At 38.8% G+C, this 54,633-nt stretch carries 68 protein-coding genes (2 of these 68 only partly in view); 42 read left to right on the top strand and 26 right to left on the bottom strand.

Translation table 11 applies throughout. The annotated features are described in order from the left end of the window. The 9 genes from AC3WJG_RS00670 to AC3WJG_RS00630 all read left to right on the top strand — a co-directional run. On the top strand, positions 1–518 hold the 3' portion of the coding sequence (locus tag AC3WJG_RS00670; RefSeq protein ID WP_337134162.1) for a GNAT family N-acetyltransferase. It extends 49 nt beyond the left edge of the window; 518 of the gene's 567 nt are visible here — the last part of the coding sequence; its start codon lies off the left edge, out of view; the stop codon is at positions 516–518. Between the two features lie 330 nt (positions 519–848). After that, the gene (locus AC3WJG_RS00665) at positions 849–1,403 is read left to right on the top strand and encodes a GAF domain-containing protein (RefSeq protein WP_337134160.1); all 555 of its coding nucleotides are present in this window, start codon (positions 849–851) and stop codon (positions 1,401–1,403) included. After that, a complete protein-coding gene (locus tag AC3WJG_RS00660; protein ID WP_337134158.1) occupies positions 1,312–1,704 on the top strand; it encodes an STAS domain-containing protein in 393 nt (130 codons plus the stop codon). The genes AC3WJG_RS00665 and AC3WJG_RS00660 overlap by 92 nt, the downstream gene beginning before the upstream one ends. A gap of 196 nt (positions 1,705–1,900) precedes the next feature. Continuing rightward, positions 1,901–2,323, top strand: a complete 423-nt coding sequence (locus tag AC3WJG_RS00655) for a hypothetical protein (RefSeq protein ID WP_337134157.1) — start codon at positions 1,901–1,903, stop codon at positions 2,321–2,323. Positions 2,324–2,766: 443 nt separating this feature from the next. Further along, a complete protein-coding gene (gene zwf / locus AC3WJG_RS00650; RefSeq protein ID WP_337134156.1) occupies positions 2,767–4,269 on the top strand; it encodes a glucose-6-phosphate dehydrogenase in 1,503 nt (500 codons plus the stop codon). A 28-nt stretch (positions 4,270–4,297) separates the two neighbouring features. Continuing rightward, positions 4,298–6,292: a transketolase gene (gene tkt, locus AC3WJG_RS00645; RefSeq protein WP_492587876.1), complete on the top strand. Its 1,995-nt coding sequence runs from the start codon at positions 4,298–4,300 to the stop codon at positions 6,290–6,292. 38 nt (positions 6,293–6,330) lie between these two features. Further along, complete coding sequence (gene gnd / locus AC3WJG_RS00640; RefSeq protein ID WP_492587874.1) at positions 6,331–7,224, top strand: phosphogluconate dehydrogenase (NAD(+)-dependent, decarboxylating); 894 nt, start codon at positions 6,331–6,333, stop codon at positions 7,222–7,224. A 49-nt stretch (positions 7,225–7,273) separates the two neighbouring features. Continuing rightward, entirely contained in the window at positions 7,274–7,942 is a 669-nt protein-coding gene (gene fsa / locus AC3WJG_RS00635) for a fructose-6-phosphate aldolase (protein WP_492587872.1), read from the top strand. 78 nt (positions 7,943–8,020) lie between these two features. Next, complete coding sequence (locus tag AC3WJG_RS00630; protein ID WP_102813812.1) at positions 8,021–8,506, top strand: hypothetical protein; 486 nt, start codon at positions 8,021–8,023, stop codon at positions 8,504–8,506. A 148-nt stretch (positions 8,507–8,654) separates the two neighbouring features. Here AC3WJG_RS00630 and AC3WJG_RS00625 read toward each other — a convergent pair whose 3' ends face one another. Continuing rightward, positions 8,655–9,200, bottom strand: coding sequence for a GNAT family N-acetyltransferase (locus AC3WJG_RS00625; protein WP_060745312.1), 546 nt, complete (start codon positions 9,198–9,200; stop codon positions 8,655–8,657). Positions 9,201–9,496: 296 nt separating this feature from the next. Here AC3WJG_RS00625 and AC3WJG_RS00620 point away from each other — a divergent pair, with 296 nt between their 5' ends. The 3 genes from AC3WJG_RS00620 to AC3WJG_RS00610 all read left to right on the top strand — a co-directional run bounded on the left by AC3WJG_RS00620 (position 9,497) and on the right by AC3WJG_RS00610 (position 12,204). Further along, positions 9,497–10,777 (top strand): glycosyltransferase, encoded by a 1,281-nt coding sequence (locus AC3WJG_RS00620; protein ID WP_231504527.1) that lies wholly within the window; start codon positions 9,497–9,499, stop codon positions 10,775–10,777. 22 nt (positions 10,778–10,799) lie between these two features. Continuing rightward, entirely contained in the window at positions 10,800–11,456 is a 657-nt protein-coding gene (locus AC3WJG_RS00615) for a TetR/AcrR family transcriptional regulator (RefSeq protein ID WP_028409297.1), read from the top strand. A gap of 154 nt (positions 11,457–11,610) precedes the next feature. Further along, a complete protein-coding gene (locus tag AC3WJG_RS00610) occupies positions 11,611–12,204 on the top strand; it encodes a hypothetical protein (protein ID WP_028409296.1) in 594 nt (197 codons plus the stop codon). A gap of 40 nt (positions 12,205–12,244) precedes the next feature. Here AC3WJG_RS00610 and AC3WJG_RS00605 read toward each other — a convergent pair whose 3' ends face one another. The 6 genes from AC3WJG_RS00605 to AC3WJG_RS00580 form a co-directional block, all read right to left on the bottom strand. After that, complete coding sequence (locus tag AC3WJG_RS00605; protein WP_225049451.1) at positions 12,245–12,598, bottom strand: DUF1516 family protein; 354 nt, start codon at positions 12,596–12,598, stop codon at positions 12,245–12,247. A 140-nt stretch (positions 12,599–12,738) separates the two neighbouring features. After that, entirely contained in the window at positions 12,739–13,161 is a 423-nt protein-coding gene (locus tag AC3WJG_RS00600) for a NucA/NucB deoxyribonuclease domain-containing protein (protein ID WP_492587870.1), read from the bottom strand. 140 nt (positions 13,162–13,301) lie between these two features. Beyond that, entirely contained in the window at positions 13,302–13,766 is a 465-nt protein-coding gene (locus AC3WJG_RS00595) for a FixH family protein (RefSeq protein ID WP_102813815.1), read from the bottom strand. 29 nt (positions 13,767–13,795) lie between these two features. Beyond that, positions 13,796–15,178, bottom strand: a complete 1,383-nt coding sequence (locus AC3WJG_RS00590) for a PepSY-associated TM helix domain-containing protein (RefSeq protein WP_492587868.1) — start codon at positions 15,176–15,178, stop codon at positions 13,796–13,798. Positions 15,179–15,309: 131 nt separating this feature from the next. After that, positions 15,310–15,951, bottom strand: coding sequence for a response regulator (locus AC3WJG_RS00585; RefSeq protein ID WP_098248051.1), 642 nt, complete (start codon positions 15,949–15,951; stop codon positions 15,310–15,312). After that, entirely contained in the window at positions 15,952–16,773 is an 822-nt protein-coding gene (locus tag AC3WJG_RS00580; RefSeq protein ID WP_060745316.1) for a sensor histidine kinase, read from the bottom strand. 222 nt (positions 16,774–16,995) lie between these two features. On the opposite strand from AC3WJG_RS00580, the gene AC3WJG_RS00575 reads away from it, so the two are divergent. Beyond that, positions 16,996–17,829, top strand: a complete 834-nt coding sequence (locus AC3WJG_RS00575) for an AraC family ligand binding domain-containing protein (protein WP_102813817.1) — start codon at positions 16,996–16,998, stop codon at positions 17,827–17,829. Positions 17,830–17,856: 27 nt separating this feature from the next. Next, positions 17,857–18,486, top strand: coding sequence for a LysE family translocator (locus AC3WJG_RS00570; RefSeq protein ID WP_028409291.1), 630 nt, complete (start codon positions 17,857–17,859; stop codon positions 18,484–18,486). A 53-nt stretch (positions 18,487–18,539) separates the two neighbouring features. On the opposite strand, the gene AC3WJG_RS00565 is transcribed toward AC3WJG_RS00570, so the two are convergent. Further along, positions 18,540–18,902: a transporter gene (locus AC3WJG_RS00565; protein ID WP_337134151.1), complete on the bottom strand. Its 363-nt coding sequence runs from the start codon at positions 18,900–18,902 to the stop codon at positions 18,540–18,542. Positions 18,903–19,104: 202 nt separating this feature from the next. Here AC3WJG_RS00565 and AC3WJG_RS00560 point away from each other — a divergent pair, with 202 nt between their 5' ends. From AC3WJG_RS00560 to cotJC, 3 genes are read left to right on the top strand one after another with little or no spacing between them, the layout of a single operon-like run. After that, positions 19,105–19,353, top strand: a complete 249-nt coding sequence (locus AC3WJG_RS00560; protein WP_013057939.1) for a spore coat associated protein CotJA — start codon at positions 19,105–19,107, stop codon at positions 19,351–19,353. Next, complete coding sequence (locus AC3WJG_RS00555; protein ID WP_028409289.1) at positions 19,350–19,610, top strand: spore coat protein CotJB; 261 nt, start codon at positions 19,350–19,352, stop codon at positions 19,608–19,610. The genes AC3WJG_RS00560 and AC3WJG_RS00555 overlap by 4 nt, the downstream gene beginning before the upstream one ends. A 21-nt stretch (positions 19,611–19,631) precedes the next feature. Beyond that, positions 19,632–20,201: a spore coat protein CotJC gene (gene cotJC, locus AC3WJG_RS00550; RefSeq protein ID WP_013083974.1), complete on the top strand. Its 570-nt coding sequence runs from the start codon at positions 19,632–19,634 to the stop codon at positions 20,199–20,201. Between the two features lie 70 nt (positions 20,202–20,271). On the opposite strand, the gene AC3WJG_RS00545 is transcribed toward cotJC, so the two are convergent. After that, the gene (locus AC3WJG_RS00545; RefSeq protein WP_102813819.1) at positions 20,272–20,640 is read right to left on the bottom strand and encodes a nuclear transport factor 2 family protein; all 369 of its coding nucleotides are present in this window, start codon (positions 20,638–20,640) and stop codon (positions 20,272–20,274) included. Between the two features lie 303 nt (positions 20,641–20,943). Here AC3WJG_RS00545 and AC3WJG_RS00540 point away from each other — a divergent pair, with 303 nt between their 5' ends. Both AC3WJG_RS00540 and AC3WJG_RS00535 read left to right on the top strand, forming a co-directional pair. Beyond that, positions 20,944–21,522 carry a TetR/AcrR family transcriptional regulator gene (locus AC3WJG_RS00540; protein WP_337134150.1) on the top strand — a complete coding sequence of 193 codons (579 nt, stop codon included), beginning with the start codon at positions 20,944–20,946 and terminating at the stop codon, positions 21,520–21,522. 26 nt (positions 21,523–21,548) lie between these two features. Then, positions 21,549–24,698 (top strand): bifunctional cytochrome P450/NADPH--P450 reductase, encoded by a 3,150-nt coding sequence (locus tag AC3WJG_RS00535; protein WP_337134149.1) that lies wholly within the window; start codon positions 21,549–21,551, stop codon positions 24,696–24,698. 204 nt (positions 24,699–24,902) lie between these two features. Here AC3WJG_RS00535 and AC3WJG_RS00530 read toward each other — a convergent pair whose 3' ends face one another. Beyond that, positions 24,903–25,862 carry a helix-turn-helix transcriptional regulator gene (locus tag AC3WJG_RS00530; RefSeq protein WP_098580113.1) on the bottom strand — a complete coding sequence of 320 codons (960 nt, stop codon included), beginning with the start codon at positions 25,860–25,862 and terminating at the stop codon, positions 24,903–24,905. Positions 25,863–25,952: 90 nt separating this feature from the next. Here AC3WJG_RS00530 and AC3WJG_RS00525 point away from each other — a divergent pair, with 90 nt between their 5' ends. Beyond that, the gene (locus AC3WJG_RS00525; RefSeq protein WP_337134147.1) at positions 25,953–26,471 is read left to right on the top strand and encodes a dihydrofolate reductase family protein; all 519 of its coding nucleotides are present in this window, start codon (positions 25,953–25,955) and stop codon (positions 26,469–26,471) included. A 141-nt stretch (positions 26,472–26,612) separates the two neighbouring features. Beyond that, positions 26,613–27,053, top strand: a complete 441-nt coding sequence (locus tag AC3WJG_RS00520) for a cell wall hydrolase (RefSeq protein WP_013083968.1) — start codon at positions 26,613–26,615, stop codon at positions 27,051–27,053. A gap of 141 nt (positions 27,054–27,194) precedes the next feature. Here the strand turns inward: AC3WJG_RS00520 and AC3WJG_RS00515 are convergent, their stop codons facing one another. The 10 genes from AC3WJG_RS00515 to gvpJ form a co-directional block, all read right to left on the bottom strand. After that, on the bottom strand, positions 27,195–27,719 hold the full coding sequence (locus AC3WJG_RS00515) for a hypothetical protein (RefSeq protein ID WP_098248058.1): 525 nt from the start codon (positions 27,717–27,719) through the stop codon (positions 27,195–27,197). A gap of 145 nt (positions 27,720–27,864) precedes the next feature. After that, positions 27,865–27,993 carry a hypothetical protein gene (locus AC3WJG_RS00510; RefSeq protein ID WP_013083966.1) on the bottom strand — a complete coding sequence of 43 codons (129 nt, stop codon included), beginning with the start codon at positions 27,991–27,993 and terminating at the stop codon, positions 27,865–27,867. A gap of 32 nt (positions 27,994–28,025) precedes the next feature. Further along, a complete protein-coding gene (locus tag AC3WJG_RS00505) occupies positions 28,026–28,343 on the bottom strand; it encodes a gas vesicle protein (RefSeq protein ID WP_016764858.1) in 318 nt (105 codons plus the stop codon). A 14-nt stretch (positions 28,344–28,357) separates the two neighbouring features. Continuing rightward, positions 28,358–28,642, bottom strand: a complete 285-nt coding sequence (locus AC3WJG_RS00500) for a gas vesicle protein K (protein WP_028409281.1) — start codon at positions 28,640–28,642, stop codon at positions 28,358–28,360. Next, positions 28,632–28,883, bottom strand: coding sequence for a gas vesicle protein (locus AC3WJG_RS00495; protein WP_028409280.1), 252 nt, complete (start codon positions 28,881–28,883; stop codon positions 28,632–28,634). The genes AC3WJG_RS00500 and AC3WJG_RS00495 overlap by 11 nt, the downstream gene beginning before the upstream one ends. Beyond that, the gene (locus AC3WJG_RS00490; protein ID WP_337134146.1) at positions 28,880–29,704 is read right to left on the bottom strand and encodes a GvpL/GvpF family gas vesicle protein; all 825 of its coding nucleotides are present in this window, start codon (positions 29,702–29,704) and stop codon (positions 28,880–28,882) included. Before AC3WJG_RS00490 ends, AC3WJG_RS00495 begins: the two co-directional genes overlap by 4 nt. Before the next feature lie 9 nt (positions 29,705–29,713). Then, complete coding sequence (locus AC3WJG_RS00485; RefSeq protein ID WP_014459264.1) at positions 29,714–29,971, bottom strand: gas vesicle protein GvpG; 258 nt, start codon at positions 29,969–29,971, stop codon at positions 29,714–29,716. Then, entirely contained in the window at positions 29,968–30,738 is a 771-nt protein-coding gene (locus AC3WJG_RS00480; protein WP_337134145.1) for a GvpL/GvpF family gas vesicle protein, read from the bottom strand. Before AC3WJG_RS00480 ends, AC3WJG_RS00485 begins: the two co-directional genes overlap by 4 nt. Positions 30,739–30,761: 23 nt before the next feature. Next, positions 30,762–31,025 (bottom strand): gas vesicle protein GvpO, encoded by a 264-nt coding sequence (locus tag AC3WJG_RS00475; RefSeq protein ID WP_013057922.1) that lies wholly within the window; start codon positions 31,023–31,025, stop codon positions 30,762–30,764. A gap of 23 nt (positions 31,026–31,048) precedes the next feature. Continuing rightward, complete coding sequence (gene gvpJ / locus AC3WJG_RS00470) at positions 31,049–31,327, bottom strand: gas vesicle protein GvpJ (RefSeq protein WP_028409276.1); 279 nt, start codon at positions 31,325–31,327, stop codon at positions 31,049–31,051. Positions 31,328–31,759: 432 nt separating this feature from the next. Between gvpJ and AC3WJG_RS00465 the strand changes: the two genes are divergently transcribed. Next, positions 31,760–32,584: an SPL family radical SAM protein gene (locus AC3WJG_RS00465; protein WP_337134144.1), complete on the top strand. Its 825-nt coding sequence runs from the start codon at positions 31,760–31,762 to the stop codon at positions 32,582–32,584. A 35-nt stretch (positions 32,585–32,619) separates the two neighbouring features. Here AC3WJG_RS00465 and AC3WJG_RS00460 read toward each other — a convergent pair whose 3' ends face one another. Both AC3WJG_RS00460 and AC3WJG_RS00455 read right to left on the bottom strand, forming a co-directional pair. After that, positions 32,620–33,003, bottom strand: a complete 384-nt coding sequence (locus AC3WJG_RS00460) for a nuclear transport factor 2 family protein (protein WP_060745326.1) — start codon at positions 33,001–33,003, stop codon at positions 32,620–32,622. An 18-nt stretch (positions 33,004–33,021) separates the two neighbouring features. Beyond that, positions 33,022–33,501: an RrF2 family transcriptional regulator gene (locus AC3WJG_RS00455; protein ID WP_028409273.1), complete on the bottom strand. Its 480-nt coding sequence runs from the start codon at positions 33,499–33,501 to the stop codon at positions 33,022–33,024. A 160-nt stretch (positions 33,502–33,661) separates the two neighbouring features. On the opposite strand from AC3WJG_RS00455, the gene AC3WJG_RS00450 reads away from it, so the two are divergent. Together AC3WJG_RS00450 and AC3WJG_RS00445 are read left to right on the top strand one after the other, a co-directional pair. Then, complete coding sequence (locus AC3WJG_RS00450) at positions 33,662–34,645, top strand: LacI family DNA-binding transcriptional regulator (protein WP_028409272.1); 984 nt, start codon at positions 33,662–33,664, stop codon at positions 34,643–34,645. A 273-nt stretch (positions 34,646–34,918) separates the two neighbouring features. Beyond that, entirely contained in the window at positions 34,919–35,602 is a 684-nt protein-coding gene (locus tag AC3WJG_RS00445; RefSeq protein ID WP_028409271.1) for a TerC family protein, read from the top strand. Between the two features lie 36 nt (positions 35,603–35,638). Here AC3WJG_RS00445 and AC3WJG_RS00440 read toward each other — a convergent pair whose 3' ends face one another. Continuing rightward, positions 35,639–36,190 (bottom strand): helix-turn-helix domain-containing protein, encoded by a 552-nt coding sequence (locus tag AC3WJG_RS00440; protein WP_102813828.1) that lies wholly within the window; start codon positions 36,188–36,190, stop codon positions 35,639–35,641. Positions 36,191–36,285: 95 nt separating this feature from the next. Between AC3WJG_RS00440 and AC3WJG_RS00435 the strand changes: the two genes are divergently transcribed. The 6 genes from AC3WJG_RS00435 to AC3WJG_RS00410 all read left to right on the top strand — a co-directional run bounded on the left by AC3WJG_RS00435 (position 36,286) and on the right by AC3WJG_RS00410 (position 42,884). Continuing rightward, positions 36,286–37,011: an AzlC family ABC transporter permease gene (locus AC3WJG_RS00435; protein ID WP_028409270.1), complete on the top strand. Its 726-nt coding sequence runs from the start codon at positions 36,286–36,288 to the stop codon at positions 37,009–37,011. Continuing rightward, positions 37,008–37,337 carry an AzlD domain-containing protein gene (locus AC3WJG_RS00430; RefSeq protein ID WP_337134142.1) on the top strand — a complete coding sequence of 110 codons (330 nt, stop codon included), beginning with the start codon at positions 37,008–37,010 and terminating at the stop codon, positions 37,335–37,337. The genes AC3WJG_RS00435 and AC3WJG_RS00430 overlap by 4 nt, the downstream gene beginning before the upstream one ends. Positions 37,338–37,789: 452 nt before the next feature. Beyond that, positions 37,790–39,688: an endonuclease MutS2 gene (locus AC3WJG_RS00425; RefSeq protein ID WP_337134141.1), complete on the top strand. Its 1,899-nt coding sequence runs from the start codon at positions 37,790–37,792 to the stop codon at positions 39,686–39,688. Positions 39,689–40,050: 362 nt separating this feature from the next. After that, positions 40,051–40,833, top strand: a complete 783-nt coding sequence (gene phnX / locus AC3WJG_RS00420) for a phosphonoacetaldehyde hydrolase (protein WP_102814034.1) — start codon at positions 40,051–40,053, stop codon at positions 40,831–40,833. An 11-nt stretch (positions 40,834–40,844) separates the two neighbouring features. Next, the gene (phnW, locus tag AC3WJG_RS00415) at positions 40,845–41,957 is read left to right on the top strand and encodes a 2-aminoethylphosphonate--pyruvate transaminase (RefSeq protein WP_142382968.1); all 1,113 of its coding nucleotides are present in this window, start codon (positions 40,845–40,847) and stop codon (positions 41,955–41,957) included. 156 nt (positions 41,958–42,113) lie between these two features. Beyond that, the gene (locus tag AC3WJG_RS00410; protein ID WP_492587862.1) at positions 42,114–42,884 is read left to right on the top strand and encodes a DeoR/GlpR family DNA-binding transcription regulator; all 771 of its coding nucleotides are present in this window, start codon (positions 42,114–42,116) and stop codon (positions 42,882–42,884) included. A 148-nt stretch (positions 42,885–43,032) separates the two neighbouring features. Here AC3WJG_RS00410 and AC3WJG_RS00405 read toward each other — a convergent pair whose 3' ends face one another. Continuing rightward, positions 43,033–43,446 carry a DUF1259 domain-containing protein gene (locus AC3WJG_RS00405; RefSeq protein WP_098332074.1) on the bottom strand — a complete coding sequence of 138 codons (414 nt, stop codon included), beginning with the start codon at positions 43,444–43,446 and terminating at the stop codon, positions 43,033–43,035. 114 nt (positions 43,447–43,560) lie between these two features. Next, complete coding sequence (locus AC3WJG_RS00400) at positions 43,561–44,217, bottom strand: DUF975 family protein (protein ID WP_043981401.1); 657 nt, start codon at positions 44,215–44,217, stop codon at positions 43,561–43,563. 283 nt (positions 44,218–44,500) lie between these two features. Here AC3WJG_RS00400 and AC3WJG_RS00395 point away from each other — a divergent pair, with 283 nt between their 5' ends. The 5 genes from AC3WJG_RS00395 (at position 44,501) to AC3WJG_RS00375 (ending at position 47,493) form a co-directional block, all read left to right on the top strand. Further along, positions 44,501–45,046, top strand: coding sequence for a CBO0543 family protein (locus tag AC3WJG_RS00395; protein ID WP_337134139.1), 546 nt, complete (start codon positions 44,501–44,503; stop codon positions 45,044–45,046). A gap of 101 nt (positions 45,047–45,147) precedes the next feature. Beyond that, positions 45,148–45,504: a nuclear transport factor 2 family protein gene (locus AC3WJG_RS00390; protein WP_337134138.1), complete on the top strand. Its 357-nt coding sequence runs from the start codon at positions 45,148–45,150 to the stop codon at positions 45,502–45,504. 83 nt (positions 45,505–45,587) lie between these two features. Further along, on the top strand, positions 45,588–46,148 hold the full coding sequence (gene lepB / locus AC3WJG_RS00385; protein ID WP_025751067.1) for a signal peptidase I: 561 nt from the start codon (positions 45,588–45,590) through the stop codon (positions 46,146–46,148). Between the two features lie 291 nt (positions 46,149–46,439). Next, the gene (locus tag AC3WJG_RS00380; RefSeq protein WP_492587860.1) at positions 46,440–47,003 is read left to right on the top strand and encodes an NAD(P)H-dependent oxidoreductase; all 564 of its coding nucleotides are present in this window, start codon (positions 46,440–46,442) and stop codon (positions 47,001–47,003) included. A gap of 325 nt (positions 47,004–47,328) precedes the next feature. After that, positions 47,329–47,493: a hypothetical protein gene (locus AC3WJG_RS00375; protein ID WP_013057894.1), complete on the top strand. Its 165-nt coding sequence runs from the start codon at positions 47,329–47,331 to the stop codon at positions 47,491–47,493. An 81-nt stretch (positions 47,494–47,574) separates the two neighbouring features. Here the strand turns inward: AC3WJG_RS00375 and AC3WJG_RS00370 are convergent, their stop codons facing one another. After that, on the bottom strand, positions 47,575–47,829 hold the full coding sequence (locus AC3WJG_RS00370; RefSeq protein WP_013057893.1) for a hypothetical protein: 255 nt from the start codon (positions 47,827–47,829) through the stop codon (positions 47,575–47,577). 362 nt (positions 47,830–48,191) lie between these two features. Between AC3WJG_RS00370 and AC3WJG_RS00365 the strand changes: the two genes are divergently transcribed. The 7 genes from AC3WJG_RS00365 to AC3WJG_RS00335 form a co-directional block, all read left to right on the top strand. Next, on the top strand, positions 48,192–48,998 hold the full coding sequence (locus AC3WJG_RS00365) for a cell wall hydrolase (RefSeq protein WP_102814041.1): 807 nt from the start codon (positions 48,192–48,194) through the stop codon (positions 48,996–48,998). Between the two features lie 403 nt (positions 48,999–49,401). Then, complete coding sequence (locus tag AC3WJG_RS00360; protein WP_057244399.1) at positions 49,402–50,352, top strand: ABC transporter permease; 951 nt, start codon at positions 49,402–49,404, stop codon at positions 50,350–50,352. Further along, a complete protein-coding gene (locus AC3WJG_RS00355; protein ID WP_060746379.1) occupies positions 50,345–51,292 on the top strand; it encodes an iron chelate uptake ABC transporter family permease subunit in 948 nt (315 codons plus the stop codon). The genes AC3WJG_RS00360 and AC3WJG_RS00355 overlap by 8 nt, the downstream gene beginning before the upstream one ends. After that, on the top strand, positions 51,286–52,044 hold the full coding sequence (locus tag AC3WJG_RS00350) for an iron ABC transporter ATP-binding protein (protein WP_337134135.1): 759 nt from the start codon (positions 51,286–51,288) through the stop codon (positions 52,042–52,044). Before AC3WJG_RS00355 ends, AC3WJG_RS00350 begins: the two co-directional genes overlap by 7 nt. Before the next feature lie 23 nt (positions 52,045–52,067). Continuing rightward, positions 52,068–53,024 (top strand): siderophore ABC transporter substrate-binding protein, encoded by a 957-nt coding sequence (locus AC3WJG_RS00345; protein WP_028409262.1) that lies wholly within the window; start codon positions 52,068–52,070, stop codon positions 53,022–53,024. A 430-nt stretch (positions 53,025–53,454) separates the two neighbouring features. Then, the gene (locus tag AC3WJG_RS00340; protein ID WP_034650592.1) at positions 53,455–54,297 is read left to right on the top strand and encodes a manganese catalase; all 843 of its coding nucleotides are present in this window, start codon (positions 53,455–53,457) and stop codon (positions 54,295–54,297) included. A gap of 190 nt (positions 54,298–54,487) precedes the next feature. Next, positions 54,488–54,633: the start of a manganese catalase family protein gene (locus tag AC3WJG_RS00335; RefSeq protein WP_013057886.1), read on the top strand. 709 nt of this gene lie beyond the right edge of the window; the window shows 146 of its 855 coding nt (coding positions 1–146); its start codon is at positions 54,488–54,490; its stop codon lies beyond the right edge, outside the window.

Here is a 54,633-nt window from a genome sequence, read left to right as displayed (position 1 = left end):
AAGACGTTAATGAACTTTATTATTGGAAGTACGAAGAAAAAAACCAAGAAGCAAAAAAGTGGAATGCTCCGTACATACCAGAACGAAGACTCACGAAAGAAAAGTATATAAACTCATGGAAAAAAGAATATGAGCTTTTTCCGTCAGTTCCTCGAATACTTGCGATTATTATTAATGAAAAAACGGTGGGGACCGTGAGCTGCTATTGGGTGGACAAGCATACAAACTGGCTGGAAACCGGAATTGTCATTTACGACCCAGACTATTGGAGCGGAGGATACGGAACGGAAGCTTACCGCATGTGGATTGATTTTTTATTTGAATCTACACCTTTACATAGACTCGGTATGTCCACATGGTCAGGCAATATCAGAATGATCAAAACAGCTGCAAAAATAGGGATGAAAGAAGAAGCAAGAGTCAGAGAAGCACGTATCGTAAACGGTAACTATTTTGACAGCATTAAAATGGGCATTCTGCGAAGGGAATGGAACAAAAAGATGCAGCAGGAGCTTTAATACCCTGTGTGCTATGTTTTCCTGTAAAAGTTTGTTTTTTATCCATAAGAATTAAGCAGTTTAGTTTGATATATCCTAATACGGGGAATGGAGGGGAGATGGGGACGTGTAAGATTTTTATATAATTTAAAACTTCTTCTTTCATGAACGGAAGAAGTTTTTCTTATGTGAAATCATGTCATATGTCAAATCTAGCATGTATAAGGTAGAAAAGAGGCAATATAGCCGTACTCTGTCATACTACAAAAAAGTTAGAAACAAACTGTGTGTATCTTTATGAAAGAATGCACTTATGGCAGAGAGAATGATGGTTGCGATGGAGGTAACTAGATGAACGTTGATGGAGAAAATAAAGTTCCTCATTTTTATTCACTGCGGTCTGTTTCGCAAAAATTATTTGAGGTTATTACCAACCAGCTGAATGTCCGCACAACGTACGTAACTAGAGAAGGAGAAACAGCGATGACGGTCCTCAGCTCATATAACGAGAAGGAAGAAATTATTCCTGAAGGATACAGCGTTGAATACGGAGGTACATACTGCCGCTTAATCATTATGAATGACGGAGACGTTATGCATACGGCAAATCTGATGAAGGATGCCGTTACCAGACAGCTAGAAGTAACGGATCAATTGCAGGTAAAAGGTTTTTTAGGTGTTACATTAAAAGATTTAAAAGGAAATGTATTTGGAACACTCTGTGTAATGGACAAGGAAGAAAAAGAATTTTCAGGAGAAGATATTGCTTTTTTACAATCAATGGCAGGTATCTTATCTCATATGATCGATCTGGATGAAACACGATATCAGATGGGGTTTTTTAAGTGTCCCAATCATTCCGATTACAGAAGGTGTTTCGATTCTTTCTCTTCAAGGTATTATTGATAAAGAGCGTGCGGATCAGATTATGACAGATGTGCTTCACGATGCAGCTCATAATGAAATAGATTACTTTATCATTGATTTATCGAAGCTGCTTCTGAGAGAAAAAGAGTTTCCGAATTTCTTCTTAAAAATGATTACAGCACTTCAGCTTATGGGTGCTCAAGTAGTTATAACAGGTGTAACGCCCACATTTGCGAAAGAGCAAATTAAAAATCATGATTTGAAAAACTTACAGTTAAAAGTCGTGAAAAATATTCAACAAGCTCTTCAATGTGTGGGGTATAACTTAATCAAAACATGAAGCAAGCCTTAGCTCTATGAGCCAAGGCTTATTTTTGTGTATGTATATAACAAGCTGGTATGATCAGAAGCTGTGAAAGCATCAAATGCAGCATAAAGTGAATATAGATAAAAAATATAACTTTATTGAAGCCTTGCGTGATGATTATTACGCATCTTTTGACGGTGTAAGAAATAGCCGCGGGAGAGGCCTGCGTATGGCTGATGATCTTTTTTGTGGTATGCAAAAACATCATGGGGGGAAATACATGCGAGTAAACTTCAAAAGGTCCGCACAAACGGATGTGAATATAAAAAAGAAACAGCCGAGAACACTTCAGTCCACGTTAAACACAATAGGGATACTTATGTTTATTGGAATTTTGATTAGGTGGTGGACCGTGCCGTTTGCCGTTAGTAAGGATCTTCAAATTTACTATAATCCAGATTTTCAAATGAAGCCCAGTGAGTGCAAGGAATTTCTTGCGTTCGTTTTATGCGCAGCAAGCGTGTATTTTAGTTTAGTAAATGTCTACTTTTTAGGAAAAACAGGTAAAACACTAGTCTATACCGTTCTTGTTTTACTGGCTGTCTTTAACCTCTATATGATGCTTGCACTTCTTGCTGTAGCCACGCATTAAAGGCGTGCGTGCAGCTTAAAAGAAAGAGGACAAACTCTCCTTTCTCCTTTAGAGTGTTTTACGATTTTTCTATGTAAAAAAACTGATAGGTCTTCAACTATCTTCATTAGTTGAGCTTTCATAGCACTTCCACCTTTTGATATTTTTTACCTGGCACATATGTAAATAGTATGTATGTTTTTACTTTCATACAATTCTATCAAGTCCATTAAAACAGTTTTATTTTCTAAATTCAACTGAAAAGTATTTTCATTATTTTTCCATAAACTAACCGAGATAAGCTGCTATAAGGTTTAAAGAAAAAAAGAAAATTGAAATGATTTTTTACGAGTTTAATATCTTGACGAAAAAATATTTCAGGAATAAGATATGTTACATAAAGTAACGAGTGAAAGAAAAGTTACTTTTAAAAGATTATATTTTTCCTAACAGGAGGAAGAGATATGGAAGCGATGACTTTTGTTTTATTCGGTTCAACAGGTGATTTAGCGAAACGCAAAATTTATCCTGCACTCTATAATTTATTTGTAGATGGGAAAATCCCTAAATCAATTTCTGTTGTAGGACTAGGCAGAAGGAAGATGTCCGATGCAGATTTTCAGAAAAAAGTAGAAGAATCTATTCATACTTTTTCACGTCGCGTCGAAAAAGATTCATCTCTTATGCAGCATTTTCTTTCAGCTTTTCGCTACAGTCAATTGGATGCAACGAATGTTGAAGACTATAAAAGTCTGTTAAATCTAGTAGAAGCACGAGAAGCAGAACTAAACATTCCAAGCAACCGAATGTTTTATCTCTCCGTTGCCCCAGAATTTTTCGGTACGATCGCCGAGCATATTAAAAACAGTGGCTTAGGTGCTACAAAAGGTTGGAAACGGTTAATTATTGAAAAACCGTTTGGCCATGATCTACAGTCAGCTCGACAATTAAACGAAAACTTGAGCAAAGCGTTTAAAGAAAAAGAGATTTACCGCATTGACCACTATCTTGGCAAGTCGATGGTGCAAAATTTAGAAGCGCTGGAATTCGCTAATCCTATTCTTCAATCATTATGGAATAACGAACATATTGCGAATATACAAATTACAGCAAGTGAAACGGTCGGGGTAGAGGAAAGAGCAAGCTATTATGACCATTCGGGAGCCATTCGAGATATGGTTCAAAATCATATGCTGCAAATGCTGATGATGACGGCTATGCACTTACCGGCCCGCATTAGCGCTGATGATATTCGAAACGAAAAAATAAATGTGTTAAAAGCACTTCGTCCGCTTGTAAAAGAAGATATGGATCTAGACGTTATTCGCGGTCAATATGAGGCCGGAAAAATAAACGGCTCTTCAGTGGAGAGCTACGTAAATGAGCCCGGCGTATCACCATCTTCGCAGACGGACACGTTTTTAGCAGCCAGACTATATATCGATAATTCGCTTTGGAAAGGCGTTCCTTTCTACATTCGTACAGGGAAAAGAATGGCTGAAAAAGCGACGCGAATTGTTATTGAATTCAAAGACTCGTTAAAAGAGTTGTACTTAGACAAAGGAGAAACAACATCTCCAAATCTGTTGATCATTGAAATTAACCCGCATGAAAATATTACGCTGCAGTTGAACAGCAAAAATCCATTTAATCATGGTCATATTGAGCCTGTACAAATTAATTTTTCAGGTCAGCAAGAAGGAGCACCGGAAGCATATGAGCGTCTTATTGCAGATGCATGCGCCGGAGATTCTACATTTTTTGCTCATTGGAAAGAAGTAGAGCTAGCTTGGGAATGGGTTCAGCCGCTTCTTGAAGCATTTGAGGGAAATACAGTGCCGCTTTATAAATATGCTGCTGGTTCACACGGCCCTGATGCATCACATGCACTTTTAGAAAAAGACGGTTTTAAATGGTGGCTGGATGAAGAAACAGCAAGTCAATCACGCGAAGTGCAGCCAGTTTAATACAAACAAAGCGAAAGAAGGATGACACATGAGTACCAACATAGACACACTTGCAGTTAATACGATTCGCACCCTGTCAATTGATGCGGTGAACGCAGCCAATTCAGGCCACCCCGGGCTTCCGATGGGAGCGGCTCCGATGACCTATGCGCTATGGGCGAATCACTTACAGCACAATCCGGTAAATTCAAGCTGGTTTAACCGAGATCGTTTTATCTTATCAGCCGGTCATGGCTCAAGCTTGCTGTATAGCATGCTTCATCTAAGCGGATACAATGTATCAATAGAAGATTTAAAAAGCTTTCGCAAGCTAAACAGTAAAACACCGGGACATCCTGAATTTGGCCATACGGACGGCGTGGAAGCCACAACAGGTCCTTTAGGTCAAGGAATTGCAAATGCAGTCGGAATGGCAATGGCAGAAGCTCATTTAGCAGCAAAATTTAACCAGTCAAAATTCCCAGTCATTGATCACTATACGTATACGTTAGTAGGCGATGGTGACTTGATGGAAGGCATTTCTTATGAAGCAATGTCCATGGCTGGCCATATGAAGCTTGGTAAACTTATCGCTTTATATGACTCCAACGATATTTCGTTAGACGGGGAATTAAATCTTTCGTTTAGTGAAAATATCCAAAAAAGAGCGGAATCTGCAAACTGGCAGTATTTGCTTGTAGAAGATGGAAATAACGTAGATGAAGTCACAAAAGCCATCGAAAAAGCGAAGCAGAACACCGAGCAGCCAACGCTTATTGAAGTGAGAACAATTATTGGCTACGGAAGTCCAAAAGTAGCGGGAACAAATAAAGCACACGGTAATCCGCTTGGAGAAGAAGAAGCAAAAGCAACAAAACAAGCCTACGGCTGGGAAACGGAAGAAAACTTCTATGTCCCAGAAGAAGTAAAAGCCCATTTTGAAAAGCTAGAAGAAAAAGGGATGAAAGCAGAAGCAGAGTGGAACGAGCTGTTTGCTTCTTACCAAAAAGAATACCCTATGCTCGCTGATGAATTAGAACGTGCCATCACAGGCGAAGCGTTAATTGAGGTGAATGATATTTTAACATTCTCATCAGAAAAAGCGATTTCGACTCGTGTTGCAAGCGGAGAAGCTATTAATTATTTCACTAAATCTGTGCCATCTATTTTTGGAGGAAGCGCTGATTTATCGCATTCCACGATGACGGACATTAAAGAAGAAGGCCCTTACGCACTCGGATATTTCGGTAACCGAAATATTTATTTCGGCGTACGTGAACATGCAATGGGAGCGGCCGGAAATGGAATGGCCCTTCACGGCGGTGTGAAGCCGTTTGTCAGCACATTCTTTGTTTTTAATGATTACTTGCGTCCAGCGATTCGTTTGGCTGCACTGCAAAAGCTGCCGGTCACGTATGTGTTTACTCATGATTCCATAGCAGTAGGAGAAGATGGACCGACTCATGAGCCCGTTGAACATTTAGCTTCTCTTCGTGCAATTCCAGGGCTTACCGTAATCCGTCCGTCTGATGCAAACGAAACAGCTAGCGCTTGGGCTTATGCGCTTCAGCAAGTGGAAGGTCCTGTAGCCTTAGTGCTTAGCCGTCAAAACTTGCCTGTGTTTGAAGAAACAAAACAAAATATCAACGACCTAGCTAAAGGAGCTTACGTATTAACCGAAACAAACGATAAGCCGGAGCTGATTTTTATCGCTACAGGTTCTGAAGTAGCACTAGCGGTCAGTGCTAAAACTCAGCTAGAGCGTGAAGGTATATCTGTACGTGTTGTAGCAATGCCTAGCTGGGAGCTGTTTAACAAGCAGTCAAAAGAGTATCAAGAGCGCATCTTGCCTGAATCTGTTTCAAAACGAATCTCTCTAGAAATGGGAATTTCACTTGGTTGGGAACGCTTTGTAGGACCAAAAGGAAAAGTGTTAGCTATTGACACATTCGGTGCTTCAGGAACGGGAGCTGATGTGATGAAGCTGTTTGGGTTTACAGAAGAAAACGTAGTGGCACAAGCAAAAGAATTGCTAAAGGCTTAAATAAGAAGATGAAAAGATAAATAGAAGGAGCTGTTCACATGAAAGTAGGATTAGTTGGTTTAGGGAAAATGGGGATTAACTTAGGACAAAACTTATTGGATCACCGTCATGACGTTGTAACATTTGACGTAAATTCAAACGCAGTGGAACAAATGAAAGAGTATGGTGCTTCAGGAGTATCAAGCTTGCAGGAGCTTGTGCAGTCACTAGAAACACCAAGAGTTGTATGGCTGATGGTTCCTCATACGGTTGTTGATTCTGTTATTAGTGAAGTGAAGCCTCTTTTAGCTGAAGGAGATATCGTAATTGAAGCTGGAAACTCTCATTACAAAGAGTCTATTCGACGCTATAACGAGTTAAAAGAAAACAAAATCCGCTTTATGGACGTTGGAACATCTGGCGGAATGGAAGGCGCTCGTAACGGAGCTTGTTATATGATTGGCGGAGATCGTGAAGCGTGGGAAATTGTTGAACCTATCTTCCGCGATACAGCAGTAGAAAACGGATATCTATACGCTGGTGAAGCAGGCAGCGGCCACTTTTTAAAAATGGTTCATAACGGCATTGAATACGGCATGATGGCTGCAATCGGAGAAGGATTTGAAGTTCTTGAAAAAAGCCAATTTAACTATGATTACGAAAAAGTAGCGAGAGTATGGAACAATGGATCTGTTATTCGTTCATGGCTAATGGAATTAACAGAAAATGCATTCTCTAAAGATGCTAAGCTAGATGACATCAAAGGAGTTATGAACTCTTCTGGTGAAGGGAAATGGACGGTAGAAACCGCTCTAGACCTTCAAACAGCTACGCCGGTTATTGCAATGTCTTTACTGATGCGCTATCGCTCGCTTGAAGATGATACCTTTACAGGAAAGGTAGTTTCCGCACTTCGAAATGAGTTTGGCGGTCATGCGGTGGAAAAGAAATAACAAGTGAAATAGTGGGTATAGTAAAAAAAACTAATGGAGGAATGAAAAAATGAAATTTTTTATTGATACTGCAAACCTTGACGATATTAAAAAAGCAGACAAAGTGGGCGTTTTATCTGGCGTCACAACAAACCCTTCTCTTGTTGCAAAAGAAGGCGTAAAGTTTGAAGATCGTATTGAAGAAATTTTAAAAACTGTTCCAGAAGTAGAATCCGTTTCAGCAGAAGTGACGCCGGATGCCCAAACAGCAGAAGACATGATTGCGCAAGCAGAAGAACTAATTAAAATTAATGGCGGGGATCAAAATATTACGATTAAGCTTCCAATGACAATCGCTGGATTAGAAGCGACTCGCTACCTTGCTAAAAAAGGTGTGAAAACAAACGTAACGCTTATTTTCACTGTGAACCAAGCGCTTTTAGCAGCTCGTGCAGGTGCAACATATGTATCTCCATTCCTTGGTCGCCTTGATGATATTTCAGAAGACGGCGTACAGCTTGTGGCTAAAATTGCCGAGTTGTTCCGCATTCAAAATATTGACTCTCAAATCATTGCGGCTTCTGTAAGACATCCGGATCACGTTACACGCGTAGCCCTTGCCGGAGCTCATATTGCAACGATTCCATATTCAGTAATCGAGCAGCTTGTTAAACATCCTTTAACCGAACAAGGAATCGAAAAATTTGCGGCTGATTGGAAAAATGCTGTTCAAAATTAAGTAAAAGATAAAGAACGTGCGCATTCTAGAAAAAGAATGCACCCGTTCTCTCATAATATCCTTAAAGAGGTAAACACCATGAATACAGTAGATGCTAAGATGATTAAAACCCAATACGGTTCAGAGATTTATGTAGATGATGTAGAGCATATTAACTTTAAAAGCCTTCATGCGCCGAAAGTTAACCAGCCGCTCTATCGCATTGAATTTGAAATTGGCTACTTTTTATTAAAAGAACACAGATATTACGAATACGAAAAAAACTATTTTTGGCTTGCAGTAAGCGAAGATTTTAGTAAGCTAATTATTCAAGAACCTGATATGGAAAGCTTATTTGGAGCTAAAAGCGAAGAAGAAAGAAAGGTGACAAAAGAGCTTTTAAGTCAGTGGCTCATTCATACAGAGGCTTATAAAAAGCAATTAAATCAGCATATTAATGACTGCAAGAAAAGTAATAAGACAAATGAGGGCATAACGGCTGTTTTAGAAAAGCTGCTGAATATTTCAGCAGCAGACATTGAACAAGCCCCGATTGAGAAATTAGCTGCCTCACGATCAGTTTAACTTAAAAAAGTAGGTAGGCATTCATAGCTGCACTTGAAAAAGATGCTTCGTTTAAAACGCGAAGCATCTTTTTTTCAGTTTCAACTATTTAACTCTTTAAAATTCCTATGTTAAAACGACTCTATTACTTATTTCGCTAAAGCCCCCGTTACTTGAATAACTTATACCAGTATAAAGTGGTTCCAATAGTAGGATTATATGACTGCTTTAGTGTGTCAACTCCACCTAGTATGAATCCTTGTTTTACATAAAATCTGCATGCACCAAGATTATCATCTTGTGCTTCCAAGGACATTCCTATAAGTTTTCTTTGTTTTGCCCACTCTTCTGCTTTATTTAAGAGAAACTTTCCAACTCCGCTGCCTCTATAGTCTTTTTTAGTAGCAATGTTTTCAATATAACAGAAGCGATTCCAATCCTTAATGATTCTAATCTGTCCTATGCAAGTATTATTCATATAAGCTAAAAACAAAGCTTTATCCTCTCGGTTTATATATTGGCTCCAATCAAGTTTGTCATCTGGAAAACGTGTTTCTCTAGCTTCATCAAAAAGAACTTCTTTATAAGACCACCTTCCTGATTGTAAACTTGGGACAACTCTGCCATATAGCTTAAAATAATCATTTGTCATATTGATATCCTCTATTAAGTCATTATTTAATGGAGAAATAATGAGTTTACTTTCACTGCCCAATAGTACACACTTCCTTTTATGATGTTTTGAAAATATTTTATTTAAGGATAAATAAACCCTATCTTATTCAATATGACTGCCCGTTAGCTGAATAAGCCTTTCTTTATACAATACTATAAAAAGGAAATTTTCCCTTGCTATAATTAAAAGCAGCAATCCTTACAAAAAGCACCTTAGGAAAATAAAGGATAGTAATAAAAACGACATAATTGTCGTTTTTACATTGGCGAATCAATTTCAGGAGGTTACATTATATTAAAACGACAACATTGTCGTTTTAATATAAGGAGGCTGAAATGATGCTTATTACGATGTTAACAACAGGAACGCGGGGAGACACCCAGCCTTTTATGGCTTTAGGATTAGAGCTAAAAAAGAAAGGATACCGTGTACGAATTGCGGCTTCAGAAGCTTATCAAAACTTCATAAAATCGTATGGATTCGAATATGCCATGCTTCGAGGAGATGTTTCTAAAATTATAGAGAGCGGAGCAGCAGACGACGCGATTAATGCAGACAATCCTCTCAAATTTTTTTCGAGCTTAAAAAATGAAAAGATGATGGGTATGATGATGAATATACAAGAAGATTTGCACAAAGCATGCAAAGGAGCCGATGCAATTGTATATCATCCAGGTGCGGCAATTGGTTACTTTGCTGCTAAAGAGATGAATATACCAAGCATTCTAGCCAGCCCTTTTCCAATGACACCAACAAAAGACTATCCAGCTTTAATTTTTTATGATCGACCACGATTTGGAAAAATATATAATAAGCTGACGCATCGTATTTTTGAATGGGGATTTTGGAAAGTAGTAAATGGTCCTTTAAAAAAATATTGGGTTCAGCAGCATGGAACAGGACCTAACGATTTTTCATGTCCATATCCAAAGCAGCGTACAGCAGCTAACCCAACCATTATTTCGTCAAGTCCCACTGTATTTTCCGTATCTAAAGATTGGCCTGAACACGTTCATTCCTACGGAAATTGGTTTATGGACAGTGACCATAGCTATCAGCCGGAAGAGAAGCTGGAAAGGTTTTTAAAGGCTGGAGAACCGCCAGTTTATATTGGATTTGGAAGTGTTGGTGATAAAAAAAACGCAGGCGAAACGACTGCTTTAGTGATTAAAGCCTTAAAACTTGCCGGGAAACGAGGTATCATCAATACAGGAGGAAGAGGAATGAATCACACGGAAGAGATAGCAGAAGACCTTTTATTTGTAAAAGATATTCCTCATGAGTGGCTGTTTCCTAAAATGTCTGCCGTTGTTCATCATGGAGGAGCAGGAACAACAGCCGAAGGCCTCCGAGCTGGTGTACCAAGTATTATTGTTCCTTATGGAAATGACCAATTTGCTTGGGGAAGAAAAATTCACGAGCTAGGAGCTGGAGCAAAAGCCATTCCGAGAAAAGAATTGACGGCTGAAAAATTATCCGCAGCCATTTCCTGTACGCAAGTTAATGAAATTCGATCCAAAGCACAAGAAATCGGAAAACAAATCCGAGCTGAAAAAGGAGCTGAAAAAGCAGCTCAGGTTATTATTGATGCACTCGAGACATTCGAAAATAAATAAAAAAGTAAGCGAGCGTGAAAAAATGCCAAAAGTAAGGGAAGGATACGCTGAAAAAAAGAAGCAAGAGATTTTAGAAGCAGCCAAAAGAGTATGCAGAAGCAAACCGGTGCATGATGTAGCCATGCGAGATATCGTTTTGGAAGCTGGAATGAGTCAGGGAGGCGTGTACAAATATTTTTCAAACCTTGATGAAGTATTTGTTGGACTTCTTAATCAAGAAAGCGTCAGCTATAAAGTAAAAGATAAAATTGAAGCCCTACTTCAGACAAAAAAAGATTCCTTTGAAATGTTGCATGATTTTATTATGTATATTGGAGAGCATATCCAAGAATCGATGACAGCAGGAGGAGAAATTTACTTTGAACTAGTAGCGTTGTATTCAAAAGACCCTCAGCGTTTTATGAAAATTGAAGATCAGCTAGTTGAAGTCTCTAACCTTAAATATATTCAAAAAAAGCTTCACGACTTTATTACGCAGCAAATAGAAGTAAAGAATTTCTCTCCGGCTGTACCAACAGATGATCTGCTGGCTTTTATGGCTACAGCGATCAACGGAATTACACAAAATCCAGCGCCGGTTTACAACGTCGATGAAAAGAAACAAGTTGCTGAGGCGGCAAACGTAGAACGGCATGTCAATACGCTTTCAATAGCCGTTCGAAAGCTATTAGGAGAATAAGTACAGCTGTAATATTAAAATGTATCTTATAATATTGTTAGCAGCGTTAAGTATATTTTTTAAAAAGGTTTTTTCACTTCTCCGTCTCCTTTGAATAGTTTTGCAAAAATTAAGCATAATACGACTGCAAACTATATTTAAGGAGATGGAAAAAATGAAAAAAGGGCTTATCATTGCTTCTTCAGTTCTTTTTCTTTCAGGCTTAGCTGCATGTGGAGGAAATAAAGACAATAACGCAATGGACAATACTCAAAATGACTTACGCAACACTTCTACAAACGACGGAGTTGATAACAATATCCCAATGGATAACACTGATCAACCGACCAAGTCAGTTGAAGCAGCACAAAATGTAGAAGATATGAAGGAAGTTGACGATGCATATGTGCTTCGCGATAATAATAACGCGTATGTAACGGTAGACCTAGCTGGAAATGACGCAGCGGACAACAATGATAACGGCAAGGTGAACACCGTAACGTATAACGGGGATACTTATCATGAAGTTTCAACTGATTTTGAGCAAAAAATTGCAGACCGCGTAAGAGAAGCAGATAGTAAAATCGACAAAGTATACGTGGCGTTTGTAAACACGGGCTTAGACAATATGAACAACAACAATAACGTACCTGGCGTAGATAAAAATGACAAGATGTATCGAGATGATGAAAAAGACAACAACCGTGATCCAGAAGATATTGTAGAAGATCCAAAAGATATGATGGACCGTAACAACAAAGATCAATAACATCAAAAAGGCCTCTGAATCACCAGAGGCCTTTGTTTCATTAACTAAGTTCAAGTAAAGAAATAAAAATCGGAAGAACACAGCAAGAAACGGCTGAAATAAAATCAAGCTCGTTCTGTTTTTTTGCAGAAAGCGTGAACTCCATCAAAATAATTGTCAGGATACTCATGAAAAGCGTTGCATAAAAAAGAAAATCGCGCTGACTTTCCACTAAAAACAACACCGCATTTAAAATCAAAATAACGGCATAAAGAAACTTAAGCAGCAAGTGAAGCTGCATGCTGAATTTATTCTCTTGTTTGTAGCGCAAGATATAAACAAAAAAGAAAATAAATAAAGTTAATTGCCATGAGGCAGGGAGTAGCTGCTGCCATAGATTGTCCAAGAAACTCATTCCTCCTATAAAACGATGATGCATATATGTAACACACACGTTTTTATTTTAAAAGTGAAGAGTATCTTTAGGCAAGAGCAATTTTTCATTTTTTATAGACTTTTAATATAAAAAAAGAAAGGTCATCACGACCATTCTTTTTACTTCACTTCAATTAAAACCTTCGTACCGTCAGGAAACTCGTCTACTTGATGGGAGATCCAAGACCCGGCGCCTCGGTTGTCTGAAGGCTTTACATATTCAATATCAGCACCGCTTCCGCCTTCTTCACAAAAGGCCATCGGAAACTCATCTCGGTCATAGCCGCTTTTAGTCGGAATGCCTTTTAAAGACTCACGGCGGTTTTCCTCAGCCCCGTCTCGGTCAATTGTACAAACAGCCGATTTTCCTTTATCGATTGCATGTTGAATGTGCGCTGCAGTTTCAGGGTAACGATCAGCAGGGAAGGTAATTACTTCATCGTAGGAGGTATTCGTTGAAGAGTTCTGCTCTAACGGATTTCCTTTAATCATAACAATAACGGCTAATACTAAAATTAAAATACCAGAAACAATTTTTTTCAATCTGTAAAACTCCTTTATAAAACGTTTATCACTTTTATTTTAAAGTAATAAGAAAAAAATGTAAAAACATATAATGGAACTAGTCAAAATTCATAAGAAAAATATAAGCTCACGTTCAGTCGCTGAACGTAGGCTTATGTCTAATGATGAGAGTGATGATGATGCGTTTCGTTTTCAGCTGGCTGCAGTGAACGTAATTCTTCTTTCGATAATTCGCCTACTGCGACTTGCTGAGTAGGAAGGATGTGTTCACCGCGCGCGTTAATATCCGTTTTAATATAGTAAATACCATCTTCCTTAAAGGTTGCTTTTGCTTTATACATACTGCCGTCATAATGCGCTTTTACTATCTCAACTTTACCGGGAGCATCTTTTTTCCACACTTTAAACTGAACGCTTTTGGCATCATCCACCGTTTTATTTTCTTGCATTACGTGCACTTCTAGTACCTGTGTGCTCTGTGGCTCTATATTTTCAGGAATCATCACATGCGCAGACAGAGACTTTGGCTGCTTGTAGAGCTGATCTGCGCTACTGTTTACAGAGCACGCGGAAAGTAAAAGTGTACTGAGTATGACTAGTCCGGACATTTTCCATTTGTTCATTGTTACTGCACCTCACATCGTTTCATGCATCATGCGTTTAAAAACCGCTTCAATGCTGGAATTCGTTTGATGACAAAGAAATCTAAAAGCCACACGATAACTAAGGACAGTCCGACTAAAGGAAAGACGAGACCAAACACCACGATTATACACGTCACAATGCGCATTGCATTTCCTTCAGGAACTTTAGGAGCGCCTATGTTTTTAGCTGGTTTTCGTTTCCACCACAGTAAGGCTCCGCTGATAGCAATACCAGCAATTCCGATACAAACAATGAGGCCCATAAGCTGATTTATAAACCCAAACTGTGTACCTTTATGAAGCGTAATACCAAGTGCAATCAATTTTCCCATAAATCCATAGTTGTCGTACCGATAATCGGCTAACACAGCGCCGGTGTATTGATCAAGGTGAATGGTTGCTTCATCCTGAGCTCTTGGTGAAAATACAGAGAGCGTATACACGCCTTGAGGTTCTTGCGGAATAGAAATGGTATAGCCGTCGTGCATATGCTGTTCTTTTGCAATATCTACAATGTCATCAAGCGATACTTTTGTATATTGCGAAGCTGTGGAGTTTGGAACTTCTAGCGTTTCAGCTCCCCAAGGCACGTCCGCTACATCTTTTGTTTGCACGGTTGAAGTAGGTGCACTGCCTACCCAAATAGACGGAGGGTACCCAACGCCTGCGTTTGTGGCGATTTGCTGAAACGCATTGCCCCACAGTCCTGACCACGGAAGGCCCGTTAGTACGAGAAAAAGCATACCAGCTGAAATCCAAAAGGCCGGTACCGCATGAAGGTCTCGTGCAAGCACGTTTTTACCTTTTGAAAAACGAGGAATCAGCACGCCTTTTATTTTGTCTTTTTTGCGCGGCCACCATAAAAAAGCACCGGTTACAATTAAGACAATCGCCCAGCAGGCCGCAAGTTCTACGATACGATCACCCGCTGTTCCTGCCATTAGCTCTCCGTGAAATTCTTCAATTTGATTCCTGAAGCGACTCGAATCATCCAGTTTTCCTACAATGTGACCATTGTGAGGATTAACAAAAATCGTATATGTATGGTCTTTTAATGAGATTCCTACTTCTGAAGAACGAGTGGAGCGCTCACTGGGCTTATACGTCAACACGTCAGCGCCTGGATACTTTTCCTTTACAGCCTGCACTTGTGCTGAAGGGGATGTAGACTGTGATTGAACTTGAACATGATACAAGTCGTGGTACAGTCTTTCTTCAATTTGAGGCTTGAACAAATACACGCCTCCAGTAACAGCTAATATAAGAAAAAACGGAGTAAACACTAAGCCCGCATAAAAGTGCCAGCGCCATATGGCTTTGTATAGGCCTTGAGAACGCGCCGTGCTTTTTTTAATTGTACTTGCTGTTTCTTCGCGCTTTTCCTGCATCATTTTTTCCTCCTTTTTACTAACTAGCGTGCTTTTATTATAGAAGGAAAGGGAGAATTAGCCATCACTCCTGAGAGTGATTGTTGGGACTTATAAGAGAAAGGTGCTGATAAAAAAACAGCTCGTGAAAGCTGTTAGTTCATTAAGCCATTTTGAAACGCATAGCTTGTCAGCTGCACGCGATTTTCTAAATGAAGCTTGCTTAAAATATTTTTCAAATGACTTTTTACCGTGTGTTCAGAAATAAATAACTGCGCGGAGATATCTCGGTTTGACAGTCCTTTAGCCACTAATTGAAGCACTTCAAGCTCTCGTGCAGAAAGGGGAGTGTCGGGTTTTTTTATCGATGTTTCTTGCGGAAACTCTTTTAAAATTTGAAACGCAATTTCCTTTGACATAGGAACTTCATCTAAAGCGAACGCACGCAAATAGTCGTACCACACTTCAGACTGCAGGTTTTTTAACAAATAGCCCTGTGCGCCTTTTTTCAGCGCATCAAATAAATCCGTAATATCGTCTGAAACCGTGATAACCACAATTTTAACGTACGGAAACCGAAGTTTAATTTGTTTTGTCGCTTCCAACCCGTCCATCACAGGCATTCCAATGTCCATTAGTACGATATCGGGCATTAACTTTTCAGTCAGTTCAATGGCTTCTTGGCCGTTGGTTCCTTCGCCAACAATAATAAAATCTTCATATTCTTCTAAAATATCGCGAATGCCTTCTCTCGCATGGGCATGATCATCTACAATCAAAATCCGAAACGGCTGCATTTACATAACCCCCTTTTTAATGCTAACAATGGTTTGGTTCTGTTTTCGCTCAATGGAAAAGTCCCAGTTCATGTCCTTCGCACGATCTTTCATAATTTGCAAACCAAGACCGGACTTGAGAGAGTCGGACGTAAAACCTGTACCGAAATCTATAATTTCACAAATCCATCCCCCGGCCGTTTCAGTGGCTGTAATCCAGATTTTATTCGTTTTTGCATGTTTGATTACATTCATAGCCGCTTCCTTTACACAAGCAAACAGCTCGTTTTTTTCTTTCCTCGACAGCGTTGTTTCTGACAGTCTCCAATCTAGGTTTACATCTAGTAAATGAGTATGTGTTAAATCATCGACGTATTGATGAATGCTTTCAGTCCAGCTTTCGGAAGAGTCAGACGGAGAGTGCTTTAAATTCGTAATCGCTTGACGCGTATCGTCATGGACATGCTGAAGAGTTTGTTTCATCCGGATAAAGTCAGGATCCTGTTCTAATTTATTTTTTCTTCCGAACTTGTTCATTTTAACAGATAGGAGAAACAGCGACTGCGCAATGCCGTCATGCAGTTCACGAGCTAATTTTTCACGTTCAATAAGTGCTGCTTTCTTTTCTTTTTCTTGTCTTAGTTCCTCTTGCATTTTTTCTAAAATAGAAAATAAATAGCGGACAAATACAAGCGTTACAAAAAAGACAAGGAGCGGAGAAAGCACATTTCCCATATCCATTGAGATGTAAGGGAGCAAAAAGGCATGACGAACATACTCCCAAAGCGCGATGGTCAGAGTTGGAAGAAGCAAAATCAGCCATTTAATTTGTCTATATTTCACGGTATCCCTTCTTTCGTCCATAAAATGTGTCTATATTTTATCATTTGAGCGGAAAATTACTAGAGGAAAGAAGAGAAATCACTCTTAAGAGTGATTATTACCACCGGTAGCTGAACGGATAAAAGTAATGGAAAAAAGTCTCATCTGCAATATCATACAAGAAAAAATTTTGAGTGAATGGTATGTTTAAAAAGCTTAGTATGTGACAAGGAGGGGTCATTGATGGTAAAAGAAATTCGCACGGCGCACGTTGACGCCGATTTACATATTGAAGCTTATCGTTTTAAAGGGATTATGCAAAAGTTTCCTGCTCATTTTCACGAGTATTATGTGATTGGATTTATTGAAGAAGGTCAGCGTCATTTAATTTGCCAAGGCAAAGAATACATCATTAATCCAGGCGATTTGCTGCTGTTTAATCCGTATGATGTCCATAGCTGTGAACAAATAGACGGCAAAACGCTTGATTATCGCTGTATTAACGTGACGCCAGAAGTGATGAAAAAAGCTGTTTTTGACATTAACGGCAGTGAAAGTCTTCCGCGTTTTAACAGCAGCGTGGTGCAAAGAAGTGATGCTGTCTCTAGTTTAAAAGAGCTTCATTTGCAAATTTTAAATGGTGAACGGGAGTTCAAGAAAGAAGAGTTATTTTTATATTTGCTGGAAGAACTCATGCAGGATCATTCAAATCTTTCTTTTCTTTCGTCAGCCGTTGACACGTCCCATGAAATTACAACGATCTGCAGCTATTTGGAAGACAACTATACAAACAAAATCACGCTGGATGAGTTAAGTCAGCTAATTGGATGGAGCAAATACCGGCTGCTGCGCTCTTTTACAAAGCAAAAAGGAATCTCTCCATACAGCTACTTGGAAACAATTCGAATCAATCAGGCTAAAAAGCTGCTAGAGCAAGGGAAAAAACCGATTGACGTATCTTTTTTAACGGGATTTAGTGATCAAAGTCATTTGACTAAATTTTTTAAAAGCCAGGTTGGGTTAACGCCAAAACAATATATGAAAATATTTGAAAGTGAAAAGAAAACAGGATGCTAGTAATAGCTTAAAAGGGAGAGAAGAGCTGTGGATCATTTAGCTGCTTACATGCTGATGGCGCTGGTTATGTCGATGATACCTGGTGCTGATACAATTCTTATTATGAAAAATACGCTTCATCACGGAGCAAAAGCAGGACGTTTTACCATACTCGGCATGGCTACAGGCCTCACGTTTTGGACGTTAATTGCTGTGCTTGGCTTGTCTGTTGCTATTGCGCAGTCGGTGTATCTGTTTAACACGATTAAATACATAGGGGCAGCGTACTTATTTTACTTAGGCATCAAAATATTTTTGACAAAAAATACGCTCTCATTGAAGGCTATTTCAGAAGAAACAAAAACTGTAAAGTCTTCATCTAATCGCTGCTATAGAGAATCATATATGCAAGGGGCTCTTAGTAATTTTCTTAATCCTAAAACGGTATTAGTTTATATTACGTTTATGCCGCAGTTTATTAACTTGGATGCACACACAAATCAACAGCTGCTGATACTTGGCTTTATTCTGACGCTTATAGCAGTAGGATGGTTTCTAATCTTGGTGTATGTAATAGATTACGTGAAAAAATGGTTTAAAAAACCGGTGTTTCAAAAAGCCTTTCAACGATGCAGCGGCGTGCTGCTGATTGGTTTTGGAATAAGAACAATAGTGTAATCGTAGTTAGCAAGCAAAAAAGCCTTATTGAAAAATAAGGCTTTTTTTTACGTTTAAAAACACGTAAACGAAACAATTTGTCGTGTATCCACACCGAAAATGGTCCAAAAACGTCCGTTCCATCTAAATCCTGCAACTGATCGCAGGCCTACAAAAATAGGAAAATACCAGAAGCTAGAGCCGTTTCTAAGCCATATGAACGTGTTGCGGAATAGACATAGAGAAATGGCTCCTGGGTCAACAGCAAATGGAGTTGCCGTTTGTTGAGCCGGAATAAATGCCGGCGGAGGAGAAGTTGGGGCTTGCTGCGGGCTAGGTGTAGGTAAACCGCCTGGTGGTCTAGGTGGACCGGGCGGGAGTTGAGGTCCAGGAAATCTTGTCGGGTACAAATAAAAATCCATGTAGTTAATGTCCATTTTTTAATCACCTCGATTTTTTTATCACTATTTTATAAAGTATGAGAAAGTTGCCTAAATGGATTGGGCAATTATAGCGTTTTTTACATAGGCCTTTTTTACGAATAAAAGTTTGGTTCCTAAGTCCGAAGTAAATTCCTTCATGAACTCGATAAAAGCTGAATAGGATAAAACAGAGTGTGTTTTTAGAGGAGGACTTTTCATGGATAACAATCCAAAAAAGATGTTTACACCGGTTAAGACCTATCAACCTTTCCACAGTATCTATGATCCTTGCCGGCCGATAGGAGTTAAATATTATTCTACGCCGCCTCAATTATACATGGGATTTCAGCCGCCGAATCTGCAGCAGTTTTCACCGAAAGAAGCGCTAAAAAAAGGAACGCTGTGGCCGGCTTTTTGGGACTACTATGAAAATCCATACAAAGATAAGAAGAGGGATGAAGAATGAAAAATCTACCTCCGGAGTACTATCAGGATTTAGAAGAAATACAGGCGATTGATTTTGCACTAGTAGAATTAACGCTGTATTTAGATACCCATCCAAATGACCAGCAGGCTATGCAGCAGTTTAACGAATACGCGCAGCAGGCTATGCAGTTAAAAAGAACCTTTGAAACAAAGTACGGGCCGCTTCAACAATATGGAAACAGCTATACCGACGGAAAGTGGAGCTGGGGAACAAGCCCTTGGCCATGGCAAATATAAGCAGATAAAGGCGGGAACGATATGTGGGTGTATGAAAAGAAATTGCAGTATCCAGTGAAAGTAAGCACGTGTAATCCAACGCTTGCCAAATATTTAATGGAACAATACGGGGGAGCGGACGGAGAGCTTGCGGCAGCACTGCGTTATTTGAATCAGCGCTATACAATTCCCGATAAAGTGGTTGGACTGCTAAACGATATCGGGACAGAAGAGTTTGCTCATCTTGAAATGATTGCTACGATGATTTATAAGCTAACAAAAGATGCAACGCCGGAGCAGCTGAAGGCAGCAGGATTAGCAGAACACTATGTGAACCATGATAGTGCACTTTATTACAATAATGCTGCTGGGGTTCCGTTTACAGCTACTTATATACAGGCAAAAGGAGATCCGATTGCAGATCTTTATGAAGACATAGCTGCAGAAGAAAAAGCAAGAGCTACATATCAATGGTTAATTGATATATCAGATGATCCTGATTTAAACGACAGCTTACGATTTTTACGAGAAAGAGAGATTGTTCACTCACAGCGGTTCCGCGAGGCCGTGGAGATTTTAAAAGATGACAGAGACAGGAAGAAAATCTTTTAACTAGTAAAAAAACATCCCCCTTGGCTAATGCATACGAAAGGAGGGATGTTTTTTATTATGGCAGCGTTGATTATACGCTGGAACTGCAGTGACAAGAAACAACCTTTAATTTCCCTTCAACATCTTTCCAAACTCGCGTATAGCTGTATTCGCCTCCGATCGATTCACCGGTTGCCAGTGCCCCATTCAACGCCACTTTTGTAACGGTAACGGCAAGTTCTTGAAACAGTTTAACTTCTTGTTCCAACACTTCAATACCCGCTATATCCAAACTTTTTGAGCGATGAGCATTTATATCTTGCTCTTTTGACAACCATTGCCCAAGATGATTCACAAAAATAAGTTCATCTGAAAGTAACTCTTCTAATAGCTCTACGTTGTTAGAAAGCATGGCTGAGCGAAGCATTTCTTCGTATTCTATAACTCTTGCTTGATTCATTTTTAATCCTCCTTTACGCCTTGTGTAACTCTTTTCTATTTCCACGTTGCTTTTCCTTTAAACTTCTGTCCTTAATAAACTGTGTTAAATTATGTTAATAGAGGGGAAAAGTGGACTAATTTTCTGTAAGCACAAAAGATTCTGAAAGACTCGGTTAATTACCTTTAAATGGTATAAAATTAGAATGAAAGAACCTTTTCTTTCCACTTTTCTAGTTATCTTTTTACTATTAAGATGCAGTTTTTTATACTTGTAATTGTAGCGGAATGAACGTTCATTCCGTTTTTGGAAAGAGGTGATAAAGTGGAATCTACTCCAACAAAACAAAAAGCGATTTTTTCTGCTTCGCTTCTGCTGTTTGCAGAAAGAGGATTTGATGCAACCACGATGCCAATGATTGCAGAAAATGCCAAAGTAGGAGCAGGAACAATTTATCGCTACTTTAAAAATAAAGAAAGCCTTGTAAATGAATTATTTCAACAGCACGTAAACGAGTTTTTACAGTGCATTGAAAGCGGTCTGGCAAACGAGAGAGATGGATGCCGAGATGGATTTCATCATATCTTTGAAGGTATGGTGACATTCACTAAAAACCATCCTCGTGCTCTTGGATTTATTAAAACTCACAGCCAAGGAGCTTTTTTAACAGAAGAGAGCCGCTTAGCATATCAAAAGCTGGTAGAATTTGTTTGCACGTTCTTCAGAGAAGGACAAAAGCAAGGTGTGATTAGGAATCTTCCTGAAAATGCGCTAATTGCTATTTTATTTGGAAGTTTTATGGAAGTATATGAAATGATTGAAAATGACTACTTATCTTTAACTAATGAACTTCTTACAGGTGTAGAAGAGAGTCTGTGGGCAGCACTTAGCAGACAATCATGAAACTTAACAAATGAAAGAGGGATAACATGACAATTAAAGAAATGCCTCAGCCAAAAACGTTTGGAGAGCTTAAAAACTTACCGTTATTAAACACAGACAAACCACTTCAAACGCTGATGAAAATTGCGGATGAATTAGGGGAAATCTTTAAATTTGAAGCGCCTGGCCGTGTAACGCGCTACTTATCAAGTCAGCGTCTAATTAAAGAAGCATGTGATGAGTCCCGATTCGATAAAAACTTAAGTCAAGCGCTTAAATTTGTGCGTGATTTTGCAGGAGACGGTTTATTTACAAGCTGGACTCATGAGAAAAACTGGAAAAAAGCGCATAATATCTTACTTCCAAGCTTTAGCCAGCAGGCAATGAAAGGCTATCACGCAATGATGGTCGATATCGCCGTGCAGCTTATTCAAAAGTGGGAGCGTCTAAATGCAGATGAGCATATTGAAGTACCGGAAGACATGACGCGCTTAACGCTTGACACAATCGGTCTTTGCGGCTTTAACTATCGCTTTAACAGCTTTTATCGCGATCAGCCGCACCCGTTTATTACAAGTATGGTCCGTGCATTAGACGAATCGATGAAAAAACTGCAGCGTGCAAATCCGGATGACCCGGCTTACGATGAAAATAAGCGTCAGTTTCAAGAAGATGTTAAGGTGATGAACAACCTAGTAGATAAAATTATTGCAGATCGCAAAGCAAGCGGTGAACAAAGCGATGATCTATTAACGCATATGCTAAACGGAAAAGACCCAGAAACGGGCGAACCGCTTGATGACGAGAACATTCGCTATCAAATTATTACATTCTTAATTGCGGGACACGAAACAACAAGCGGTCTGTTATCATTTGCGCTGTATTTCTTAGTGAAAAATCCACATGTATTACAAAAAGCAGCAGAAGAAGCAGCACGAGTTCTTGTAGATCCTGTTCCAACCTACAAGCAAGTCAAGCAGCTTAAATATGTGGGTATGGTCTTAAACGAAGCGCTGCGCTTATGGCCGACGGCTCCTGCGTTTTCTCTATACGCAAAAGAAGATACGGTGCTTGGAGGAGAATATTCGTTAGAAAAAGGCGATGAACTAATGGTTCTGATTCCTCAGCTTCACCGTGATAAAACGATTTGGGGAGACGATGTAGAAGAGTTCCGCCCAGAGCGTTTTGAAAACCCAAGCGCGATTCCGCAGCATGCGTTTAAACCATTTGGAAACGGGCAGCGCGCGTGTATCGGTCAGCAGTTCGCTCTTCATGAAGCAACGCTGGTACTTGGTATGATGCTAAAACACTTTGACTTTGAAGATCATACAAACTACGAGCTGGATATTAAAGAAACTTTAACATTAAAACCTGAAGGCTTTGTGGTAAAAGCAAAATCGAAAAAAATTCCGCTTGGTGGTATTCCTTCACCTAGCACTGAACAGTCTGCTAAAAAAGTACGCAAAAAGGCAGAAAACGCTCATAATACGCCGCTGCTTGTGTTATACGGTTCAAATATGGGAACAGCTGAAGGAACGGCGCGTGATTTAGCAGATATTGCAATGAGCAAAGGATTTGCACCGCAAGTGGCAACGCTTGATTCACACGCCGGAAATCTTCCGCGTGAAGGAGCTGTTTTAATTGTAACGGCGTCTTATAACGGACATCCGCCTGATAACGCAAAGCAGTTTGTCGACTGGTTAGACCAAGCGTCTGCTGATGAAGTAAAAGGCGTTCGCTACTCCGTATTTGGATGCGGCGATAAAAACTGGGCGACAACGTATCAAAAAGTGCCTGCTTTTATCGATGAAACGCTTGCCGCTAAAGGGGCAGAAAACATCGCTGACCGCGGTGAAGCAGATGCAAGCGACGACTTTGAAGGCACATATGAAGAATGGCGTGAACATATGTGGAGTGATGTAGCAGCCTACTTTAACCTCAACATTGAAAACAGTGAAGATAATAAATCTACGCTTTCACTTCAATTCGTCGACAGCGCCGCGGATATGCCGCTTGCGAAAATGCACGGTGCGTTTTCAGCGAACGTCGTAGAAAGCAAAGAACTTCAACAGCCAGGCAGTGCACGAAGCACGCGTCATCTTGAAGTTGAACTTCCAAAAGAAGCTTCTTATCAAGAAGGAGATCATTTAGGCGTTATTCCTCGCAACTATGAAGGAATAGTAAACCGTGTAACAGCAAGGTTCGGCCTAGATGCATCACAGCAAATCCGTTTGGAAGCAGAAGAAGAAAAATTAGCTCATTTGCCACTCGCTAAAACAGTATCAGTAGAAGAGCTTCTGCAATACGTGGAGCTTCAAGATCCTGTTACGCGCACGCAGCTTCGCGCAATGGCTGCTATAACGGTCTGCCCGCCGCATAAAGTAGAGCTTGAAGCCTTGCTTGAAAAGCAAGCCTACAAAGAACAAGTGCTGGCAAAACGTTTAACAATGCTTGAACTGCTTGAAAAATACCCGGCGTGTGAAATGGAATTCAGCGAATTTATCGCCCTTCTGCCAAGCATACGCCCGCGCTATTACTCAATTTCTTCATCACCTCGTGTCGATGAAAAACAAGCAAGCATCACGGTCAGCGTTGTCTCAGGAGAAGCGTGGAGCGGATATGGAGAATATAAAGGAATTGCGTCGAACTATCTTGCCGAGCTGCAAGAAGGAGATACGATTACGTGCTTTATTTCCACACCGCAGTCAGGCTTTACGCTGCCAAAAGACCCTGAAACGCCGCTTATCATGGTCGGACCGGGAACAGGCGTCGCGCCGTTTAGAGGTTTCGTGCAGGCTCGCAAACAGCTAAAAGAACAAGGACAGTCGCTTGGAGAAGCGCATTTATACTTTGGCTGCCGTTCACCTCATGAAGACTATCTGTATCAAGAAGAGCTTGAAAACGCCCAAAATGAAGGCATCATTACGCTTCATACCGCTTTTTCTCGCATGCCAAATCAGCCGAAAACATACGTTCAGCACGTGATGGAACAAGACGGCAAGAAATTGATTGAACTTCTTGATCAAGGAGCGCACTTCTATATTTGCGGAGACGGAAGCAAAATGGCACCTGACGTTGAAGCAACGCTTATGAAAAGCTATGCTGACGTTCACCAAGTGAGTGAAGCAGACGCTCGCTTATGGCTGCAGCAGCTAGAAGAAAAAGGCCGATACGCAAAAGACGTGTGGGCTGGGTAAATTAAAAAGAGGCTAGGATAAAAGTAGTTTAGTTGGTTGAAGGAAGATCCGAACGATGAATCGTTCGGATCTTTTTATTGGTAGAGTGAACGTAGATTTCATCTATTTAGTGACTTGTAGCGGTTGATCGGAGTGCAAGGCGAAGTCTTGCAAGAAAATCAACCCGGGTGCCTAAAGCGATTTATACGAGTTCATTTCTCCCATTTATTCGTCTTTTGTCCCCACTTCATTTTTATAGCGTCTTAACGTTTCTTCTGCGTGACAGCAGATTTTTTCAATTAGCTTCTGAGGTTCTTCAATAAAAGCATGAGCCCCTAAGGTATAGAAAAAAGAAGCCATGTAATTTATTTCATTTCCATCAGTTATTGTATCGATATAGCCATTCCCATCACGCGCCACCTTCACATGATTTTCAAGCCACGGAACGCCTTTACACTGACGAACGCCTTCGTGTGTCAAGGTTACTTTTAACGAAATCGGCTGTGAGTTTACCGGTTCTGTTTCAAGCCATTCCTTTAACGTAAGAGACATATTTTCGTCTTTTTTTAAAACTTTTAACGAGTGAATACGATCCGCTCGAAATAATAACACTTTTTGCTTATTGAAGGAATAAGCAGGACAGTACCATAAACCGTTATGAGCATAAATTCCAAGGGGTTTGACTTCTTTTCTTGTTTGACCTGCCTTTGAATCATAAAGAAATTCAATATATTTCCCTGCAAGGCTTGCTTCTAAAAGCTCTTTTAAATAAGGAGTGTCAAGGTTTCTTTTAGGATTCCAAAACGCAATATGAGCACTCATTTTATCTACTTTTTTCTTTGTTTCCTCAGACAGGTACACATAAAATTTTTGAAGAGCCGCATGAATTTCTGCATCAAACGGAAGGTCATGATAATACTGCAGAGCTTGATAAGCAAAAAAGATAGAAATAGCTTCTTCTTCCGTAAACAAAATAGGAGGGAGAATACGATTTTTTAACACTTTGTAACCGCCGCTCCGTCCTTTTTCACTGTAAAGAGGCAGCCCTAATTCACTTAAGTCCAGTAAATAGCGCTGGACGGTCCGCACGGAAAGACCAAATTCCTCCGCTAGTTCTTTTGCCGTAAACGTTCTTTTTGTATTAATAAACATGAGCATATCAACAAGCCGTCTAGACTTAGCCATTTATTTTCACCTTTTTCTTTTAATATGACAAAAAGTGTCGTATTAAGATGATATCATACAGAAACAGTAAAGTTGAAAGGAGAAAAGAGAATGAAGAAAAAAATCGTCGTATATATTGCGGCAAGCTTAGACGGGTATATTGCAAGAGAAAACGGAGAGATTGACTGGCTGGAAAGCGTAGAAGGAGAGGGAGACAACGGCTACGAAACGTTTTATCAAACGTGTGATGCGGTCGTTATGGGAAAAGCCACGTACGACCACGTGCTGAAGCTCACACCTGAGTTTCCGTATCTCGATAAAAAGTGCTACGTGTTTAGCCGCTCAGCTCAAGGAAAAGATCAGTATGCAGAGTTTATAAATGAAAGCGTGGCGTCATTTCTCAATAACCTCAGTCAAGATACGAAAAAAATATGGCTGGTGGGAGGCGCTGATATTCTCGCTGATTTCTTAACAGTAAAGAGGGTGGATGAATTTATTATATCGGTCATTCCCGTTTTGCTTGGGGCTGGTATTCCGCTGTTTAAACGAGGAATTCCCGAAATGAACTTGAAGCTTACCGATATAAAACAGTACGGGCAAATTGCTCAGCTTTATTATGAAAAAGAATAAGCTTTTCGTAATAAAAACTCTTTCTGCAGTGTCAGTGTGCTCATCGTGTATTTAAGTGTATTTAACATCCAGCTATTGTTATTTTAGGGGCAGTGACATCAAGAGCATCCTTTTTTCATAGTATATTTTTGGGGTGAAAAAATGCCAAGAGTAAATTATCGAGATTCAGACGTTGCTTTAATGGCAAGGATGATGAGAGCAGAAGCTGAAGGCGAAGGAAAACAAGGAATGCTGTATGTTGGAAATGTCATTGTAAATCGTCTTAAAGCAAACTGTTTAGATTTCAAGAATTTAAGATCCGTTCCGCAAGTTATTTATCAGGTGCAGGGAGGGAACTATTCGTTCGAAGCTGTTCAAAAAGGAAACGTATTTTATCAAAGAGCAAGAGGTGTTGAAAAAAGGTTAGCCAAAAAGAATTTGGATTATTGGAGAGAACACCCGGGGAAATATGCACTGTGGTACTTTAATCCATCCGCTCCATGCCCTCCAACCTGGTACGGTCAACCCGCTTCTGGTCAATACAAAAATCACTGTTACTACGAGCCAAAGCCCGGAACATGCGCTAGCGTTTATAACGGATAGATAGCTTAGAAAATATGCTGCATTCTGAAAGTCTGGCATCAAATCCAAACCTTTAGCTGCAGGTGACAAGGTAATCGTTCTTCATATAATAAGAGAAAGCCCTCTTTTAATAAAGGGGGCTTTTGCTAATTGATGCATTTCTCATTTTGCTTCAAATTTTATGTTTTTACCAGCAGCAAATTCAGATTGATCCTTCGCTTTTGTATCCTTTACCACCCAGGACGTCTTTACCTTAGCTGCTGCTAAAATTTCTTTAATTTGCTTATCGTTTAAGCCTTTCGTATAAAGGACAAATTCTCTTGTATAGATGTTCTTATTTTCTTGCTCTTTATCTGCACCGCTGCCAAACCAATATCTTATTTGCTGATCGTCTTTGATGTTATTAAAAGCTTCTTTATAGTTAGGTAGCTTAACTTGAATATTCGACAGGTAATCCGTGCCGCGTAACGTAAGAATCATATGTACTTTGTGAAAATCTTTTTTTGAAGGGCTTGTTAACCCTGATGTTCCAACTTCACTAAATTCTTTTTTCGTCAGCTGTTTAACTGTAGTAGAAACAGAAACTTTTGGATCTGAATTATTTGTCACAACGTCTTCGGTACTGCAGGCACCTAAAATGAATAGCGTTAAAAGAGCATAGACTGCTCCAAATGCTTTTTTCTTCATGCTCGTTCTCCTTTGTAATTGATAGATAATGGTACTCATTCGCTATGTTCATTGTATTTACCTCCATTTGTTTCAATGTCATGATTAATGAAGAAAAGTATAGAAACATTAAAAAGAGAAATGCCGAAGCATTTCTCTTTTGATTCTATGAATCTGGATTAAGCGAAGTATGCGTATACTCGGGCATACGCTCTTCTTTTTCCGTTAGCTGAGTATCGGGGCTTTGCTGCTCTTGTGAAATAGGAGACAGCGTAGATTTTTGTTCAGGATTCATGTTTGTTATTCCTCCTTATATAAAGTGAGCTGTTAATCAAGCGAAAGCAAATCATCTTGAATTCGCTGTGTTAAAGATGCCACTTGCTGCGTTAAACTGTCATTTTCTGCCTGGAGTTTTTGATAAGACTGATTTGCTTTTGAACATAGGTAAGGGTCTGTTTCCCACCAGTCCATGCCAATTTCTCTTGCTTTATCAATAGAAGCGACAAGCAGCCGGATTTTGATTGTTAAGAGTTCAACATCAGCAATTTGCACTTTAATATCTCCAGCAATAACAAGACCTTTATCTAATACTTTTTCTAATACTTCTACAATGGTGCCCAGATGCCCGTTATGTTCCGCCGCCATTTTTTCACTCCTTGTTATAACACTTTTCCTAGGGGACCTAGATCAATATTTAAATCTTCATTTGTAAAGCTAAACACTGATTTTAGCTCCTCCATTTTGTTCTCTAACTTCATCAACGCCACGCCCAGGTCTTCGATTTGAGCATCCGTCAGGTTTCCGCTGTCGACTCGGCGAATCGCATGCTTTTCAATGAGCTGCCGCAGTAATTCAATGACAGTTAAAACAAGCTGCGCTAGGCCTTGTTCAGCATTTTCCGCACTCAGCTCAATGCGGCCGTTTCGTTTGAGGTTATTTTCCATTTCGCAACGCCTCCGTTTCCTGTTCAAGCTGCCGAGAAGAAATGATTTGACGATCATGAGAGCCTATCAGCGTTTCTACAGAAGAAATCAATACCCGCAAATCAAGATAGACTAAATCAATTCCGGCAATTGAAATCAATAAATCACCTTTAATGGCAATTCCTTTATCGAGGATCACATCTAATATATCAATGAGGGCGATGTCCTTTTGCTCCAGCGTTTGTTTTCGCAGCGATGTCATCCCGCATCTTTCTCCGAGCGCAGAGTGTCGATATGATAAGCTGGCCATGGTCCCGTTACTTCGATGTTCAGTCCCATTTCACTATAAAACGTTTGCTTGTCGCTAATGGCTTTTAAAAACGATTCTACATTGTTCTTTGAAAGAAGGTAGATGCTGTTCCAGCACATGCTGTAGCTCTCGCCGGTTATTTTTTGACTCCAGTTATTTTTGATTGTGTGGTAAACGGCGTAGGGGCTTATCTCACTGTGTAAATGATCACAAAGCGACAGCTGTTCTTTTTCTGTTTCTTCTTCGATCAGCTTTTCTATCTTTTTACGTTCAAAAAACTGCCTGCCTGGAGGCAGCGTATTTATTTCTTCTTTTTTCTTTTGGATCGTTTCATTGTTCGTTAGCAGATAGTTCTTTAAAGAATTCGTATGGGCATACACTTTTATATTCCATTCTTCAGATCTTTTTAAAAGCTGAAGAGAAGAGAGCGTTTTTTCTTTGTTATCAGCAATACTTTTTTGACAGCTATCCTTGCTTTTGTAGACCGTACAAAATTTCATGGGAAGAAGCGTGTAGTGACTTTGTAAGAAAAGAAGAATCTCATGGTGATGCATGGCTTTGTCCTGCAGCCATTTCATATCGTGCTCGATCTTTTCTTTCAGTATTTCTTCCGAATACTCATCGCTTGGCAAGTCGCATACAAATGCGGTAATGTCATCAAAGCAAAGAGTATAGATAGGATTGTTCTCATCCATGCCTTTAAGGGAAGAAAAGGGGATTTGCTTGGCTTCTTCCGTTGGAACTAGACCATATAAATAAATGAGCTTTTCCATCTTTTAACCTCACTTTTGTTTCTTAGTCATTGATTCCCATCTTTTTAATTCATATTCCTTTGCAGCTTCATATCTCAGCAGCAGTTCTTTTTCTTTTTCCATATATGCATCTTCTGGTATTTCTCCAAGCTCATACATCATTTGAAGATGAACGATTTTTTGCTGAATAAAAGAGACATCGTAAAGTTCTTTATCCGCTTCTTCCTTGATTTTCTGTCCGACTTTTACAATGAGCGTAACAGGAGACAGCAGCAGTTTATGAATCATACATTCTCTTCTACTTTTAATTGAATATTGATAAAGTTATAAGCAGCCCACGGCCCGGAGTATTTAAAATCTGCTTTGTGCTTCCATTTTTCATACAGGTCATTTACACGTTCATCAAACGTTGCTTCTTTTTTTCGGTCAATTAAAAAAGAAGCGTTCAAAAGCATTGTTTCGACAATAGGAGGGTTTAGCTTAGACGCTTCAGCTATCGGTTCTAACTGTTCATACAGTTCGTTTTTACAGTCGTGCTGAAGCTTTAAAAAGAATTTCTGAGCTGTTTCTCCGTGGGCAATTTGTTTATAAAAATCAGCACTGGCAGAACGCTGGTTTCGTACTTGGTGCAAAGAAGAATCTTGATTCACTTTTTGTTTCAGCCAGTCCGGTTTCCCAATTACTTTTAGTCCGACTTCTATTTTTCCTTTTAACTGTGGGAAAAGAGAGGCGAACTGTGGATATAAGTTTTCTAACAGCATTTCAACATCTTGTTGGCTATGAAACACATTGCCAAAGCTGATGGGAATAACGGAATCATGCTCATTCATTACTTTGGAAATCACCTGCTGGTGCGCTGTGACGTTCTCTTTTGTAGGGTGATAAATTTTAAGAGGAAAGGCAGCGGCCACTATAGCGGCATCACGGTAATGAATGGTAAAAGTGGATCGTTCCTCGTGATCAATCGTAACGCTGCCAAACGTATGTGCCTCGGTAGCGGGGATGCTGCAAAAAATATAAATGCCAGTTTCTTCATTCATCGATTTTTGTTTCATTCCTTTCCATTAAAATAATTAGCCTATTTCTCTGCCGGAGAGCTTCGATAGCGCAGACTGGTGCGTGAAAAAGACGTAATGTTATGCTGCTTATTGACCAGCACTTCATAGATACCGAGCAGTTCATCTTTTGCATAGCGCCTCATATACTCCTGTTCTTCAAATGCTTCAAGTGTTATTTTCCATCCTCCATTTTGAATCGATTCATACGAAATAATTCGGTGAGGAGGAGCGACGTGTTCTTTAAAAAAATCAGTTACGGATTCCATGATCTCGGCTACTTTCACTTCTCTAATCCACCTTTATGAGTTTATAAATCTAAATCTTGTAAAAGGTTCAGCTGTTCAAGTTTCTTTCCGCTGTTATTCGAAGAAAGAAACTCTTCTCTTTCATTATGAAGCAGCCGAACTGCCTCGGCGTACCTCAGCCACGTGTCTACGCTCGCAATTACGATTCTGGCTTCAATGGTAATTAATTCAATACCAATAACGGAAATGCGCGCGAATACGTCAATTACGACACCTTTATCTAAAATTCGCTCCACCACTTCAGCTAGACTAGAGAAATCGTTTGATTTGTGAATCGTCATGATGAAAAATCCTCTCATGTTGCATAGTAGAATAAATACGTTTGCTAATCTTGCTATTAATGTGTGTGATATTGTAAAAAATATACAAATAAAACGTGCATAAATTAAAAATAGTATAAAATACCATGATTATTTTTGTTTAGATACGGGTAGAGTTAAGTACATTACTTTTATCCATTGATGAATGAAAACACATACATAAAAAACAAAGGGAGTGGAGAAAGATGAGAAAAGAAGAGCAGCCGGTATTATCTGATTTTATTGAAAAGGACCAATTTGAGTTAAATTCATATTTAACCTCTTTACTTGAAACGACAAGTGAAAAGAAAGAAAATCAAAGTTGATGAATTAAAAACATAAAGGGCTACTTTCCATGTGGAAAGTAGTTTTTTCATTTGTGAACTTGATATATTGGACAACGAGGTGAGAAAGATGAACAAAAGAGACGTGGTTTCGAGAAGTATTTTAACAAAAGCGACCGGCTTTTTGGCATCTGGTTATACTCATAGTTTAAATCCGTATGCCGGATGTGCATTTTCCTGCAAATTTTGCTACGTGCGAGAGCTGCCAATTCAGCGTTTTAAAGAGATGGAGTGGGGGACATGGCTAGAGCTGAAGGTCAACGCAGCTGAAGTCTATCAAAAAGAAATACAAAAACTGCGAAAAAAAGAGCAGCCGGTGCGCATCTTTATGTCTTCAGCGACAGATCCCTATCAGCCTGCTGAGCGTAAAGCAGGCATCACACGTGCCCTTTTAGAAACGATGATCCATCATCCACCTGATTTTTTATTGATTCAAACAAGGTCGCCCCTTGTGACGAGGGATATCGATTTGCTTTTACAGCTTCAAAAAGTATGTGATCTTCGCGTATCGATGACTGTTGAAACGGACCGAGAAGATGTAAAACAAATTTTTTCTCCTTATGCTCCGGGGATGAAACTTCGTATGAACGCGTTAAAAAAAGTAAAAGAAAGCGGAATTTCAACGCAAGGAACCATTGCTCCAATGCTTCCTTTCACGCCTGAATTCCCTAAAAAAATAGAAGGAATGATGGACCGAATTTGCATTGATACCTTGTACTTAGGAGACGGTTCCTTAGGTAAAACGTCTAAAAGGCTAGGGATGCCGGAATTATTTGAGAAGTACGGTTTCCTAGACTGGTATGATAAAGACATTCATGTCAAAGCCATTCGTTATTTTGAAAAATTTTATCCTTCTTCGATGATTTATCTTTCTCAAGAGGGATTTGCCCCGTAAAAAAAGAAGGGCTAGAAGAGCCCTTCTTTTTTGTATTAGTTTTTATACGTATCAAACATGTTTGTATCGTCAGGTACGTTTTCTAAGTAGCTGATTTTTCCGCTGTCATCTAGCTTAGCAATATCTTTTCCCATTTGAGTAAAGACGCTGCCAGATGCACGTTTTCCGCACACTGCCCAAGGCGTTTCAAACTTATCTGTACCTTCAACTGCTTTCCAGCCTTCGAACATATGCTTAATATCAGCGTTTTCTTTAAACACCATTTTCACAAACAGCTTCCAGTTTTCAATGCCTTGCTTTTCGTGGCCGTTTAAGACAAATACGATATCGTCTGAAAAAAGCCCTACTAATTCTTCAAATGCTTGTTCGCTTGTACGTGATTGATCGAATAAATCAAAATATCTATTTAAGTTCTCCATGATGATCTCCTTTGGGTGCTACAGCACCATTTTTTCTTCTACTGTTGCTTTTAACATGTCCAGGTTTTCTTTCGGACATTTTTTGTTAATTTCATTTGTGAGCGTAGCAATGGTTTGCCGTTTTAAGATAGACTGCCACGAAGATTCAGCTTCTTCCATTAAATCGGATAATAAGCAAATATCTTTGTCTTTTAAGTTAAGCATGTCGTGAAAAATACCGCTTGATGAGTAAAGAGACTGCTTACCTTCAATGGCTACGTATACGTCATAAATACGAATTTTTTCCGGCGTTTTTTTTAAGCGAAATCCACCTTTGCTACCAGGAACGGAAGCAAGTAAATCAGCGCTAACCAGCTTGCGAAGAAGCTTTTGAAAATACGTAGGCGAGCCCCCAAGCTGAGTGCTGATGACATCTCCTGGCAACACAGCTTTTTCAGGTAAAAACGTAAGAAGCAAAATGGCATATACCGATTGCTCAACGCCTGTTTTCATATGCAAAAACATCATCTCCTGCTTTATGTGTACAACGTGGATAATCATTATCCACGTTTAGGTTATCATACCGCTTATGAATCAAAAAGTAAAGCAGTTACTTAATATGCACGCGATATTCGTGTATACTGTGAAAGAAGCAGCAACAAAATACGGAGATGAGAGAATGACAACTATTGCAGATATCGCTCGGCTTGCAGGAGTAGCAAAAAGCACTGTATCCCGCTACCTTAACGGAGGGTCTGTGAGCGATGCGACAAAACGAAAAATCGAAGAGATTATTAAAGAAACAAACTATAGCCCAAATGCGTTTGCTCAAAGCTTAAAAGCAAAAAAAACAAACATCATTGGTGTAATTGTTCCGCGCATGGGTTCTTTTGCGACTTCTCGCACATTAGATGGTATTGACCAAGAACTTAGAGACCACCACTATCAAATGATTATTTCCAATTCTAATCAAGATTTAGAAAGAGAAATCGAAAATATCTATACGCTGGCTAAGCAGAAGGTAGCAGGTATTATTCTTCTTGCCGTTCAAATCACAAAAGCTCATTTGGAAGCGTTCCGCACAATTTCAATTCCCGTTTTGTTAATTGGACAGCAGCATGAAGAAGTCCATAGTTTAATTCACCAAGACTACGAGGCTGCATGCGACATTGGAAGGTACATAGGAGAAAAAGGACATAAAAAAATCGCTTTTTTAGGAGTAACCGAAAAAGACATAGCTGTAGGTGTAAAGCGAAAAGAAGGCGTAAAGGAAGGTCTTAAAGACAGAGACTGCGAGATCCGCTGTTATCAAACAAGCTTTAGCATGAGCGATGCAATCGGGGCCGCTACGGCTGTGATGAAAGAATTTAATCCGTCCATCATTGTATGTGCGACCGATAACATTGCGCTTGGCACATTAAAGGCAGCTTATTTAAACGGACTGCGCGTTCCGCAAGATGTATCCATTACCGGCTTTGGAGGCTACGAAATTACAGGTGTGATTCATCCTAGCTTAACAACCGTAAAATATTACTATAAAGAAGCGGGACAAATGGGGGCACAGCGAATTATTAAGCTAGTCAACGGAGAAGAAGTCGAAAAGCTTACACTTTCTAACTATGAATTGATTGAAAGAGAAAGCGTTGACAATCGCTTTGCATAAAAAAACGATTGACAGAATGTAGGAGATGCTATAGTATAAGTGGTGTAAATACAAACAAATAATTGAACGTATCTCCTAAAGGGGAGTAGCTTTAACAGCAAAGTCGTCATTACAGAGATTATCTCTCGGCTTTGTTGGCGACATTATGTTGTTAGCAAGACCTTTACCGCTTATTTGGTAAGGGTCTTTTTTGTATTCAATTATAAAAAGGGAGGAAAAGGCTCGGACATTTAGAGGAGAAACGTTACATAAAAAGAGAAGGTGGAGGTAACTATGGAGGAACTAATTGGCGTATCAGTGCAAGGTTTGCTGCAAATTATTTTTCTTGATTTAATTTTAAGCGGGGATAACGCAATTGTTATTGCAATGGCGGCTCGTAACGTACCAAAAGATTTACAAAAAAGAGCGATTTTAATTGGAACAGGCGGCGCAATTGGTCTTCGATTATTATTTGCGGCTATTATTGTCCCTTTATTGAAAATTCCATTAATCGGAGCGGTCGGCGGTTTAATGCTAGTATGGATTGCATATAAATTATTAGCGGACAATCACGATCACGGCGACAATCCTAAAGGTGGAGCAACGGTATGGAGCGCGGTTAAAACGATCATTATTGCAGATGCGGTCATGTCATTAGATAACGTATTAGCTCTAGCAGGTGTAGCTCACGAATTTGTCCCGATTATGATTGGTGTATTAATTTCAATTCCGATTATTATTTGGGGAAGCAGCTTTATCATGAAAGCGATGGAAAAATTTCCGATTATCATTTACGCTGGAGCGGCGATGCTTGCATGGTCTGCTGGAAAAATGATTGTTGAAGATAAAATCATCGGCGGATTTGTTCCAAGTACAGCTTTACATCTCGCTGTTCAAGTTATCTTAACTATTGCAGTTGTAGGCATTGGGTACATGAAAAACAAAAAAATGAAAAAAGAACAAGCCCACGCAGCTTAAAAAAAGAGCGTACGGATGATCCGTACGCTCTTTTTTTTATGATTCGGGGTAGTGCATAAGCAAAAAAAAGCTTGCTTCTTCTTCAGAAGAATTGATATAGCTGTGAGAGGTATTTCCTGAAAAATGCAGAGCGTCTCCCGAGACTAATTCATGTTCTTCATTTTCAAAACGAACCGTTAATTCGCCTTCTTTAATAAGTAAGTATTCATCTCCTAAATGAGTTTTCGCTTCGTGCACGCATCCAGGCTTTAATGTGACGATGTAAATTTCAAACTTTTTTTCCGGATGATAAGGAAAAAAAGAATATACTAAGTAATCACCTTTGTTGTCCATGATGGGATCTAGCTGTTGTATGCTTACTTTCTGCACATCCGGGGTGTCTTCTTTCATAAATACAGAAAAAGAGACTTGAAGGCCGTTGGCAATTTTCCAAAGCGTGGTAACCGTGGGACTGGATTTACCTTTTTCAATTTGTGCAAGCATTGCTTTACTAACACCGGTTAATTCGGAAACTTGATCAAGCGTCAAATTTCGATTTTTTCGTAATTTAACAAGATTTTTAGCAATAATATCTTGAATCGCGTCCATTATTGTACTCCTTTAATTATTATAAAGATAGTATAACATACCGTTGTTTAATATAACGTATAGATGTATAATATAGCAGAAAAGGAGGGAGTACGGTGATTGCAGAAAAAGCAGTACAGCAAAGAGAAAAAGTGGACTTAACGTTCAGACAAGGGGCTAAGGATTGTATCCCTACGCTACTCGGTTACATAAGCATAGGGCTTGCGGCTGGGATCGTTGGAGTATCCTCGCATCTTTCCGTTATGGAAGTTGCTTTATTATCAGCGCTCGTGTATGCCGGGGCAGCACAGTTTATTATTTGTGCACTGATGGTTGCAAACAGCTCGATTTCAGCTATTATTCTCACAACATTTATTGTAAACTTACGACACTTTCTTTTGAGCGCTACGGTCGCGCCTGAATTTACAAAATATTCGTTATTAAAAAACGTCGGAATTGGAGCCCTTCTAACCGACGAATCATTTGGGGTGTCTTCAAGTAAAATTGCAAAAGGTGAGCCAATTAATGACCGCTGGATGAACGGATTAAATATAACGGCTTACGTCAGCTGGATTATCGCCTGTACGACAGGAGCTATTTTTGGCCATATGCTATCTAACCCGGAAGCCTTTGGGTTTGATTTTGCCTTAACAGCTATGTTTTTAGCTCTGCTTGTTTTACAAATCGAAAGCGTGTTACCTTCAAAGCTTAATCATTACTTACGTTTAATTCTTTATATGGCGATTATTATGATTGTGCTGTCTTTTTTCGTACCCTCACATGTGGCCGTATTGATTTCAACGATTATTGTAGCGACAATTGGGGTGGTGACGGATAAATGAGCATCCACTACCCAACACTCATCGTTATTTTAGGGTGTGCCCTTGTTACCGTAGTTCCTCGCATTGTTCCATTTTTAGTTGTACGTAACATCGCGCTGCCAGAACCCGTATTAAAATGGTTATCCTATATTCCTATTTGTATTTTAACTGCACTTGTTGTAGAAAACTTTATCATTCAAGCAAATGACAGCGTAAAGATTAACTGGCCCGTCATTATCGTAGTCATTCCAACCTTACTGATTGCCCTGAAAACAAAAAGTTTATCCTTCACCGTTATTAGCGGAGTTGGAATGATGGCGCTGCTTCGTTTTTTTCTTTTATCATGAAAGCTCAAGTTATGCTCTTGAGCTTTTTTACTGTCTCCTTTACGCACGCTTTTTCATATAGTATGATAAGAGTGTAAATTAGAAGCCAATGAAAACTAAAATATAGATGAGGTGCTTTTATGAGCGGAGTAGTATCTAAATAGGAACAATTGAATGAAATAAATTAAATAAGCAAGACGGGTATTTTTTGGAGAATGAAGGTACCCTTTATTTGCTTATGGATTTATTTCACTGCCTATGAAGATACCTACAATGCTTTATAAAGGGTTCGGCATTTGTCGCGAAAGAGGCGTCTGTTTTTACAGAGCTTTCTTTCGTGATATGTGTTTAGACACCTTATGAACGCAAAAAGCTGTGGGATCACCACAGCTTTTTTTGTTTACCTTTTTCATTGCCTTCTAATAAATAGGTATCTTCATATGTGAAGAAAAATCATAGTGAGGAGAAAAACCATGAATACGATGACATTTGAAAAATTACAGTATCAGGAATTAAAAGAAATCGTAAAATCTCACTGCGTAAGTGAGCTGGGAAAAAAATTAATGGATAAACTTCAGCCGAGCACATCTCTTAAAACAGTAAAAAACCGACTTAAAGAAACAACGGAAGCACGAAGACTTCTAGATGCTGAGAAATCACTTCCGCTATCAGGTGTCTCAGGTATAGGAAGAGTCATCGAAAAGCTTGAAAAAGGCATGATTTTAGAGCCCGAAGAGCTAATACGCGTATCCGATTTTTTAAAAGGCTGCAGAAAAGTAAAACAATATATGGTGGATAAAGAATTTTTTGCTTCGCTCTTAAGTTCCTATGCCCATTCGATGAAAGAACTGACAGGTATAGAAGAGGAAATTAATTTTGCGATCAAAGCCGGAAAAGTAGACGCTGAGGCAAGCAAAGAGCTCAAGCGTATCAGAAGACATATAGAAGGAACGGAAGCGAAGATTTCAGAACAGCTTGCGAAATTTTTACGAAACGGGAAAAACAAAGAGTATATTCAAGACTTCTTCATCAGTAAAAAAGGAGACCGCTATACGATTCCGATCAAGGCATCCTATAAAAATCATGTTGGAGGAACGATTGTTGAAACATCTTCTAAAGGGTCAACAGTGTTCATAGAGCCGGCATCTATTACAAAGCTGAATGCGGAACTAGCGACTTTGAAAGCAGAAGAAGAGGTAGAAGAATATCAAATTTTAGCGTTTTTAACAGGTTTAGTGTTAGAGAAGCTAGCTGATATTCATATTAATTTAGAGCTAATTAGCCAATACGACATGGTATTTGCCAAAGCAAAATACAGTAAACAGGCAGACGGAATCGAACCTAAAATTAATGATTATGGATATATTCATTTAAAAGGCGCACATCACCCGCTGTTAACTGGTAAAATTGTTCCGCTTCACTTCGAAATTGGCGAGAATTATCGAAGCTTAATTATTACCGGACCTAACGCAGGAGGAAAAACCGTTGTCTTAAAAACGATTGGGCTACTGACACTCGCTACAATGTTGGGATTTCATATTACAGCTGATGAAGGAACAGAAATTGCATTGTTTGAGCATATTTTTGTCGATATCGGCGACAACCAAAGTATTGAAAATGCGCTGAGCACCTTTTCTTCACACATGAAAAATATATCGGCTATTTTGCAAAAAGCAACGAACAATACGCTGCTCCTATTCGATGAAATTGGCAGCGGCACCGAACCGAATGAAGGAGCTGCACTTGCGATTGCGATTTTAGAAAAGTTTTATCATATGGGCTGCATAACGGTCGCGACTACGCATTACGGAGAAATTAAGCGTTTCTCAGAAATTCATCCTGACTTTATGAATGCCGCGATGCAGTTCAACAGTAAAACATTAGAACCGCTGTATCAGCTGTTAATTGGCACATCTGGAGAAAGCAATGCGCTTTGGATTTCAAAGAAGATGAAGGTAGAAGAAGAGATTTTACAAAAAGCAAAGTTCTATATGGAAAGCAAATTGTATGATACAGAAGTCGTCAGAAAAAATAAAATAAAAAAACCCACTATTTTGAAGGAACAGAAAAAAGACCGTGTTGAATACCAAATAGGAGATCGAGTCAAACTGTTAGATTATGAAAATCATGCGATTGTGTATAAGTCTAAAGACAACACAAACAATATAGTCGTACTCTATCAGAATGAGTTAATTGAAGTAAACGTTAAGCGAGTAGCTCTTGAAATCAAAGCTGCTGAATTATATCCCGAAGGTTATGACCTCAATTCGTTATTTATTAGCTATAAAGATCGAAAAGAACAGCATGATCTGCAGCGAGGATCAAAAAAAGCATTGCGAAAAATTGAAAAAGATATACGCGAAAATAGATAAAGCAGAAGCCCAGCACTTATAAGAAAGTGCTGGGTTTTGTTTTTATGCAGCTTCTTAAAAGTACATAGAACAAATCTCCAAATAAATTTTAAAAGAATTTACATTATTTTTATAGTTGTTTATTATTGTGGTTTTTTGTTGTTTTGGTATGATATAATACGAAATAGTTATAAAAACAATATAAACAACAACAATCAACATCTAAAACACTTTCATTTTGTTAAGTGTAAAAAACAGCCTCAGATATAAATGCACTCTTTATTTTTACCGCTTTCGTCCATCTTAGGAATTCTCTACGAATGAGAAAACTATTTATCAAAACATTGTAAATGGCAAATTAAATAACGAAAGGAAAGAGGAAAATGAAAAAAATCGAAGCTGTAGTATTTGACTGGGCTGGAACAATGATTGATTACGGGTGTTTTGCTCCGCTTGAGGCGTTTTTAGAGATATTTAAAAGACATAAGGTAGAAATTACAATTGAAGAAGCTAGAGAGCCAATGGGCATGCTGAAAATTGAACATATCCGAGCGCTTCTTAAGATGCCGCGTATTCAACGGGAATGGAAAAAGGCACACGGATCAAAGTCAACAGAACAAGATGTTGCAAAACTGAATGATGAATTTGAATCAAGTTTATTTTGTATATTAGAAGATTTCACCACGCCTATTCCTGGAGCTGTTGAGCTTTCAGAGCGTTTGCGAAATAGAAATATTAAAATAGGTTCTACGACGGGATATACGAAAAAAATGATGGAGATTGTTGCGCCAAAAGCAAAAGAAAAAGGATATTCACCGGACTGTTACTTCACAGCAGATGATGTAAAAGCAGGCAGGCCGTATCCATGGATGTGTTACCGTAATGCCATGGAGTTAGATGTCTTTCCTATGAATCGTATCATAAAAGTAGGAGACACCGTAACGGATATGCAAGAGGGAAAAAATGCCGGCATGTGGACAGTAGGCGTGATTTTAGGAAGCAGTGAGATGGGACTTTCTGAAGAAGCAGAAAAAAATATGGATCAAAAAGAATTAAAAATAAAAATGGAAGAAGTGCGAAGCCGTTTAGAAGAAGCCGGGGCAAATTTCGTAGTGGATCGCATATCTGACCTTGATCAAGTGATTAATCAATTGGAACAACAATAAAGAGGAGGATTATCATGAAAAATCCATATTTGCTTTTAACTCCAGGTCCATTATCTACGACAGCTTCGGTTCGCGAAACGATGCTGAAAGATTGGTGTACATGGGATGATGAATATAATAATCTGGTCCAAGATATAAGAAAGCGCTTAGTCAAGCTGGCAACGGCGTCTTCTTTATACACTGCTGTGTTAATGCAGGGAAGCGGCACGTTTTGTGTAGAAGCAGTCATCGGAACGCTCGTACCGAGAGACGAGGGGAAAATCCTGATAGCCGCAAATGGAGCTTACGGCTTAAGAATGGTTCATATGTGTGAAGCAATCGGAATTAATAACACTGTATATAAAGTAAATGAAACTGAGTCTTTTGATACAGATGTGATTGAACGAATGCTTCAAGAAGACGAAGACATCACTCATGTAGCTGTCGTTCACTGTGAAACGACAACAGGAATTTTAAATCCTATTGAAGAAGTATGTTGTATTGCTAAGCGCTATAATAAAATGACCATTGTAGACGCCATGAGCAGTTTTGGCGGTATACCCATGGATATAGAGCAGCTGCAGATTGATTTACTTATCAGCAGTTCGAATAAATGCATTCAAGGCGTTCCTGGATTCGGATTTGTCATTGCTAAAACAGATGAGCTTGAAAAATGTAAAGGAAATGCCCGTTCCCTTTCACTCGACCTTTATGATCAATATAAAACGATGGAAAAGGATAAAGGGAAATGGCGCTTTACCTCCCCAACTCATGTGGTCCGGGCATTTTATCAGGCGCTACTCGAACTTGAAGAAGAAGGGGGAGTCCAAGGTCGCTTTAAGCGGTATCGAGAAAATCAGCACTTGCTAGTGACAGGGATGAGGAGGCTAGGGTTTAATACGCTGCTGCAATCAAAACAGCAGTCACCTATTATTACATCCTTTCTTTACCCTACCTATTCTTTTTTTACATTTCAAGGATTTTATCATTCTTTAAAAAAACAAGGTTTTGTCATTTATCCAGGAAAAGTTTCTCAAGTGGACACCTTTAGAATTGGAAACATTGGAGACGTACATAAACAAGATATCGAAAGATTGCTAGAAGCGATTCATTCGACAGTGAAGAGGAAGGAGATTCAGCAATGAACGTGTTTAGGCGGTGCCGCTAAAATTTCTCGCGAATCAGTATAAAATTTAGCGTAATACTATCTTTCAAGAGTTAAAGAAGCAAGGTCTGCATGAAAAAAGAAAATATAATCTTTACATGAGCAAATTTTTTCGTAAAGTTAGGAGTGCAATAATATGTCTTTATTGGCAGAACAACGTAAAAAAACAATTTTAGATATGATTGAATATCAAGGGCAAGTCAAAGTAAACGAATTAGCACACGCTTTTGATGTATCGACTGAGACTATTCGCCGTTATCTAGAAGAATTAGAAGAAGAAAAAAAGTTAAAAAAAGTGTATGGGGGGGCTGTGAAAATAGAGACAGAAATTGCTGAGCCGCCTATGTTTGAGCGAGAAGTCATCAGAAGAAAAGAAAAGAAAAAAATAGGGAGTAAAGCAGCTAAGTTGATAGAAGAAGGCAACGTTATTTTTATAGATGAAGGCAGCACGACCATGCAAATGGTTTCGTCACTTGTCAATATTACTAATATAACGGTTATTACAAATTCCTTTCCTCTTGTGACTATGCTAATCGACAACCAAAACAAGCAAGTTTTCAGCGGAGAAGTTATTTTTCTAGGAGGTCATGTAAGAAGCAAACATTTTCGGGCTTCTGGATCCCTAGCAGAAAGAGCTGCAAAAGAATTTTATGTAGATAAAGCCTTTATTTCAATTGACGGTCTTCATCCCGAAGCTGGGATTACAAGCTTTGATTTAGAAAAGTGCCTGCTGTCTAAAGTCTTCATTGCTAATGCAAACCAGACCATTGTATTGGCTGATCATTCCAAACTAGAAGTGAAGGCGAACTACAAAATAGATTCTTTAAAGCACATTGATTATATTTTATGCACTGCTTCTCTTCCGGAAACTTGGGGAGATTTGGACGCAAGCTGGATTAAATGTTAAAAATAACAAAAGGGGAATGTTTTATAAACATTCCCCTTTTGTTAAGTACTTAAAAGGTAAGGAGGTTTTTTTAGCTATATTAATAATCTATAGGTACAAAAAAACACCTTTCACCGCTCTAATGTACCTGAGAGACGCGTTTAATAAATTATTCGTTTGTCGGAACGGGAAGACTCTTGAGGGTTGTAAAACAAAAAGCCATTTTTTTCGCAAAATGTAAAGGAGGCTCTACAGATTGAATATGAAGATACATAAGGACCGGTTCTGTAAAAAGCCAATGGTTATGCAAAGCGCTTACGATAAGACCTTGCCGCGCAGCAGCTTCTGTAAAACGGGGGATTTCTTCTTGTAAAATAGCAATCTCAGCCAAGTTTAACGCGTTTCCCTGTGCGTCTATCGCTTCAAATGATACACCAACAGGAACAACAGAGCTGCTTTTCCGCCCTTGAACATGAGCTTGAAAGCTTCTTTTAAGCGACACTGAGCATCCTGTTGAACTAACTTTGCTTTTAGCGTTTAAAATCTGGCCAAACTGCTGACAAATTTCACTTGTAGTATACATATAAGCTCCTGCCTTTCTTCTATACTCTTAGTAAGCTTTATGACATCAGAGCTTCACTTATGCAAACAGTGTTCTTATAAAAAAATCCACTTCACGATGAAGAGGATTTTTTTATTATTCAGCATGCGATGAACGTTCGTTTAACAAATTTTCATAAAAACGGGCAAGTGAAGCAGAAAGGTATGGAATAGACCATAAAAAGCCGATTCCTAGTGTAATAATACTTAATAAAAACCAGCCAAGAAAGCTTAGCAGCAGCAGGAAGTACTGTCCTTTATAGCCATTCATCAACCTGCGGCTTTCTGTAATAGCTTGATTCATCGAGTAAGTAGGGTTGTCTTTACAAATATAGTACGTTTGTGAATATGCCAGTGCTTTGATAATTCCAGGAATCAGTAAAAGCAGTGACCACAGCATCACATAAAGAGTCATAAGTACATAAATCCCTAGTGACTTGACATAAAGACCGAAGTCTTGGAATGTTTTAAACAAATGTCCCAATCGGACAGATTCACCTCGCGCCAAACCTAAAAATGCCCAGTAGTTCGCCATGAGAAGAGGCGAAAAGACAATGGCAAAGGCAGTTGAAATCCATGACGCCGAATCAGATTCATCTTTCATCCAATTGTCATAGCCGCCGCTTGCCACAATTTCAAATGGAATAGGCAGAAGCGTATATACTCCGTACGTCACCACCGTCAGTAGAATCGCAAGTCCCCAGCGATTCTTTAAAGAAGCTTTAGCTTCTCTTTTAATCGTACCGATGTTCATGTTGTTCCTCCTTTAATGTTGCAAAACAGTATCTTTTTGCTTGTATTAACATGTAAACCATGCACAATTGTTAATTTTGTATGAAATGAAAATAATAGTCAATAGGTTCTGAGATGAAAAGCAAAGCTCCTGCGAAAAATTTTTACTAGACAGATAGAAATCGCTAAATAGGTACAATCTGCTTTTGAAGAAGGAGGAGGTGCAAAAGCACTGTGTGCGATGCTTTATTTTAGTATGAAGTGAAACCCTCATGGAAAGACTTTCTAAGATAGGAGGGATTTCTATGTTTGAAATGATTAAAATGATGCAAGAAGTCTTAAATAAAAAGGAATTTTCTTATTGGGTTCATCAAGATCTTTTTAGTTTTCAATGGTGGCTCATAGTGGTGATAAACGCTCTTTTTCTGCTGCTTTTTTACTTTTTTATTGATAGACAGCGTCTCTTTTTTATGCTTCTCGTTTTTTTTATCAGCTTTGACATAGTCGGTTTGGTAGATGAATTCGGGAAATTTTTTAACCTATGGTGCTATCCTCACCAGATGCTTCCGTTTACAGATCGCTTCAATACGGTTGACTTTGCTATTATTCCGGTAAGTATCGCGCTTGTCTATCAATTTTTCAGCAAATGGAAATTTTTCCTTATCGCACATATCGTTACGTCTGCTGTTATTGCTTTTATAGGTATTCCGGTATTTAGAGCGCTGCATTTATATGAATTGCTGAACTGGACAATTTTTTATTCTTTTCTCACAGTATTTATCATAGGAATTGTGGTGAAAATCATTAGCGATTGGATGGCAGGTAAGAATAGACGCTATAGAATCAGCTGAACAAACCATACTTATATCTATACGGGATATGAGTATGGTTTGTTTGTATGAAAATAACGCGTTATTTCTTTATAATAGGCGTAAGAGGAGATGAATAAAAAATGGAGAACGCTACCCAAATATTTTATGAATTAGAATGCATGCACTTAAAATCAGAAGTACGAACCTCTGCTAAAGAGCTTTCAAACATTCTTGCAGATGATTACGTGGAGTTTGGCAGCTCGGGCACGGTATGGAAACGAAAAGATTACAATAACAATCATGTACTTTCGCCAGATGTATTCGAAATCTCTCATTTTCATATAGACGTATTGTCTCCTGAATGCGTATTAACTACCTATCATCTTATGAACCATACGGCAAAAAAAAAGACGCTTCGCAGTTCTATTTGGCGAAAAAGAGAAGAAAAGTGGCGTTTGTTTTTCCATCAAGGCACCGCCACAAACGGTGATCAATAAATAAGATTATTCGGTTATTATTATACTTTCCCTCTATTTGATGCTATGATGAAAGTATATTTTGACGTAAGGGATGTTTTGAGATGAGCAAAAATAACGTAAAAAAAGAAGTGTTTTCATGGATTAAGTCCATTGTTATTGCATTGGTTATTGTAGTGGGAGTTCGTCATTTTTTATTTGCGCCAACTACAGTTCACGGTGAATCGATGTATCCAACGTTTGAAGATTCAAACCGCGTTATTTTAAATAAAATCAGTGATGTTGATCGCTTTGATATGATTGTATTTCATGCACCGGATGCAGATGAAAATTATATTAAACGTGTAATTGGACTGCCAGGAGATACGGTAGAAATGAAAAACGACGTTCTATATATTAACGGTAAAGCTTATAAAGAGCCGTATTTAAAAGAATCTAAAAAATCTCTTGCACCTAATGAAAAATTCACGGAAGATTTTACGCTTCAAACGCTGCCTGCAACTGATGGCAAAGTGAAGGTACCGAAAAATTCACTGTTTGTAATGGGGGACAACCGTCCTGTAAGTCATGATGGACGAGCATTTGGCTTCATTCCACAAAAATCAGTTATCGGAAAAGTGCAGTTTCGCTACTATCCGTTAAATGAAGTAGGCGAACCGAAATAAAAAAAGGAAAAAAGGCTGGCGGAATTTAATTCGCCAGTCTTTTTTATTGGGTTAAAAGAACTGATTTAAAAAAACGATTTGCTTTATGCATGTTAAACATCTTCTAAGAAATCAGTAAATTAGACCTTGTTTTTTTCTTTGTTTAGGAAATCATAAGGGTGTTTAAAAAGGGACTTCTAGGTGCCTATGTTACTTCAAAGTAAGAGATAGTACTGATAGGTAAGGAGTTTTTATGGGTATACAGATATATGAAGATAAAGAAACAAGGATTTTGGAAAGGAGCAGGTCAGCATGAAAAACGTATTAATCATTAATGGACACGAGTATTATAAAAAATCAAAAGGAGAGTTAAATCAAACGATTTTTAACGAAATGCAGCATTTACTCACTGATCAATTTGACATTAAAACAACGGTGGTTGATCAAGGCTACGAAGTAGAAGAAGAAATTGAAAAGTGGCTATGGGCTGATGTTGTGATTATGCAGACGCCTATTTACTGGTTCAGCATTCCCGGAAAGTTTAAGCAATATATTGATCGCGTGTATATGGATAACATTTTCTTTAAAGGTTCCAATCAATACGGGCGAGGCGGCTTATTAACGGGGAAAAAATACATGTTTTCTCTCACATGGAATGCGCCGGAAGCTATTTTCGACAATGACGAAGCTTTCTATGAAGGAAAAAGTTTAGACGAAGCCATTATGCATTTGCATAAAATGAATCAGTACGTCGGTATGAGTCCACTTCCAACTTACTCTATTCATGACGTAGTCAAACATCCAAACATTGATCACTACAAGCATAAATTAGAAAATCATGTAGCAGAAGTATTTGGAATAGGAGAGCATCAATAAGAGTATAGCCGTTCGTTTTCTAAGAGTATCCTTAGATTTTACAGCTAGTAAAAGAAAAAAATATAAAAAAGCTGCTTTCTATCCATGTAATGGATAGAAAGCAGCTTTTTTACGTGACAGTTTCAAACTTCAGGGTGTGAGGTGGGATAGTTTGTGTTTACCCGTCTATATCTAAATAAAACAATCTAAATGATAATGAAGTAGAAATTATTTATTCCGTTTGTTTATAAATTGTTTAAATATAAGAAGAAGCAGTTTAGCTTTGGAAAATAAGGGAAGAAACATACTAACTTGCCTGTGTATATTTAGAAAAGGAGGGATAAAGATGTCGTTAGCTCATTTTGATGATATTTCAGAAATTTGCTATGCATGTGAAAAACAGCCTCTTGGGAAAAGACAAAAACGCATTGGCGTATGGACGGAAAAAGAAATGAGAAAGCCTGTTGAAGAGAGAGTAGAAAATCAAAAGGTGGTCGCACTTTCTCGTTAATGTAAAAAAGCCTTTAGCTCATCTAAAGGCTTTTTTACATATTGGCGTTTGGACATGTGTGAAGGGTCATAGAAGCAATCGTTATAAATCTTCTAGTCTTTGAACTTTTTTGCCTTCTATTTTATGCTGTTCCATCGTTTCTTTTAACTCTTTGTTCGCCGTTGTCATCGTTGTTTCATTTGTTACGCCCATAAATGACCAGCCGTGAGATTCAAGCCAGTACTTGAATTCCCGCAAAAACTCTTCCTGTGTTCCTCCCGTATGATAAAAAGCTCCTTGAATTGTAATAGCCGGTTTCTCCGTGTTATACGTCACATACATTTTATTTGCACACATCCAAATAGACCTCCTTTATTAATAAACAAACGTAAATTGACAAAGAAGCGCTGAATCATTCCTCAATAGTTACACTATTTCTCTATTTGACTGCTGTTTTCCTTTTTATCTCTGCGATTAATCATAATTAAATCAAGTTTTTTACAGAAAGAGGAATGTAAGTAAACAGATAAAAAGCTCGTTTCGCAATGAAATCGTCATATTTCTACATATTCTTTAAGGGTCATGTAAAAGTTGTAACATAATGAATGGCACTGTAAGAAACTTAATCCAATTAGAACAAATGTTACTGTTTTTTTTAATGAAAAGGCGAATCTATGTGCTAAGGTAATAACAGGTTCAAATTTTAGGAGGTAGTTTTTGTGAGTAAAAAACGTGTAAAAAAATGGGCAGTTGCTTCTGCAGCGTCTGTAGCATTTCTAGCAAGTCAAGGAACAGCATCAGCAGCAGCTTCGCACAAAGTCGTAAAAGGAGATACCTTGTGGGGGCTTGGCCAACAAAATGGGGTTACGGTAGATGAGCTGAAAGGTGCTAATAACCGCCAAAACGACATGATTTACGTTGGAGAAACATTAACGATTCCTGACCAGGGACAAGCACAACCTGCCGCTAGCCCGGCAACATCTTTACATACAGTAGCACAAGGCGAAACGTTATATCATATTGCAACACAAAACGGCATGACTGTGGATCAGTTAAAAGCTGTTAACGGTTTACAAAGTGATATCATTACCATCGGACAAACATTAAAACTTCAAGGAGAAGCACCGGCGCCGGCACAAACTGCTCCGTCTACATCGGTTTCTGCACAAGATCAAGATTTACTAGCTAGATTAGTAGAGGCAGAAGCAAAAGGTGAGCCGTACCAAGGAAAAGTAGCGGTAGCAATTGTGGTATTAAACCGTGTAGCTTCACCGGAATTCCCAAATAACATTCACGACGTTATTTATCAGCAGCTAGGAAACGGCGTATATCAATTTTCACCAGTAGCAAACGGAGCAATTAATCAGCCTGCATCAGAAGAATCAAAACAAGCGGTAAGTGAAGCATTATCAAACCCGCATGAAAACGATGCACTGTTTTTCTATAATCCGAAAATCGCTGAAAGCCAATGGGTTGCAACGCAGCAAGTAACGGCAGTTATCGGAAACCATGTATTTGCAAAATAAGTAGATTTCTTTCAAATATAAACATATATTTCATATATATGTAATATTGATACAGAGGGACTTCCACAAAAAGTATTTTACTTAAAGTTAAATCCGAACCATTAATAGTTATTAATGGTTCGGATTTTTTGTTGTTATGGTGAACATAGATTTCATATATGTAGTTGTTTCGATCTCTTATGTATGAAGAGAGAAATAGCTATTTTTAAGTCTAATTAAACCTTGAAATGCCTTAACAGATCCATCTGTTAAGGCATTTTTTTGCTTAAATTTTAAGAAAACCATTGATTATTTAGAGAATAATGATATGATAAAGAAAGTCAATTGATAATGATAATCATTTACATATGATGTAGAGGAGGAGATAACTAGACTTCTAGATGAAAGAAAGGAGCAAGGAAAGTTGAAGTTTTATCAGTTAATTCTTGTGTTTGCTGTACTATCGATTTTGTCTCTTTTTGTAGGAGTACAAGATCTGTCAGCGATGGATCTGTTTCATTTAACAAAAGAAGAAAGCCAAACGCTGTTTTTTAGTCGTTTTCCTAGGCTTTTGAGTATTATTATGGCGGGAATGAGCCTTAGTATTTGCGGATTAATTATGCAGCAAATTACGCGAAATAAGTTTGTATCTCCAACAACGGCAGGAACGATGGACTGGGCAAGACTTGGTGTGTTGATTTCTCTACTAGTATTTGCTTCAGCAAGTCCTCTATTAAAAATGAGCATTGCTTTTATTTTCTCACTGGCGGGCAATCTATTGTTTATGAAAATACTAGACAGAATTAAATTTAACGATACGATTTATATTCCGCTAGTCGGTTTAATGCTCGGCAGTATCGTAAGTTCCTTAGCTACCTTCATCGCCTACAAATACGATTTGATTCAAAACCTTTCTTCATGGCTGCAAGGCGACTTTTCGCTAGTAGTCAAAGGGAGATATGAACTTTTATACCTGAGTATACCGCTCTTAATAATCGCTTATCTTTACGCAGATAAGTTCACGGTTGCTGGTATGGGAGAAAGCTTTTCAATCAATTTAGGTGTGAAATACAAACAAATCGTAAACATTGGATTAGTCATTGTGTCGCTTATTACGTCAATTACGATTTTGACCGTTGGCATGCTGCCTTTTTTAGGATTAATCATTCCAAATATCGTATCGATTTACCGTGGAGATCATTTGCGAAAAAGCCTGCCTCATACAGCGCTGCTTGGAGCTGTGTTCGTACTGGCGTGCGATATTTTAGGCAGAGTCATTATTTTCCCTTATGAAATCTCTATTGGGCTAATGGTCGGTGTAATAGGAAGTGCGATCTTTCTTTTTATGCTGATAAGGAGAGGTCGTTATGCATAACAAACATAAAATCATCATTCTCGCCGCGCTGGCCGTTTTATCAGTGGCGCTGTTTATCAGCTACGATTTAGGCTACTGGCAGTACACGCTGCCGCGAAGAATTGAAAAAGTCGCTGCGATTGTTTTAACCGGAGGAGCCATTGCGTTTTCATCCGTTATCTTTCAAACGATTACCAATAACCGAATTCTAACTCCTAGTATTCTAGGACTGGATTCACTGTATTTATTTCTGCAAACGTTTATTGTGTACATTTTTGGCTCGACGAATATTGTCATCATGAACAAAAATCTTAACTTTCTTCTTTGCGTTTCGCTGATGATTATCTTTTCGGTCTTGCTTTACATACTGATGTTCAAAAAAGCCGGTAAGAATATTTTCTTTATTTTACTGGTTGGAATTGTGTTCGGCACGTTATTTAAAAGCATGTCTTCATTTATGGAAATGCTGATTGACCCGAATGAATTTCAAGTTGTACAAGATAAATCATTTGCAAGCTTTAACAATGTGAATACCGATTTGCTATATATAGCAGCCGTCATATTTATCCTGCTTGGCATTTACGTGTGGCGCTTTACATCCATTTTTGATGTACTGTCGCTAGGGAGAGAACATGCGGTAAATTTAGGGATTGATTATGACGGGCTCGTCAAAAAAATGCTGATTGTGATCGCCATTTTTGTCTCAGTGGCTACAGCGTTAGTTGGGCCGATTACCTTTCTTGGACTGCTTGTTGTGAACCTTGCGAGAGAGCTGTTCAAAACGTACAAGCACACCTATTTAATGATGGGATCACTTCTGCTTAGTGTTATAGCCCTCGTCGGAGGAGAATTTATCGTTGAAAAAGTGTTCACCTTCAGCACCACGCTGAGCGTCATCATTGACTTTGCCGGCGGAATTTACTTTATTTATTTGCTGCTAAAGGAGAATAAATCATGGTAGAAGTAACAAATGTCAGTAAAACATACGGAGAGAAAACCGTTTTAGAAAAAACATCCGTCGTGATTCCAAAAGGGAAAATCACGTCATTTATCGGTCCAAACGGAGCGGGGAAAAGTACGCTGCTTTCAATTATGAGCCGTCTCATTAAAGCCGACTCAGGATCAATATCAATAGAAGGAAAAAATATAGAGAATATTGACAGCTCAGATTTAGCCAAAAAAATGAGTATTTTAAAACAGTCCAATCAGCTGAATATCAGGCTTAGCGTACGTGAACTCGTAAATTTTGGCCGGTTTCCTTATTCAAAAGGCCGGTTAACAAAAAGCGATGAACAAGCGGTTGATCAGGCGCTGAGTTACATGAAGCTTGAAAGTATTCAAGATAAATACTTGGATGAACTGAGCGGGGGACAGTGTCAGCGGGCTTTTATCGCCATGGTCATCGCACAGGACACGGAGTATATCTTCTTAGATGAACCGCTCAATAACTTAGATATGAAGCATTCTGTTGAAATTATGAAGCTGTTGAAACGTCTTGTAAAAGACTTAGGCAAAACGATTGTGATTGTCATTCACGATATTAATTTTGCGTCTGTCTATTCGGATTACATCGTGGCGCTTAAAAACGGTGAAGTAATCCGTGAAGGCCCAACAGAAACCATCATTCAAACGTCTGTATTAAAGGATATATACGATATGAATATTCCAATCGAAACGGTTAACGGACAGCGTATTTGCGTGTATTTTTCATAAAATTTATTCATGAGGTGACGAAAGTGAAAAAAGTGTTAGTAATGTTTGTAGCAGTTTTAACTGCGATTGTTGTAGCTGCTTGCGGTAATCAAGGAGCAAAAGAAACAACAGGTGGAGAAAGTAAGCAAAAAGAGACGGTAACAGTAACCGATCAGTTCAATAAAGATGGAATTAAAATTAAGAAAAATCCTAAAAAAGTTGTAGTATTCAGCATGGGTGCACTTGATACACTAGATAAACTAGGGGTTGAAGTAGCGGGCTTGCCAAAACAAGCGATTCCTGAGTATTTATCAAAGTATCAAGATGATAAGTATGCGAATGTAGGGGGCTTAAAAGAACCTGATTTTGAAAAAATTGCAGAATTAAAGCCAGACTTAATTATTATTCAAGGCCGCCAAGCGGATTCATTTGATGAATTTTCAAAAATTGCGCCGACGATCTATATCGATACGGACAACCAGCACTATATGAAGTCATTTAAAGAAAATACAAAAGTACTAGGACAAATTTTTGATAAAGAAGATCAAGCGAAAAAAGAGCTAGCAGCAATTGATAAGCAAATTGCAGATTTGAAAAAACAAGCGGACAAACTAGATAAAAAAGCGCTTGTAATGATGGCAAATGACAGTAAAATGACAGCGTTTGGTCCGGGTTCTAAATACGGATTAATCCACGACGTATTCGGTATCAAAGCAGCAGACGACAGTTTAGATCCATCGGCTAAGCACGGCCAAAGCATTTCATACGAATATTTAGTTAAGCAAAATCCAGACTACTTATTCGTCGTTGACCGCGGTGCAGCGATTGGTGAAAAATCATCTGCTAAACAAATTGTTGAAAACGAGTATGTAAAAGAAATCAACGCGGTGAAAAACAATCACGTTGTGTATCTTGATCCAGGCCTTTGGTATTTATCTGGAGGAGGCCTTGAGTCAATGGCTGGCATGATTAAAGAAATCAAAGCAGGTATAGAGAAGTAATAGAGAAAAGAGAAACTGAAACAAAAGTATTTTAATTGAAAGTAAATCCGAATGATTAATTAAATCATTCGGATTTTTTATTGTGATGGAGAGAATATAGGTTTCATATCTGCAGCTGCTTCTAGCTGTTGATTGAAGTGATTAGTTATGTCTCAATCTCATTTTTAAGTGAACATTTTTCTGTTTGGCAGTGGTTTTGACTATAAAGCGTTATAAACTGAACGAATACTAAAGAGCAAAGAGCAGGTATTTCTTTCTCTTTAGGTGTCTTTCTACTTATTAAATTAAGTTTATTAATAGGTGATTTTATCCATTTTCGTTCCAGTAGGAAAAAGATACAAGTTTAGTGATTAATTGAATAGCGAGAGGGAACGGAAAAAAGAGGAAAAAATCTCTAAAAGGAATTTAGTATATTAAAGGAGGAGTTAACATGTTTCGTCATCAAAAAGAACTGCAATTTGAAGTCAAAGTAGATCGCCCCGATCCGATGCTTGCTCGTCAGATTCAAGAAGTACTAGGTGGACAATTCGGTGAAATGACGGTAATGATGCAATACCTCTTTCAAGGATTTAACTGTCGAGGAGAAGAGAAATATAAAGATATGTTGATGGATATAGGTACAGAAGAAATTGGACACGTAGAGATGCTCTGTTCACTTATTAGTCAATTACTTGATGGAGCATCTCCAGAAGATCAAGCAGAAGCTGCGAAAGATCCTGCAACAGCAGCTATCATGGGAGGAATTAATCCTCAGCATTTATTAGTGAGCGGCCTTGGTGGTTTGCCTACTAATTCAAATGGAGTTCCATGGAACGGTTCATATATCGTAGCAAGCGGCAATTTATTAGCAGACATGCGTTCGAACTTGCATGCAGAAAGCCAAGGTAGACTTCAAGTAGCTAGGTTATACCATATGACAAAAGATGAAGGTGTACGCGCGACATTCCGCAAAATGCTAGCGCGTGATCGCTATCACCAGTATCAGTGGATGGAAGCTATAAACGAACTAGAAGAAAAAAATGGAGTAGTTGTTCCTGCATCTTTCCCTCCTGAGGCTGAAAAAGAATCACAGCCAGAAGCTTATGAGTTTTGGAACCTCTCAGAAGGCGCTGAATCAGAAGAGGGACCGTGGGCTACTGGAAGTGCCCCAGACGGAAGCGGTGAATATGTATATATCAAAGATCCTGTAGCAAAGGGACAGGTTCCCAATCCGGAAATTCCTGATACTTCGTTGCATCATGATTTAACTCGTAAAAAAGTTTCCTCTAAATAAAAGAAAGAAAGGCCCTCGATATGTGCGAGAGGTCTTTTTTTTTGCCTATAACAAAGGGTGTTATCCACGTGTTTCAATCAAGTTACCTTTTAATATCTAGAATAAAAAAGGCGCATAGGGAAACAGTAGGTATGTGCATATGTTAGTTTAAGAAAACAATCAGGTAATGTCAGTAAAAGGAGTGTTTGATATGTATTATTACAAAGAAGGATTAATCAATGGCATTAAACCGGATAAGCCCGATCCTGCGGCCGCGAAGGTACTGCAAGAAGCCTTAGGCGGGCAGTTTGGTGAAATGCGGACGATGATGCAATATTTCTTTCAAAGCTCTAACTT

Source organism: Priestia sp. FW507-14D1A, assembly GCF_058781295.1.
The sequence above is the reverse complement of the archived record's forward strand: the minus strand, read 5'-3'. Positions and strand labels throughout refer to the sequence as shown.

What these genes read in the sequence shown, in the direction of transcription:
- AC3WJG_RS00665 (WP_337134160.1), top strand. Translation starts at nt 849, where the DNA reads ATGAACGTTGATGGAGAAAATAAAGTTCCTCATTTTTATTCACTGCGG.
- AC3WJG_RS00660 (WP_337134158.1), top strand. Translation starts at nt 1,312, where the DNA reads ATGAAACACGATATCAGATGGGGTTTTTTAAGTGTCCCAATCATTCCG.
- AC3WJG_RS00655 (WP_337134157.1), top strand. Translation starts at nt 1,901, where the DNA reads ATGGCTGATGATCTTTTTTGTGGTATGCAAAAACATCATGGGGGGAAA.
- zwf (WP_337134156.1), top strand. Translation starts at nt 2,767, where the DNA reads ATGGAAGCGATGACTTTTGTTTTATTCGGTTCAACAGGTGATTTAGCG.
- tkt (WP_492587876.1), top strand. Translation starts at nt 4,298, where the DNA reads ATGAGTACCAACATAGACACACTTGCAGTTAATACGATTCGCACCCTG.
- gnd (WP_492587874.1), top strand. Translation starts at nt 6,331, where the DNA reads ATGAAAGTAGGATTAGTTGGTTTAGGGAAAATGGGGATTAACTTAGGA.
- fsa (WP_492587872.1), top strand. Translation starts at nt 7,274, where the DNA reads ATGAAATTTTTTATTGATACTGCAAACCTTGACGATATTAAAAAAGCA.
- AC3WJG_RS00630 (WP_102813812.1), top strand. Translation starts at nt 8,021, where the DNA reads ATGAATACAGTAGATGCTAAGATGATTAAAACCCAATACGGTTCAGAG.
- AC3WJG_RS00620 (WP_231504527.1), top strand. Translation starts at nt 9,497, where the DNA reads ATGATGCTTATTACGATGTTAACAACAGGAACGCGGGGAGACACCCAG.
- AC3WJG_RS00615 (WP_028409297.1), top strand. Translation starts at nt 10,800, where the DNA reads ATGCCAAAAGTAAGGGAAGGATACGCTGAAAAAAAGAAGCAAGAGATT.
- AC3WJG_RS00610 (WP_028409296.1), top strand. Translation starts at nt 11,611, where the DNA reads ATGAAAAAAGGGCTTATCATTGCTTCTTCAGTTCTTTTTCTTTCAGGC.
- AC3WJG_RS00605 (WP_225049451.1), bottom strand. Translation starts at nt 12,598, where the DNA reads ATGAGTTTCTTGGACAATCTATGGCAGCAGCTACTCCCTGCCTCATGG.
- AC3WJG_RS00595 (WP_102813815.1), bottom strand. Translation starts at nt 13,766, where the DNA reads ATGAACAAATGGAAAATGTCCGGACTAGTCATACTCAGTACACTTTTA.
- AC3WJG_RS00590 (WP_492587868.1), bottom strand. Translation starts at nt 15,178, where the DNA reads ATGATGCAGGAAAAGCGCGAAGAAACAGCAAGTACAATTAAAAAAAGC.
- AC3WJG_RS00585 (WP_098248051.1), bottom strand. Translation starts at nt 15,951, where the DNA reads ATGCAGCCGTTTCGGATTTTGATTGTAGATGATCATGCCCATGCGAGA.
- AC3WJG_RS00575 (WP_102813817.1), top strand. Translation starts at nt 16,996, where the DNA reads ATGGTAAAAGAAATTCGCACGGCGCACGTTGACGCCGATTTACATATT.
- AC3WJG_RS00565 (WP_337134151.1), bottom strand. Translation starts at nt 18,902, where the DNA reads ATGGACATTAACTACATGGATTTTTATTTGTACCCGACAAGATTTCCT.
- AC3WJG_RS00560 (WP_013057939.1), top strand. Translation starts at nt 19,105, where the DNA reads ATGGATAACAATCCAAAAAAGATGTTTACACCGGTTAAGACCTATCAA.
- AC3WJG_RS00555 (WP_028409289.1), top strand. Translation starts at nt 19,350, where the DNA reads ATGAAAAATCTACCTCCGGAGTACTATCAGGATTTAGAAGAAATACAG.
- cotJC (WP_013083974.1), top strand. Translation starts at nt 19,632, where the DNA reads ATGTGGGTGTATGAAAAGAAATTGCAGTATCCAGTGAAAGTAAGCACG.
- AC3WJG_RS00545 (WP_102813819.1), bottom strand. Translation starts at nt 20,640, where the DNA reads ATGAATCAAGCAAGAGTTATAGAATACGAAGAAATGCTTCGCTCAGCC.
- AC3WJG_RS00535 (WP_337134149.1), top strand. Translation starts at nt 21,549, where the DNA reads ATGACAATTAAAGAAATGCCTCAGCCAAAAACGTTTGGAGAGCTTAAA.
- AC3WJG_RS00530 (WP_098580113.1), bottom strand. Translation starts at nt 25,862, where the DNA reads ATGGCTAAGTCTAGACGGCTTGTTGATATGCTCATGTTTATTAATACA.
- AC3WJG_RS00525 (WP_337134147.1), top strand. Translation starts at nt 25,953, where the DNA reads ATGAAGAAAAAAATCGTCGTATATATTGCGGCAAGCTTAGACGGGTAT.
- AC3WJG_RS00520 (WP_013083968.1), top strand. Translation starts at nt 26,613, where the DNA reads ATGCCAAGAGTAAATTATCGAGATTCAGACGTTGCTTTAATGGCAAGG.
- AC3WJG_RS00515 (WP_098248058.1), bottom strand. Translation starts at nt 27,719, where the DNA reads ATGAAGAAAAAAGCATTTGGAGCAGTCTATGCTCTTTTAACGCTATTC.
- AC3WJG_RS00510 (WP_013083966.1), bottom strand. Translation starts at nt 27,993, where the DNA reads ATGAATCCTGAACAAAAATCTACGCTGTCTCCTATTTCACAAGAGCAG.
- AC3WJG_RS00505 (WP_016764858.1), bottom strand. Translation starts at nt 28,343, where the DNA reads ATGGCGGCGGAACATAACGGGCATCTGGGCACCATTGTAGAAGTATTA.
- AC3WJG_RS00500 (WP_028409281.1), bottom strand. Translation starts at nt 28,642, where the DNA reads ATGGAAAATAACCTCAAACGAAACGGCCGCATTGAGCTGAGTGCGGAA.
- AC3WJG_RS00495 (WP_028409280.1), bottom strand. Translation starts at nt 28,883, where the DNA reads ATGACATCGCTGCGAAAACAAACGCTGGAGCAAAAGGACATCGCCCTC.
- AC3WJG_RS00490 (WP_337134146.1), bottom strand. Translation starts at nt 29,704, where the DNA reads ATGGAAAAGCTCATTTATTTATATGGTCTAGTTCCAACGGAAGAAGCC.
- AC3WJG_RS00485 (WP_014459264.1), bottom strand. Translation starts at nt 29,971, where the DNA reads ATGATTCATAAACTGCTGCTGTCTCCTGTTACGCTCATTGTAAAAGTC.
- AC3WJG_RS00480 (WP_337134145.1), bottom strand. Translation starts at nt 30,738, where the DNA reads ATGAAACAAAAATCGATGAATGAAGAAACTGGCATTTATATTTTTTGC.
- gvpJ (WP_028409276.1), bottom strand. Translation starts at nt 31,327, where the DNA reads ATGACGATTCACAAATCAAACGATTTCTCTAGTCTAGCTGAAGTGGTG.
- AC3WJG_RS00465 (WP_337134144.1), top strand. Translation starts at nt 31,760, where the DNA reads ATGAACAAAAGAGACGTGGTTTCGAGAAGTATTTTAACAAAAGCGACC.
- AC3WJG_RS00460 (WP_060745326.1), bottom strand. Translation starts at nt 33,003, where the DNA reads ATGGAGAACTTAAATAGATATTTTGATTTATTCGATCAATCACGTACA.
- AC3WJG_RS00450 (WP_028409272.1), top strand. Translation starts at nt 33,662, where the DNA reads ATGACAACTATTGCAGATATCGCTCGGCTTGCAGGAGTAGCAAAAAGC.
- AC3WJG_RS00445 (WP_028409271.1), top strand. Translation starts at nt 34,919, where the DNA reads ATGGAGGAACTAATTGGCGTATCAGTGCAAGGTTTGCTGCAAATTATT.
- AC3WJG_RS00440 (WP_102813828.1), bottom strand. Translation starts at nt 36,190, where the DNA reads ATGGACGCGATTCAAGATATTATTGCTAAAAATCTTGTTAAATTACGA.
- AC3WJG_RS00430 (WP_337134142.1), top strand. Translation starts at nt 37,008, where the DNA reads ATGAGCATCCACTACCCAACACTCATCGTTATTTTAGGGTGTGCCCTT.
- AC3WJG_RS00425 (WP_337134141.1), top strand. Translation starts at nt 37,790, where the DNA reads ATGAATACGATGACATTTGAAAAATTACAGTATCAGGAATTAAAAGAA.
- phnX (WP_102814034.1), top strand. Translation starts at nt 40,051, where the DNA reads ATGAAAAAAATCGAAGCTGTAGTATTTGACTGGGCTGGAACAATGATT.
- AC3WJG_RS00410 (WP_492587862.1), top strand. Translation starts at nt 42,114, where the DNA reads ATGTCTTTATTGGCAGAACAACGTAAAAAAACAATTTTAGATATGATT.
- AC3WJG_RS00405 (WP_098332074.1), bottom strand. Translation starts at nt 43,446, where the DNA reads ATGTATACTACAAGTGAAATTTGTCAGCAGTTTGGCCAGATTTTAAAC.
- AC3WJG_RS00400 (WP_043981401.1), bottom strand. Translation starts at nt 44,217, where the DNA reads ATGAACATCGGTACGATTAAAAGAGAAGCTAAAGCTTCTTTAAAGAAT.
- AC3WJG_RS00395 (WP_337134139.1), top strand. Translation starts at nt 44,501, where the DNA reads ATGTTTGAAATGATTAAAATGATGCAAGAAGTCTTAAATAAAAAGGAA.
- AC3WJG_RS00390 (WP_337134138.1), top strand. Translation starts at nt 45,148, where the DNA reads ATGGAGAACGCTACCCAAATATTTTATGAATTAGAATGCATGCACTTA.
- lepB (WP_025751067.1), top strand. Translation starts at nt 45,588, where the DNA reads ATGAGCAAAAATAACGTAAAAAAAGAAGTGTTTTCATGGATTAAGTCC.
- AC3WJG_RS00380 (WP_492587860.1), top strand. Translation starts at nt 46,440, where the DNA reads ATGAAAAACGTATTAATCATTAATGGACACGAGTATTATAAAAAATCA.
- AC3WJG_RS00375 (WP_013057894.1), top strand. Translation starts at nt 47,329, where the DNA reads ATGTCGTTAGCTCATTTTGATGATATTTCAGAAATTTGCTATGCATGT.
- AC3WJG_RS00370 (WP_013057893.1), bottom strand. Translation starts at nt 47,829, where the DNA reads ATGTGTGCAAATAAAATGTATGTGACGTATAACACGGAGAAACCGGCT.
- AC3WJG_RS00355 (WP_060746379.1), top strand. Translation starts at nt 50,345, where the DNA reads ATGCATAACAAACATAAAATCATCATTCTCGCCGCGCTGGCCGTTTTA.
- AC3WJG_RS00350 (WP_337134135.1), top strand. Translation starts at nt 51,286, where the DNA reads ATGGTAGAAGTAACAAATGTCAGTAAAACATACGGAGAGAAAACCGTT.
- AC3WJG_RS00340 (WP_034650592.1), top strand. Translation starts at nt 53,455, where the DNA reads ATGTTTCGTCATCAAAAAGAACTGCAATTTGAAGTCAAAGTAGATCGC.